The sequence below is a fragment of the Rhodopseudomonas faecalis genome, from assembly GCF_003217325.1.
GTDB classification, from domain to species: domain Bacteria; phylum Pseudomonadota; class Alphaproteobacteria; order Rhizobiales; family Xanthobacteraceae; genus Rhodopseudomonas; species Rhodopseudomonas faecalis.
Genome location: NZ_QJTI01000008.1, coordinates 44,386 through 102,056, shown reverse-complemented (window position 1 = coordinate 102,056; position 57,671 = coordinate 44,386). Strand labels below are relative to the sequence as shown.

Sequence of the window (57,671 nt, the reverse complement as noted above, 5' to 3'; positions counted from 1 at the left end):
TAATCTCGGCCAGGCGCAGACCGTCGCCGCTGCGACGGCCGACTACCGGCCGACCGATCCGCAGATCGCCTTCCACCTCGGCCGTTTCATCGAGCAGACGCGCTCGATCCCGGCGGACGCCATCATCGTGCGCCAGAACTGGCTGCGCGCCTATGAGTTCACCACGGATAGGGGAGCGGCCGCGCTCAACGACTATGCCCGCGCCAATGATCCGTTCACCCGTGTCGGCCGCCAGCAGATCGCAGTCGAGGTTTCCAGCGTCATCCGCGCCTCGAACGACAGCTTCCGCGTCGCCTGGACCGAGCGTCACTATGAGAACGGGCAGCTTTCCACGACCGAGCGCTGGACCGCGATCCTGACCATCGTGATCCAGACGCCGCGCGATGCGGAGCGTCTGCGCGCCAATCCTCTCGGCATCTACGTCAATGCAATTTCATGGTCGCGGGAGATGAGCCAATGACCATCGCGTCTTCCCGCAATTCCGCCTTGCCGGTTTTCCGTAAGCCCGCCTTCGCGGCTTTGTTGCTTTCGGCCACCATGCTGGCAGGCTGCGCCACCAACAAGACGCCGCAGTTCAGCTATGATGCCGATGTGCCGGCGTTGCCCGTCGTGCCGACCGCTGTCACCGATGACCGGCCTCGGTCGCTTCACACGCCGCCGGCCTGGACGGTTGCACGCGGCGGTACTGCTGCCGGAACACCGGCAGGCCGCGTCGAGAACGCCAATGCCGCCGCCCGCGTCGAGCCGCGCCGCGAGGGTTACTATAACGCCATCCAGATCTATCCCTGGTCGGAAGGCGCGCTCTATCAGGTCTATGCAGCACCAGGCCAGATCACCAATATCGCGCTAGAGCCGGGCGAAAGCCTGACCGGCGCGGGACCGATCGCGGCGGGAGACACCGCCCGCTGGATCATTGGCGATACCGAGAGCGGGAGCGGTACGTCGCGCCGGGTCCATATTCTCGTCAAGCCATCCCGATCCGACATCTCAACCAATCTCGTGGTGACGACCGATCGGCGCACCTACATGATCGAACTGCGCGCCCGTGAGGCGCTCTACATGCCGTCCGTATCCTGGTCTTATCCGGCGCTGCCTGCCGCTCAGCGCCAGACCGTTCCGGCAGCACCCATCATCCCGGTCGAGGCGGCACGCAACTATCGTTACGGCCTGACCGGAGATACGCCGCCATGGCGGCCGATTTCCGTCTTCGACGATGGCCGCCGTGTCTATGTCGTTTTCCCGCGCGGCATCGTGCAGGGAGAGATGCCGCCGATCTTCGTCATCGGTTCCGAGGGCGAGACCCAGATCGTCAATTCCCGTGTTCACCAGAACATCTTGATCGTCGATCGGCTGTTCGGAGCGGCTGAGCTGCGTCTTGGTAGCGGCAAGCAGCAGCAGACGGTCAGGATCGTTCGCATCGAGCAAAGACAAGCTGCCCAGCCCGTCAAAACCGGGGGGCAACCGTCATGAGTGAAGAGGCTACCACCAACCCAACGCCGATGCGTCTGCGTGCCGAGCCGCCGCGCGTCACGCGCCTGTCGCGCAAGATGCTGGCCGGTGCCGGAGCTGTTGCGCTCCTCGGCATCGGCGGGGCGCTGATCTATGCGCTCCAGACGCGCGATATGAGCGGAAACGGTGAGGAACTCTATTCGACCGAGAACCGCGCCACGGCAGATGGACTGGCAGGTCTGCCGAAGGATTATACCGGGCCGGTCCTGGGGCCGGCATTGCCGGGCGATCTCGGTGGCCCGATCCTCGACGCCCAGAACCGGGGTCAGCCCGTCACGCCGCCCGCCATGGCGACGCCTGCCCGCGATCCTGCCGAAGAGCGCCGGCTTGCCGAGGAAGAAGCCGCACGTCTTAGCACTGTGTTCTTCCAGTCCGGGCCAAGAGTGGCGACGACGCCTGGCTCCAATATGCCGGGCCTTGCTGGTCTTGACCTTGGTGGCCAGCCCGCAACACAGGACCGGCACACAGCTTTCCTCAATGGTCCTGTGGATCGGCAGACCGTTGCCATGGATCGGATCATGGCGCCTGCCTCGCCCTACATCCTGCAGGCCGGGGCAGTGATTCCGGCGGCGATGATTACCGGCATCCGCTCTGATCTGCCGGGGCAGATCACCGCGCAGGTGACGGAGAACGTCTATGACAGTCCGACCGGCAGTCTGCTGCTGATCCCGCAAGGAACCCGCATCATCGGCCAGTATGATGCGGGCGTGCAATTCGGTCAGCGCCGCGTGCTGCTGATCTGGAACCGCCTGATCCTGCCCAACGGCCGCTCCATCGTGCTGGAGCGCCAGCCCGGTGCGGACGCTTCCGGCTATGCCGGGCTGGAAGATGGCGTTGATTACCACTGGTGGGATCTGATGAAGGCGGCGGGGCTGTCCACGCTGCTCGGCATCGGCACGGAACTGGCGACCGACGACGAGGATCGTCTGATCCGCGCCATCCGCGACGGAGCACAGGATACCATCAATCAGGCCGGGCAACAGATCGTCCAGCGCCAGTTGCAGGTCGCGCCGACCCTGACGATCCGGCCGGGCTACCCGGTCAGGGTCATCGTTACCCGCGATCTCGTACTCGAACCTTATAGGAACTGACCATGACGAAGCTGAAACTCGGCCCCCTCATCGAAGACAAGCCCGTGAAGGTGACGGTGGAACTGCCCGGGCCGCTGCACCGCGATCTTGCCGCCTATGCCGAAGTGCTGGCTCGCGAAACCGGCCAGCCCGCTGCCGATCCTGTCAGGCTGATTGTGCCGATGCTGGAGCGGTTCATTGCGACAGATCGGGGCTTTGCCAGCGCCCGAAGGTCTCGCTCATGAGGTGCCGAGCGAGTCATGGCGCGTCGCGGCGATGATTTCCATCAACGTATCGACGGCCTTTCGTGTCGCATCCCATTTGGTGGTCTGATCCATTTCCCGGTTCTGAAGGGTGAGGCTCACCGCGCCGTGTACCGTTGACCAGAACATGAAGCTGTAACGGCTCAGATCCATGCCGGGCAAAAAGCCTTGGTCCTGAGAGCAGCGAAGTCCCGTCAGCAATAGATTTAGTATCTGTCTTCCAGCTTCGCCCGACCATGGATCATCGCTGACTCCGAGCCGTGGCGGCGGTGTGAACATCAGTCGGTACAGCGTGGGGTTTTCGAGGGCAAAGCGGACATAGGCATAGCTGCCATCACGCAAATAGCCGAATGGATTGCCGCGCATCTGCTGGAAGACGGCCAGCTTTTCTCTGTAGAGCTGGTTGAAACCTTCGTCCCGAACGGCGCGCAACAAGGCGCTTTTGTTGCGGAAATGGCCGTAAAGCGCTGGCGCTGTGCAACCGATGGCGTGCGCGACCGCAGTCAGCGGTACGTCGAGGTCGCCACGTTCTGACAGCAGCCGGATCGTTTCGTCGATCGCACGACGAGCAATATCAAGTTCTTGCTCTTTCCGGGGACGGGCCATTCCGATGCCTGTTGCAACTTGTCGTGAAAACTAAACGACATTTATTTTTTTCGTTGACGGGCCGGAAGTCAAGAAGCAGCATTCGGTAACTGAACGTCGTTTAGTTTGAGGGCGTGCGGAGAGCCGATGAACGCACACAGATCGATTTTCGCGTTGATGATGGCGGGATGCCCGTCAGAAACCGAACGCTGTTTCGGATGATGCACCATGGCTGTGATCGGGAACAATCAGACCTCGCCTGATGATAGCCTCACAAAAGTCGTTGAGGGGAGACCCGGCACATCTGCGGTCCGGCTGAACCAGTTGCGATATTTTGTGGCCGCCGTCGATTATGGGAGTTTTCGCAAGGCTGCTGCCGCGCTTTCTGTGCAGGAATCCTCCATCAGCCGACGAATCCGTGATCTCGAAGATGAACTCGGGGCGTCGCTTTTCATGCGCCATGCTGGCGGGGTGCGGTTGACCGTTGCCGGGCGGGAATTCCTGCGCAACGCTCGCCATGCTCTTCGCCAGATCGACATTGGGGTGACCAAGGTGGCGGCGGTTGGCCGGGCGGAGCAAGGGCTGATCAAGGTCGGGATATTTTCGTCCCTTGCGTCAGGATTTCTGTTCGATCTGTTGCGTGCCTTCGGCACGCGCCACCCGAACGTGCAGGTCGACCTTATTGACGGCAATCCGCCCGAGCACATCGCGGCTGTCCGGAAACTTTGTCTGGACGTCGCATTCATCACGGGAACTGCGGCATGGGATGGCTGTGAGGCGGAGCATTTATGGTGCGAGAAGGTTTTCGTGGTGCTGCCCGATAACCACCCTTTGACGGGCAAGCCGGAACTTGGATGGGGCGATTTGGTCTCCGAGCGGTTCATTGTGAGTGACGTTGCGCCGGGTCAGGAGATCCACGACTATTTGGTTGCTCACCTTGCCGGTCTCGGCCGCCACCTCGATATTCAATCTCAGCAGGTCGGCCGCGACAATATCCTATCGCTGGTCGCTCTCGGTCGCGGCCTCACTCTGACGAGCGAAGCAACGACCGTCGCCCAGTTTCCAGGGATCACCTACCGGGAACTTGCGGACGAGGTGCTGCCGTTCAGCATGGTCTGGTCCGCGCAAAACGACAATCCGGCGTCTCGGCGGTTGTTGAGCCTGGCACGATCGCTGACAGGGCTGGCCCGGCGAAAATAGGGTTTGACGGTACTGTACGATCACGCCGTAGCATTGGCTGCAATCGACATCGACCGTGTCGGTATCGAAGATGTCGTGGCCCTGCCCACGTCCAGGCTGACCGACTTCGATAGCGCTTTTGCCCCGCCGTGTTTGTGCACGGTGACACGGTGCGCATCCGGCCTTCCTCGGGCTTGACAGTTTGAGGTTTGTTAGAATAGAAAATATACGGACATCGCAAGGTGTCCCATATACTTTTTATCCTTTCAAGTGCGGCGGGACGAGCAATGCTGAAATGGGGTGTCGAGAGGCGGTTGGAGTTCATCGAATTCCGCCTGTTCTGGGAGGGGGGTGTCAATCGCTCTGACCTGATCGATACGTTTGGCGTCTCCGTTCCGCAGGCGTCAAAGGACTTGACCCATTATCAGGAGCGTGCGCCGCAGAATGCGGTCTATGACAAAAGCGCTCGCCGCTACGTAGCCGGCCCGGAATTTCAGCCGGTGTTTCTAGACCCGGACCCGGACGCCTATCTCATGCGGCTCCGATCGATGGCGGAAGGTTTCGCCGACGCGGGGGCGAACTGGCTCGCTGCCCCGCCTGACATGGATATCGCTCTGACTTTGCGCCGTAAGGTCGATACCGAAGTTCTGCGTTCAGTTCTGGCGGCAGTGCGGGAGGAAAGGTCGCTGGACCTTCACTACCAATCCATGAACCGCGATCGGCCCGATCCGGCATGGCGGCGGATTACCCCGCATGCCTTCGGCTTTGATGGTCTGCGCTGGCATGTGCGGGCCTGGTGCCATGAGACGGAGCGCTTCAAGGATTTCCTGCTTTCGCGTGTCCTTGGATTCGGCGAGTTCGGCGAGCCAGGTGCTGCTGCGGCACAGGACCGGCTGTGGCAGGAAACCTTCGATATCACCCTTGTGCCGCATCCTGATCTGTCGGTCGGTCAGCAGGCGGTGGTCGCAAAGGATTACAACATGGCGGACGGGCGCGCTGTGCTGACAGTTCGCTACGCCATGCTGTTCTATGTGCTCAAGCGGCTAGGACTCCTTGATGGGGCTAGGCTGCGTGATCCCCGGACCCAGCATATCGTTGCGGCTGACGAAGACGAGGTTGCCGCCGCCCTTGAGCGTGCACAGCATGAGTTCGATGAGGCTGACACAGCAAGCGGGGCGGTACCTAAATGATGGTGGCCGCAGCGAAATATCGGATGTCCTTTGGCGTGGGCGGGCTGATGCTCAATGAGAGCATCGTGATTGCTCAAGCTTATCAACCCGGTGAGAACTGGGCATCTGCTCGTGAGCGTTTGCTGGCCCAGGGCGCGTCATCCTTACCCAAACTGGCCTCGCAAACCCGCGCGCTTCGTGAAGTGTACGACCGGATAAGCCATCTCTCTGATGCCGAACGTCATTACCTGTCGGTAGAGGCTGACCGCGCCGAGCAGCAGGCGATGATGTGGCTGGCGGTCTGCCGGACCTATCGTTTTGTCCACGAATTCGCAGTCGAGGTGATCAGCGAACGCTACCAATCATGGCGGCTCGACCTGGGCCATGAGGTTTTTGACCGCTTTCTCGCGGAGAAGGCTGAAAGCGATCCCGGCCTCGCCGCTCTTTCAGCTTCAACCTGCGCAAAATTGCGTCAGGTCTTGTTTCGGATACTACGTGAAGTTGGTTTGATAAGCGTCGAGGGTAGAATTCAGCCGATTTGGTTATCGGGGCGCATGAAGCGGCTGATTGAGGAGAGTAATCCGGCGGACTTGCAGGTCTTTCCCGGAAATGGGGGGTAATGGTGGGCACGAAAACTGATCGGCGCGCCCGCGCCGAGCACCTATTCAGGGTAGTTTCCAGCGATCGGTTCTTGCAAAAGCAAGGGCTGGGAAACGAGGTTCCCTTTTTTATCTGCGCTTTTGATGCCGAAGACGGACTGAGCCTGGGCGAGGATCGCGAGGATCTGATCGCCCGGCTGAGCCACGCTGGTGTGCGCGTACTTGATATTGATCTCTATGATCTTTCGATCAGGATCCTCGAAGACCGGGGTATCTTCGAGCAGATCCTTGAGGTTGAAGCCGAAACGGAAAAGGCGGAGCTCAAGGAACTGTTGCAGGGGGTTCTGGACCCGCAGGCACACCTCATTCCAGAGATTGCGCGGCACATCGAAGAAGTCCCGCACGACGTGATCTTCCTGTCAGGCGTAGGCGAGGTTTACCCCTACCTACGGTCGCACAACGTACTCAACAACCTGCAAAGCACCGCGAAAGATCGCCCGACGGTCATGTTCTTTCCGGGAAAATACACGCACGCGCTGGCGACAGGAGCATCGCTGGAATTGTTCGGCTTGCTGCATGACGACAAATACTACCGCGCGTTCAATATCATGAATTACGAGGTCTGACCGATGGCTACTTTTCTGCGTGATATCTTTGCCAAGCCGGTCGACCGTTCGATCGATGGAGTGATCAAGGCTGACGACAAGGCCAGCCTCCTGACCGAGCTCGATGAATATGTCATCACCAATGAGATCGGCGCTCGGCTGGAGCAATTCCTCGACGCCTACAACAATTATGATACCGCGAACGGCGTGTGGATTTCTGGCTTCTTCGGGTCAGGTAAGTCTCACCTGCTGAAGATGCTCGCCCTTCTGCTGGAGAATGACGAGGTCGAAGGGCAGCGTGCCGTCGAAATCTTTGAGCGGAAGCTTGCGGGCAACCCGATGCTGGCGGGCGCTTTGCGCAAGGCAGTGTCGATTCCATCCCGGTCGGTCTTGTTCAATATCGACCAGAAGGCGGATGTGATCTCGAAGGCGGATGTCGATGCGCTTCTCGCCGTCTTCCAGAAGGTCTTTGACGAGATGTGCGGCTACTATGGCAAGCTCCCGCATATCGCGCAGTTCGAGCGTGATCTGGACAGTCGCGGCAAGCTCGATGCCTTCAAGGCGGCCTTTGCGCAATCTTCCGGAAAGCCTTGGGAGCGCGGACGCGAACAGGCTCTGATGGAAGGTAAGCACATTGCCGCCGCCTTTGCCGAGGTCACGGGCGATGAGGTCAAGGATATTCTTGGCCAGTATCGTAAGGATACGAAGGTTTCGATCGAGGATTTCGCCAATATGGTGAAGTCGTGGATCGATGCGCAGGGGCCGAAGTTCCGGCTGAATTTCTTCGTCGATGAGGTGGGGCAGTATATCGCCGACAACGTCAAGCTCATGACGAACCTGCAAACCATTGCCGAAAGCCTGAACACGAAGTGCAAGGGGCAGGCCTGGATTGTCGTCACCGCCCAGCAGGACATGGGTTCGGTCATCGGGGATCTGACGGCGCAGCAAGAAAATGACTTCTCGAAAATCCAGGCGCGCTTTGCCAACCGGATGCCGCTGAACTCTCAGGATGTGGCCGAAGTTATCCAGCGCCGTCTGCTGGCCAAGACCGAGGCTGGTCAGATCACCCTTGGCAATCTTTATGATGCTGAGGAAAATAACCTGCGCACTTTGTTCGATTTCGGCGATAATTCTTTCAAGTTCAGGAACTTCTCCGGAAAAGACCAGTTCGTCGCGAGCTACCCGTTCCCGAACTACCAGTATGACCTGTTCCAGCGCGCGATCATGGGCCTCTCGCAGCATAACGCGTTTGAGGGTAAGCACAGCTCGGTCGGCGAACGCTCTATGCTGGGGGTGTTTCAGGAGGTGGCCAAAAAGCTGGCCGACACGCCGGTTGGGGGGCTGGCGACCTTTGACCTGATGTTTGAGGGGATTCGCACCGCCCTGAAATCATCTGTTCAGCAGTCAATCCAACTGGCTGAAAAGAACCTTGGCGATGATTTTGCCGTGCGGGTGCTGAAGGTGTTGTTCCTTGTCAAATACGTCAAGGAATTCAAACCGACTGCCCGCAACATATCGATCCTCATTTTGTCCCGGTTCGAGGCGGACCAGACCGAGCAGCGCCGCAATATCGAGGAGGCCTTGTCGCTTCTGGAGCGTCAGACGCTGATCCAGCGCAACGGCGAAGTCTATGAATTCCTCACCAATGAGGAAAAGGACGTCGAGGCCGAGATCAAGGCAATCGCCGTCGATCCCGCCGAGATAGAACGGCAGCTCGATGAACTGGCGTTCGGCGCGATCCTCCGTCACGGCAAGATCAAGCATGCCGGCACGGGTGTCGATTACGCTTTCACCCGCAAGCTTGATGGCCACAGCCTGAACCGGGAACATGAGCTTTCCGTCAATATCATCTCGCCGTTCAGCGACGATTCCGACGCACCGGATGTGGTTCGTTCGAACAGCATGGCAAGCGATGAGATGATTGTCCTGCTAGGGCGTGATGTGCGTTTTACGCGCGATCTCGTCCTCTGGCTCCAGACCGTAAAATTTGCGCGTCAGGTCACCAGCGGCGACGCCCAACCCGGTCGTGATCGTATCATTGCGGAGAAGCGTGACCAGAATACGCGGCGCGAAAAGGAACTGGTGCAGCGGCTGCGCGGCCTTATCGCGGATGCTCGGCTCTTCGTGCGCGGTGCCGAGCTGGAGATCGGTGGCGAAGATCCGCAGGATCGGCTGGTCAAAGGTTTCCAGGTCTTGGTGGACAAGGTCTATACCAGCCTGCCTGTCCTGCGCGGTGCCACTTACACCGAAGCAGATCTTGGGCGAGCCGGACGCGTCGATGGCGGGCTTTTCGGCGGCGAAGGCAGCGGTCTGACTGAAGCCGAGCAGGACGTGCTGAATCATGCTCAGGCTCAGATGCGCCTTGGGACGCGGGTCTCGGTCAAGGCTTTGGTCGAGAAGTTCGGAGCAAAACCTTATGGCTGGCCTTCCATCGCCGTCCTTTGCCTGACCGCGAGCCTCGTCGCACGCGGCAAGCTTGAGGCTCGGGCCGACAGTGCTTTGCTGGAAGGGGATGCGCTGGTGCAGGGGCTGCGCAACAGCCATGCCCTTGGCAACATTCTGCTTTCCCCGCAAATCGAGTTCACTTCCGCACAGATCCGCAAATCGCGCGAACTGTTTCAGGAGCTGTTCGATCTGCCCGCCTCTGGAAATGACGCCCGCAGTTTGGGAGCGGAATGGCAGACGCAACTGCGCAAGCTGCTTGGTGATGTCGAGCAGGAGAGCCGTGCCATTGCAGCCTATCCCTTTGCCACCGTCCTCGATCCCTTACGCACCATGCTGGATGGGATGCGCGATCAATCTGCCACCTGGTTCATCACCGGCCCTACCGGGCAGGAGGAGCAGCTGCTTGATGCAAAAGAGGATGTCTTCGACAAGGTCCGCAGCTTCATGCGCGGGCCGCAAAAAGGCATCTACGATGAAGTGCGCTCCTTCCTGACCACGCAGGATCAGAATCTTAGCTACGCCGAAGGCGCCGCCGCCGACAAACTGCGTCAGGTGCTTGAGGATCCGCAGTGCTTCAAGGGCACCGCAATTCAGGAACTGAAGACGGATTTCTACGCCCTGAAGGAGCATATCGAGCAAACCGTTCTGGCTGAGCGCAACGCTGTCGTCACGGCGATTGACGAGGTTGCCGGAAAAGTCGCCCAGACTTCGGAGTTTGGCGCACTGCCGCCCGAGCAGCAGGCGCGCATCCGCGAAGAGCTTGTATCGCGGAAGTCAGGCCTTGCCGCACAGAGCCTGATCCCGGCCTTGCGCAATCTGGCGACCGAGGTGCGTTCCAACCTTCTGGCTGACACACTGACGCGCATTGCGGAGCTGACGCCTGCACCAGCACCGGTTCCCGCGCCTCAGCCCACACCTTCGGGTGGCGTGGCCGAACCTCAGCCAGCGCCATATGTGCCGCCAGCACCGGTCAAGCCCCAATATATCAAGGCGCAGTCGATCACCGTCCCCTTCGCGAAAACCTATCTCGAAGATGAGGACGATGTGACCCGCTACCTTGATGAGATGAAAAAGACCCTGCTGTCCGAGATCGGCGCGGGCAAGAAAGTGATTGTCTGATGGATACCAACGCGCTCAAGAAATTTGCGCAAAGCGCGCGCAACCTGCTGATCGATCAGGTCACCGCCCGGCTGGATATGGTGCTGGCCGAGGGCGCAGCGGCCCGCCGCGAACATCCGAAAGCGATTGCCAAGCTGGAAGCTGCGGCCAACAGCAGCCGCGCCCAGGTGATCGAGCAGGCCGCTTATACCTGGTTCAACCGCTTCATCGCGCTGCGCTTCATGGATGTGACGGGCCTGACCAACCCGCGCGTCGTATCGCCTGCCGATGGTGCTACCCGGCCCGAGATTCTGGCCGAGGCGATGGCAGGCAACCTGCCGGATCGCGCCCGGCCTGAGATTGCCGAATATCTGAACGGTACACGCCCCGCCCATGATGGGCAGGCCGAGGCCTATCGGCTGCTGCTGATCCATGCCTGCAACGAATGGCATGGCGCCATGCCCTATATGTTCGAGCGTGCCGACATGCTCGACCGGGCCGAGGATTATACCGAACTGCTGATGCCCGACGATCTTCTGTCGCCGGACAGCATCCTTGCCCGCCTGCGGGAGGTGATGACCGAAGATGCCTGCCAGGATGTTGAGATCATCGGCTGGCTTTACCAGTTCTACATCAGCGAAAAGAAGGATCAGGTCTTTGCAGGCCTGAAGAAGAACCAGAAGATTACGGCGGAGAATATCCCCGCCGCGACGCAGCTGTTCACCCCGCACTGGATCGTTCGCTATCTGGTGGAAAACTCACTGGGGCGGTTGTGGCTGCTGAACCGCCCGCAATCGAAGCTGGCGGCGAAGATGGATTATTACATCGCGCCGGAAGAACCGGAGACGGACTTCCTGAAGATCGCCCGGCCCGAGGATATCCGCATTTGCGATCCGGCCTGCGGCTCGGGCCATATGCTGACCTACGCTTTTGACATGCTTTATGAAATCTATGCCGAGGAAGGTCATGACGCGGCCGAAATTCCGGGCCTGATCTTGAAGCACAACCTGACGGGCATCGAGATTGACGATCGCGCTGGTGCCTTGGCGGCTTTTGCGCTGTCGATGAAGGCGGCGGCAAGACTAGGGCGGCGGCGATTCCTGCGGATGGAGGAAAAGCCCGACATCGTCGTACTGCAGGATGTGCGCTTCACGCCCGCCGAGATGCAGGACGTGGCCGCCGTGGTGGGCAAAGATCTGTTTACAGACGACTTGCGCGAAACGCTGGGGCAGTTCGAGCAGGCTAAGAACTTCGGCTCACTGATCGTCCCGAAACTGCGCGATCCGGCCGAGGCGCTGCGGGTAGTGGAGAAGAGGGATTTCGGGGCCGATCTGCTGCTGAAAGAGGTGCAAGAGCGCGTTGTGGCCGTGCTGCGCATGGCCGAGGCGCTGTCTCCGAAATATCATGTCGTAGTGGCCAACCCGCCGTACGCAGGCCTAAAAAATTTGAACACCACCATTCAAGGCTACGCCAAGGTTATATTCCCAGACAGTAAATCCGATCTATTCGCAATGTTCATGGAAAGGTCTCTGCATCTTTCTATAAGCGGCGGACTGACGGCGATGATCAACATGCAGTCATGGATGTTCTTGGGGACGTTTGAAAAACTTCGTGGAAAGCTTTTATCGCGCTCTACCATCCTCACGATGGCCCACATCGGGGAGCGGGGATTTGATACCATTGGCGGTGCAGTTGTTTCCACAACCGCATTTATTCTAAAAAAGGCTTCACTAGCTGGGTATCGGGGAACGTTTATACGTCTGGTTGATGGGGTCTCAGAAGCTGAAAAGTCATCGATGCTTCTCGCATCAATAAATGGAAGGCAGACAGGCTGCCTTTATAAAGCAGCGACGGACAAATTCTCTCAGATACCAGGAAGTCCGATCTCGTACTGGATGACCGATGAAGCGTATGCAGCTTTCGCTAACGGCACAGCATTGTCGGAGTTTTCCAAGGGTTCAACAGGGCTACAAACAAGTGATAGCGAGCGCTTTCTGCGTCTTGTTCCGGAGGTAAATGCTGCGAGTGTAGGTCAGCGTTGGCTGCCTTTTGCAAAAGGCGGCGGCTATCGTCGCTGGTATGGCAATGTCGAACATGTCGTAAATTGGGAAAATGATGGCAATGAGATCAAAACCTACGTCGCGGAAAAGTATCCATATCTAAATGGAAACTATGCCCTGGTCGTTAAAAATGAGGGGACCTATTTTTCAGAGGGCTTGCTGACATCACGCGTTACAACTGGTCCTCTGTCTTTCAGGTCAAAAAATGTGCAGGAAATTTATGCGGACGCATGCACTGCGATATTTCCTCCTGAACCGGAAAAATTTATTGCCCTACTTAACTCAAAAATTTTGACATTGGTACGCGCGCTGAACCCAACCATGAATTTTCAGGCGAGCGATATCGAAAAATTTCCGGTTCTTAAGGTCAGCGACACGCGCGTCGGGAATAACGCCGCTAACGCAATCGAGTTGGCACGCAATGACTGGGACGCCTTTGAAACCTCGTGGGATTTCACGACGCTTCCGCTGCTCTCGCTCGATCACCGGGCCGGGACGCTGGCGGATACCTATGCCAATCTCCGCGCCCATTGGCAGGGCATGACGGATGAGTTGCAGCGGCTGGAGGAAGAGAATAACCGCATCTACATTGATGCCTATGGGTTGGCTGACGAACTGACCCCCGAAGTGCCGATCGAGGAAATCACCCTCACCAGCAACCCGGCCTATCGCTATGGCGTGAAGGGTTCGGAAGAGGACCGCGAGGCGCGGTTACGCGAGGATACGGTGGCCGAATTTCTCCATTATGCCGTGGGCTGCATGTTCGGGCGCTACAGCCTCGACGCGCCGGGCCTGGTCCTCGCCAATCAGGGCGAGGGTGTGGAGGAGTATCTTGCCCGCGTGCCGGAGTCCAGCTTCGCGCCTGACCGCGACAATGTCATCCCGGTGCTGGATGCCGACTGGTTCGCCGATGACATCGTCACCCGCGCCCGCGACTTCCTGCGCGTCACCTTTGGCGAGGCGAAGTTCCGCGAAAACCTCGCCTTTATCGAAGCTGCCCTCGGCAAGGATCTGCGCAAGTGGTTCACGAAGGATTTCTTCGACTATCATGTGCGCCGCTACAAGAAGCGCCCGATCTACTGGATGTTCTCCAGCCCCAAGGGCAGCTTCAACGCGCTGATCTATATGCACCGCTACCGGCCCGACACTGTCTCGGTCGTGTTGAACCAATATGTACGCGAGTTCATCCATAAGCTGGAGGTGGAGCGCACCCGGCTGGAAAAGCTGGCCGTCGATCCTGCCGCCACGCCCGCCCAGCAGACCAAGGCGCAGAAGGAAACAGCCACGGTCATCAAGCAGATCGCTGAGCTGACCGAATGGGAGCGCGATGTCGTCTATCCGATGGCGCAGAAGAAGATCGCCATCGATCTGGATGACGGCGTGAAGCGAAACTATCCGCTGTTCGCCGGTGCGCTTAAGCCGATCAAGGGGCTGGAGGCTGCGGATGACTGACCGCATCACCGCCGGCCTGATGCGCCTCTATGAGGATCAGGGGCACCGCATAGTTTTCTGGTATGACGCTGCCCGCGATCTGCGCGCAGCGTTCGATGCGGTTGATCTGCCCGGCGTCAGCAAGGTGGAGATCACCAACAACGAATTCGGCCTGAAATACCGCATGCTGCGGCAGGAGCCGAAGGCACGGTTCCTGCTCTATAAGGACGGCCCCGAGCCGCCGATGCCTGAGAATTGGCTGCTGGATGTGCAACTGGCCAGCGCCGTGTTCCGCGCCGATCAGGCGGCGATCTGGGTGGCTGATCTCGGCATTCCGGCGAAGTATGAAGCCGCCGTGCGCGATCACGCCGAATTTTACCGTTCCGGCAAGCGGCTGGAAGCGCTTCGCGCGATCGAGCGCGAGCGGCCATCGCAAAGCGCCAACGATGTCCGCCGCAAGATGCTGGCGGTCTGCGTCGGTGCGGATGGCGATCTCGATACGGTGATCGAGGCGTTGCTGGCCGAACTGGCTGAAGGCCGTGATGAGGCGCTGAAGCTGGTGGATCGTGTCGGGCTGTCAGAGTTCTTCTGGAAGGAAGTGACAGCGCGTTATGGCTATGCGGCGGATGCGCCGGATTTTCAGGATTTCGCCATCACGCTGTTTTCCAGCGCCTGGGCGCGGGCCATGGGAGAGGCTGCCCGCCTGAATCCTGATGCCGCGTTGATGTTCCGCCGCTGGAGCGCCTCGCGCCGGTGGGGTGAGACGTTCGAGAAGCTGTCGGGCGATTATCAGGACGTGCTGAAGATCAGGGACGATCTGGCTTCCCGCGATTTCCGTAGCCTGATGCCGCATGATCACTTCGAGGAAGTGGATCGGAGGATCGTTGTCGCCATCGTTGAGGGGCTTGCCCGGCAGAGCCTGTCGGCGACAGATGTGCTGAAATGGGTGCGCGATCGCCGCCAGAGCCATTGGTATAGCCGTTACGCGGATGTCTATCAGGCCATTGGCTATGCGACCGAGTTTCAGCAGGCGCTGGCCGAGGCTGATCTGACGATGACCAGCCTGTCCGATGGTGTGAAGCGCTATTCCGCAAGCTGGTTTCGACTGGACCAGCTCTATCGCAAGTTCATCTATCACATGCAGAAAAGCGGTCAGTCGGGGCTGCTGTCCGCGCTCTATGAGGCGGTTGAGAACCGTTACACTACGAATTTCGTGCTCAAGCTGAACGATGCCTGGCAGGATGAGGTTGCCCGCCTGACGGACTGGGCGGTCCCGGGCTTTCCACGTCAGGTGGATTTCTACCGGGGGCAGGCTGCTGAATACCGGCGCAAGGATCAGAAGGTCGTTGTCATTATCTCGGATGCGCTGCGCTATGAGGTGGCCGAAGAGGCACTGCGCGAGATACGCAAGCTCAATCGGTTCGATGCTGAACTGAAGCCGATGATCGGGGTTTTGCCGAGCTACACGCAGCTTGGCATGGCGGCGCTGTTGCCGCACCGACAACTGGCGATCCGCGACGACAATGATCTGGTGCTGCTGGACGGTGAAAGCACCATGGGGGCCGCTGCGCGTGAAAAGGCGCTTGCTGCGGGCCGGGCTGGAGACCGGGTAAAGGTTCTCGCGGCTAAGGATTTCATGAATCTGGGATCATCGGAGGGCAAAGACCTCTTCCGGGATCATGATGTCCTCTATCTGTATCACAACCAGATCGACGCGATTGGCGACAAGCTCACCACCGAGGAAAATGTCCCAGCTGCGGCAGAGGCTGCCATCGAGGATCTGGTGAAGCTGGTGCGGAAGCTGACTTCGGCCAATTTCTCGAACATCCTGATCACCGCCGATCACGGCTTCTTGTGGCAGCACAAGGCTCTGGAAGAGAGCGGCTTCGCGCTGAGCGAGCCGGAGGGCGAGATCGTTACACGAAACCGGCGCTTCGTGATCGGCCGGGGCCTTAACAGCAGTGGCGGCATGAAGAAGTTCTCTGCTGCACAGCTTGGGCTGGAAGGTGAGCAGGACATTCTGATCCCGAACTCGATCAACCGCCTGCGCGTCAAAGGATCGGGCAGCCGCTTTGTCCATGGCGGGGCGAGCCTGCAGGAGATCGTCCTGCCGGTCCTGCGTGTCGGCAAGCAGCGCAAGGAGGATGTCGGACAGGTTTCGGTGCAGATCATTCCGCCACCCCGTGCTCAGATCACCACGGGCCAGATCCAGGTCACCTTCTATCAGGCGGAGCCAGTGACCGACAAGCAGCAGCCCCGGCAGGTGCATGCAGCCATCTTTGCCGACGATAAAACACTCATCTCAGATGAAGCCGAGTTGGAATTCGATTTCACGTCTGAGAACCCGCGCGAGCGCGAGTTGTCGCGGAGCTTCCTGCTGTCCAAGGCGGCAGACGCCTATAACAATCAGACAGTCTTCCTGAAGCTGCGAACGCGCATCGGAAAGACCAGCCATTTCGAAGATCACGCTTCGCAGCCGCTGCTGCTGAAACGCGGGATCAGTACAGATTTCGATTTCTGAGGTGCCGATGTCGACCCTTGATGACAAGATCAATGAGCATTTTGCCGGTTTCGTGGTCCGTAAGGACCTGGTGAAGGCCGTGAAAGGGAACGCCATTGTCCCCACTTATGTGCTCGAATACCTTCTCGGCCAGTATTGCGCGACCGATGACGAAGCCTCGATTGCGACAGGCATTGAAACGGTCAAGGACATCCTGCGCAAGCACTACGTCCATCGTTCCGAAGCTGGGTTGGTACAATCAACGATCAAGGAGCGTGGCCGCTACAAGGTCATCGATCAGGTTAGCGTGGCGCTGAATGAAAAGACCGATGCCTATGAGGCGGTCTTTGAAAACCTCGGTATCAAGCGGGTTGCCATCGACAGCGCCACGGTAAAGGCGCACCCGAAACTGCTGGTTACGGGTATTTGGTGCATCGCCGATGTGCAGTACGAATTCTCGGAAGACAGCCGGATCTCTCCTTGGATCATCGACACGCTGAAGCCGATCCAGATCGCCCGTGTCGACTATGATGGTTATCGCGAGACGCGGGACAAGTTCACCACCGAGGAATGGATCGATCTCCTGATGCAGAGCATCGGCTTTGACCCGTCACTGTTCGGGCGCCGGTCAAAACTTCTGCAACTGTTGCGCTTGGTCCCATTTGTTGAGCGCAACTACAACCTCATCGAGCTTGGTCCCAAGGGGACGGGAAAATCTCATATCTATTCCGAGTTTTCGCCACATGGTCAGCTGATCTCGGGCGGTGAAATCACGGTTCCCAAGCTTTTCGTGAACAATTCCAATGGCCGGATCGGATTGGTCGGCTTTTGGGATGTCGTGGCCTTTGACGAATTTGCGGGCCGCGAGAAGACGGCCAACAAGGCGCTTGTCGATATCATGAAGAACTACATGGCAAACAAGCAGTTCTCTCGTGGTGTAAATCCGATGGGCGCCGAGGCCAGCTTCGCCTTCGTCGGCAACACGGACCATAACGTGCCTTGGATGCTGAAAAATACGGACCTGTTCGAAGCTCTGCCGCCGCAGTTCCACGACAGCGCCTTTATTGATCGATTGCATGCCTATCTGCCCGGATGGGAGGTCGACATCATCCGGGGTGAGATGTTCACATCTGGCTATGGGTTCATTGTCGACTATCTCGCCGAAATCCTGCGCCATCTGCGTGCGGAGGACTTCTCGCACCGGCCAGATCGCTATTTCACCATTCCGGTTCAGACCCATATCCGGGACCGTGCGGCGATCAACAAGACCATGTCAGGTCTGCTGAAGCTGATCTTCCCGAATGGAGGCGAGACAGAAGCCGAAGTTGAAGAACTGCTGCGCTTTGCGATTGAATGCCGAAAGCGGGTGAAGGATCAGCTCCTGCGGATCGACAGCACCTTTGAGACAGCAGATTTCCATTACATCGCATCGGATGGCGCAAAGCGCGCCGTCGCCACGCTGGAGGAAGAGGAGTTCCCCCAGTTCTACCACCGTCGATCAACCGACGATGGAAGTGAAGGTACGAATCAACAAGAGATTGGGTTGGTACCGGCAGAGCCGGTCTCAACGGTGGCTGCTTCCGCAGCACCTGCCGTTGCCGCTGCCCCGCACTCACCCCCAACTCCCGGACATGTCGTTTTCACAGAAAACCGCAAGGGCATCAGTTTCGACAAGATCTTTGGTCCTTGGACGGATGGCGCGACGCGGATCATCATCACAGACCCCTATATCCGGAAGTTCCATCAGGCGCGCAACGTGATGGAACTGATCGAGATGCTGATCAGGCGCAAACAGCCTGAAGATCAGATCGCTGTGCATCTTGTCACGGCTCCGGACGATGGGAACATTCAGGAGCAGCGAGAGTGCCTGGACGGGATTGCTGAAGCCTGCACAGGCACGGGCGTCGATTTCACATGGGCCTTCGATGGGAGCGGCACTCTCCATGCACGCGACATCACGACGGATACTGGCTGGAAGATGGTTCTGGATCGCGGATTGGATATTTTCCAGCCAACGCCTCGCAAGATGAACGGTTTCTCGCTGGGAGAACGGATGCAGGAGCACCGGATGGTCCGTGGTTTCTACGTGACTTATGTCGAGAACCTTTAGCTTCGTCGACCGTGTTGGCGGTGCAGGTTCGGCTACGCGCTCGGCGGGAAGCAAGAAGTCGACCTCGATGCCCAAGCCCTCATCCTCGTTACAGTTTTCCTGATCCGCAGATTGCAGGCCATTCATGCACTACCCCTTCCTCGTCACTGATCCGCGCTCCGGCCTGCAATACCGCCTGACCGATACCGGTCTTGCCGAATTGTCCCTTGCCCCCATTTCTGCCGAATGGGCGCCGGGGCGTGCCATTGCCGAGGCGCCTGACCCGGTCTGGGCCGAAAGTCTTGCCAATGCGCCTGTCGAGACGATCTCGGCGGTGACCGCCGCGCTGACGGATCTTGTGCTGGCCACGCCGGATCTGAAGGTGCCGAACGTCGATCACCTGCCAGACAGCCGCGCCAAGCGGCATCTCTTGGCGCTGGTCGCGTTGTGGCAAAGGTTGGGGGATGCGCTGCCAGAGGGGCTGGCACCGATTTCCCATGTGCTGGCCCTGCCGCATGGGTCGTTCCTGGGCTCGTTGCCGGTGGTTGAAGGTTCGCTCGATCCTCTAGCTCCTGCGGCGCTGCAGGCGCTTTTTGCCCGGTTGCGGGACGAGTTCGGCACTGTTCCCGCAAGCGCCTATACGCCCCGGGCCGCAATCGGCAGCCGCCTGCACGCGCTGCAGGGCGGTGTTTCAGCGCAGGATATCGAGGCCGGGGTTCTGGATGACAGCCTCGCGTTCTATGGCCTGCGCGATCCCGCCGCCTGCGCCGATTTCGCCGCCGCCCAAGCCCGGGCGCTGATTGAGTCCGGCGTTTCGGCCCGTGAAATCGCCGTGCTGTCGGGCGATGATCTGCGCCAGATCGCGCGCGCTTTCTCGGCCCAGGGAGTGCCGCTCTCGGGCCTTCCGGGCCAATTACCCGAGCGAGATGTCATTGGCGAGACCGCGCTACATCTGGCGCTGGCCAAGCGACCGCCAACTCCGGCCATGGTCTTGGCGAGCCTCGCGCTTTCTCCCTTGATGCCTTGGGCGGCACAGACCGGGCGCGATCTTGCCGAAAGCCTCATGGGTGGCGATTTCCGAGGCGCCATCCTCACGGGTACGCCCGCACATAAGGAACTTTGGGACGATATCCGCGCCTCGGCCGGCAGCTTGCCGCAGCTGCGATTCCTGCTGGACCGGATCTGCGAGCGGATCGGAAAAGGCGATCAGGTCCGCGCGCGGCTGACTGTCCCCCCCGGCGAAGGCACGCCGGATTGGGAGATAATCCTGCGTGGCATTCAGATCGCGCCGCCCATGGTTGCGGACCCCGACCGCAATCTTGAAGGCGTCAGCCTTTGGTCCGCGCATGAAAGCCCGTGGCGCCCATGCCGCCATCTGATCGTCAGCGATTTCACCGACGGGCTTTACCCGACTCGCCCGCGTGCCAATCCGCTGTTTCTTGACAGCGAGATCGCTGCGATACGCGCGGGAATCGGCGTTCACCTTCGCGGTCGGGCCGAGGGGCTGGCGCAAAGCCTCGCGTTACTTGATCAACAGCTTCAGGCGGTTTCCGGCAGCGTCACCTTCCTCATCCCATGGCGCGATCTGGCGGGCGGGCGCTTGCAACCTTCGGCCGGGTTGTCGCTGGTGGCGCGGGCGGTGGCGGGCGTTGAGGATGCCAGCGATCTGATCACCGATCTGTCGCGTCAGAGCCCTGCGGAATGGCCGATTGCGTATCACCATCTGATGCCGGTGCCGGAACCCGCGGAATTGCCTGAGGAGCTTGCTTTCCCGGGGCATGACCTTCTGTCCCTTCGTCGGCGCGATGACGGCACCGCCAAACCGCAATCGCCCTCACGGCTCGAGACGCTGCTTGTCAGCCCGCTCGCCTGGCTTCTGGCCGAGGTTGGGGCCGAGGATATGTCTTGGTCGACCGAAGAACTCGACGTGATGGCAAGGGGCAATATCGCCCATGATGTCTTTGAGCATGTCTTCCTGAAGGATCAGCCGTTCCCGGAAACCGAGGCGCTGGCAGAACTGATCCCCGAGGCCTATGACCGCGCGCTCACCCGTCACGCGGGCTATCTGCGCAGCCCGTCATGGGAGATGGAGCGCCGCGGTTTGGAGCGTGAGATCATGGCGGCGGCCCTGCGCTGGCGCGACCACTTGCTGGCGCTCAATGCCAAGATCATCGGCAATGAAATCTGGCTGGCCGGTGAGGCGCATGGCATCAATCTGCATGGCAAGGCCGACGCGATCCTTGAACTGCCTGATGGTGCGATCTTGATCGTCGATCACAAGAAAAGCGGCACCAAGGGCCGACGGCAGCGGATGGAGGCGGGCTGGGATCTGCAGGCAGGGCTTTACGCCGATATGATAGCGAGGCCCATGCGGCGCGAGGGTGACGGCATGGACCCGCTGATCGGCCGCAAGGTGGCGGTCGCCTATCACCTGATGAATGATGGCGGGCTGCTGACTTCGGGTCTGGTCTTGCCCGAGGGCTCGCCCGCCCGCGACATGGGCGATGCGGTGAATGCCGGGGCGGTAGCCAAGCTGGCGGAACGCTTGGCCGAACTTGGTGCAGGACGGGTCGTGCTGAACACCTCTGAGGATGCGGCCTTCTTCAAGAAAGAAGCCGGCTTCACCCCATATGCGCTGACCGATGGCTCGGCCATGGTCACCGCCTTCATCCGCACGCTCGAGGAGGAATGACCATGGCCCCCGTCAATGCAGATCAAGGTCTGGTCATCGTTCCTGCGGGTGCCGGCGCGGGCAAGACCCACCGCATCAAGACCCAGCTGTCCGATTGGGTGAAACGCGGCATTGTCCGGCCCGAACGCATCCTTGCCGTCACCTTTACCGAGGCCGCGGCTGGCGAGTTGCGCGAAAGGATCCGTGCCGGCCTTCTGGCCGATGGACTGGTCGCCGAGGCGATGGCGGTCGAGCGCGCCTATGTCTCGACCATACATGGACTGGGCCTGCGGCTTTTGACCGAACATGCTCTGGCGGCTGGCGCCTCGCCGCAGCCGCGCCATCTGGGCGATGCCGAGCGGGATCTGCTGATCCGTCAGGCACTGGCACATGCCAAGGCGCTGGACCCGATCAAGGCCGCGCCCGAGCGGTTCGGTTACGCCCCGAACTTCGTGAAGGGCGAGACGGTCGAAGACAGTTTGCGCGCCCGGGTGCTATCGATGATCGACCTCTTGCGCGGCCTTGGGGACAAGGGGCGTGACGCTGGCCTGATCGCTCCGGCACTGACGCGGCTGGATGCGGTTTACGGGCCGGTTCTGGATGACCCTATCGCCGCGACCACCGCGTTGCAGACGGCCGTGCAGGTCATGATCGCAGCCTTTCCCGAGGGAGGCATGGCCGGGATCACCGCCAAAACCAATGTCGAGAAGCTGGAGAAAAACCTCGCGCTTTTCAAACGTGTTGATCGCGCGCCCGATCTTCTGGATCGGGATTGGCAGGTCTGGAACGATCTGCGCAGCCTGTTCATCTCTAACCGCTCCAGCAAGACGCCTGCGGGATATGACGACCTTGCCACGGCGATCATGGCGGCGGCGGATGTGCTGCCCTGCCATCCCGGCCCGCTGGCCGATGCTAAGCTGCACCTGTCCTGCCTGATCGCCTGCGCGCAAGAGGTGATGGCGGCCTATGAGACCCGCAAGAAGGCGCTCGGCCTGATAGACTTTGCTGATATGATCACCGGGGCTGAGCACCTGCTCCGCACCGACCTCGCCGTGCGGCAAGCGGTGCTGGACGAGATCGACTGCGTCATCATCGACGAATTCCAGGATACCAACCCTGTGCAATTCGCGCTTTTGTGGCAGTTGGGCCAGCACGCGCCGCGCACACTGCTGGTGGGCGATGTCAAACAGTCGATCATGGGGTTTCAGGGCGCCGATCCGCGCCTGTCCACAGCGCTGGCGGCGGCAAATCCCGATGCAACCCAGCCTTTGGACCGCAACTGGCGCTCGACCCCAGCCATTATGCAATTCGTCAATGGGATGGGGGCTGGCCTCTTTGGGCAGGGCTATAACCCGCTGGTGCCGACCCGCGATGCGGTCGCAGGTCCCGCGATCGAGGTGCTGAACGCTACGCAGGGACGGCGCTCACAAAAGTATTCGCAGCCCCCAGAACACATCGCCGAGCGCATCGCCCGTATCCTGACTGATACTGAGACTATCACCGACCGCCACACGAAGGCCGCCCGACCGGCTCGGCCCTCGGATATCGCGCTGTTGGTCTGTCGCCACACCACCGCCGCCCGCTATGCCGAGGAACTGCGCGCGCGCGGCGTTCCGGTGCGGATCGCCGAGGATGGCTGGGCGAAAAGTCCGGTGATTGTTGCCGCCCGCGCCGCGCTGGCCTTTGCCGCCAATCCGGCGGATATCCATGCCGGGCTGCTCTTGCGCACGCTTGGCCCGGACCCGCTGTCCTTGCAGGAGGCGCTATCCGCCCAAATGGAAGGGCGGTTGGTGGATGACCCGGTGCTGATGCGGCTCGCCGCTCTGTCGAACCTTTTGGCCCGCCTGCCGGTGGGTGCGGCCCTTGATCTGGTGTTGGATGCCGCCGGCCTGCGCCTCTGGGCCGAACGTCAGCCTGACGCCGCCCAATCCCGCGCCGATCTTATGCGGCTAGAGGCTGAGGCGGGTGAGTTCGAAGCCGCGCATCGCGATCTCAAATCCGCCTCGGGGTTCCACGGCGAGACTGCCAAGGTCTTTCTCGGCTGGCTCGACGCCCGTGGAGGCGAGCGCGATTTCGACCGTCATCCCGATCCTTCCGCCAACAGCGCCGAGGCCGTGGAGATCGTCACCTGGCATGCCTCCAAAGGGCGGGAATGGCCGATCACTGTCGTCGCAGAGTTCGACTATGGTATCGAGGAACGTGCGGGGGCCACTGCGACCCGTTTCGATGCCTTGGACCGCATCGACGATATGGCGGTGGTGCTGGGGTCCGCGAGCCTGATCCACACGCCCGGCTTTGCCGCGCCCGAGGCGACCCGCCGTTTCATCGAAGACCGTCGCGCCGATTTTGAAGCCAATGCGAAAAACCTTCTCTATGTCGCCCTGACCCGTGCCCGTGACCGGCTGGTGCTGGAATGGCCGGGTTTTCTGAAGGACCGCGAAGAAGACGCGCCCGAGGCTACGAACCTGTTTCATATCCTGTCCGATACTTGCGCGCCGCAGATCGGGGCGGGCAGCCTGCGCATCAATGGCGTGGATTGCCCGGCGCTGATCACGCAACTGCCTGAAGAGGCGGGATTTACCGAGTACGCAGGCGGTGCGGCAGCCTCAGCGCTGCGATTCGGTGCCGCTGCGCCGTTGCCCGTGACACCGCTGACGCCCTGGCGGCTGCAGCCCTCGCAAACCCGTAGTGCGGGGGTGCCGCCCGTGTCCCGCCGTATCAGCATCGGAGCACCCTGGCCAAAGGCACTGAACGATGCCTACCGCGGCACAGCACTGCATCTGGCGCTGCGCACATACCTGACCCGGCCCGATCTGGCCCCGGCTTTGGCTCTCGCGACCGGGCTTGACGACGCCACTCTTGCGCTAGTGGCCGAGCGCGCCACGGCGCTGAAAGCCTGGCTTGTCGATCAGGGCTATACGGATCTGCGCGCCGAGATTCCGGTGCTTGGCCACACGCCCGAGGGTGCAGAGATCCCCGGTGCCCTCGACCTTCTCGCCATCGGCCCGGCAGGCGCGATGCTGATCGACCATAAATCCGGCGGCGGCGGTGACGGGTTCGGCCCCTATTGGCCACAGCTTTCCAGCTATGCCGGACTGTTGGCCGGACTATACCCGCAGCATCCGCTGCAGGGCGTGGCGGTGTTCTGGGTCGATCACGGTTGGCTGGAACTGGCAGATGAGGGCGCGTCAGCGGGAGCTTTCGCACAGGCCAGAGTTAACTGATGCCCTGGGGAATACTTGCGCCCGATACCGTGGTTTCGCAACGGCGCCAGCAGAACCTCGGGCTTGCGGCGGCGGTTCGTCATTTCAATGATCGGGCGGTCCCCGGAATCGGCGGCATGTGGTTTCCCATGCCCATCCTTTGGTCGGTTCTTGCGATCTCTATCGCCGAGGAACTTGGTGTGCCGGCACTGCCTGTCGGCAACGCGGTCGAAGCGCGCGTCATGCTTGAAGTCATCGCGGGTCCGCAGGATCGCCGCGTGCGAGGGGCGCGGAAGATGCAGGGCTTGAAGGATAGCAGTTTCCATAATCTCAGGCGTCGCGGAACTTATGTGGTTCAGCCGATCCGCATGGCGATGGTGCAGCCTCTGGTCGCACTCGGGTTCGTGCAGGGCAGCCGCTACGGCGCGTTTCGCATACATAGCGCTGGCAGGGAGCTGTTGGAGCTGAATGCGATGAAAGAACCGCGCCGTTTGCTTGGTGCCTGGGCGCATGGCAGGCAGCCACATGGCCTGAAGGAGGCCCTGACAGTGCTTTCCCCGGTTGGGGCTGTCCCGGAAGCGGTGCGTAAACTGATCCTTTCCCGATTGCTCGACGGAAACGATCCCGGCGCGACCCGGCGCCGGGCCCTGGCGCGCCTCGGCACTGGCCCCAGCTCCGCGCATTTGGACCAGGAAACCGCATTGGCGGGGCTGGCGCCGGATCATTGGTCGGATTTGCGCGCAGGAGCGGCTTTTATGGATATTCGCGATGCTGCGTTGTCGGTGTTGGACCAGTTGGAACAGCACTTGCTGAAGCTTCGCGACGATAATCAGCCTGTGCGCCTGTCAGAAGCAGACGCAGCTGAAGTCGCCGCCGAGCCACTGAAACAATTGCGCGATCTGGCCTCGGCAAAAGGCGCGCTTGTCGATCAGGGCAATGAGGAGACTAGCCGCAGATTTATCGCGGAAGTCCGAAATCTGTCCGATCAGCAGCTGATCCAGAGGCTGGCCGAGCGCGATTCTACCGTGATTTGTCAGCGCGAAGGCCACATTTTTCTCGGGCCGGCTGCGAGCGAGTTGCGGAGCAACTCGGAGACCCAGGACGAGAACCGGCCCCCTCAGGACGAGGCCTTCGCGCCGCAGCTTTTCCGGCTGCATAATCTTCATTGTCTGGTGACGGAGCTGTCCGGAAAGGTGAACCCGGGCAGCCGTGACGCGGGATCGGAGGCCGTCTGATGCAGAACACGACGCTCTACTCCCTCTTCATGCCGCCCGAAAATTGTTATGGCGACTTTGGCCTTATGTGCGGCTTCACCGCGACGCGGCAGGTCCTGGGGCAGATCCGCCGAACATTCACAGGCGAGATGGCGCGCCCGGTGCTGGCCGCCTTCATCCATCCAACCGTGAATGCGATCTCGGACGTTCCGGGACTTGCCTGGATGTGGATGCACCTCGTGGGACGCGGCTACAACCTTCTCCATGCCAAGGTGGCGCTTCTGGGTTTTCGCAAGCGCGGCGGAGATGGCTATGTCATTCGCCTCGCTGTCAGCACGGGGAACTGGACACAGGATCCGCTTACTCGCAGCATCGACCTGTTCTGGTCGATCGATCTGGACTCTGCTGTGCCTGACGCACAGGACATTGCCGATATCCGCGCTGCGCATGAGATGTTTGGATGGCTGCGCGAGCGTGCAGATTGCGCCCTGATCGAACGCAGTTTTGACGGACACCGGCCAGACGCCCTGCTGGAGGCCGCGATCACAGCCTTGCCCACGTCATCCGCGCGTCCCCGCTTCATCGACAGCCGCAATCAGGCGCTGTTTCCTCAGGTGGTCGAGCGCCTGGGTACCAAAAAGAAGGCCGACCGTCTCATCCTCGGGTCTGGCTATTTCGAGAGCGACGGCGATGGTGCTGCTGGCCTGCCGGAGCGACTGCGCCGCGCATTGGTGCAGGAGAAATCCCTGACGAAAACAGCGGCTCTCGACCTGTTTCTTAACCCGTCCTCCTGTCAGGGGCTTGCTGCCCGGGCCGGTGCCTTGATTGACGCAGGCTGGAACTTGCGCCCTCCGCGCTCTGTCTTGCATGGAACTGATGGGTGCCTGCATGCAAAATTTGTGGTGCTGGCGTCGGGCGAGACCGAGGCCTCGGGACGGGCTTATCTTGGATCCGGCAATCTGAGCATGAACGGGTTTGAGCGTGCCGCAAGCGTCGGGGGAAACCTTGAGGCAGGTGTGATCGTCGATCTGCCGGGAGGACTGAAATGGCCGCGACGCAGAGACACGCGGAACGGTATCGCCGCTGTTTTGCCAATCCAGTTCACTGATGTGGTGACGCCCGAGGCCCTGCAGCAAGGGGAAGGCTTTGTGCGCCCCGATGAGCCAGAAACCCAGCCGCCAGTTGCGTGGCTTATATGGCAAGACGGGGTGCTCTCGGCCCCCGAAGACAAATCGGTGATGGTGATTGGTGTCGATGCGGCTCAGGCCCAGACACCTTGTCCATGGCCTGCACCGGCTCCGGCGATTGTGACACTCGCGGAGGGCGGCTGGCGGCTGCCTGTCATTTCTTCCGAAGCACTTGTTGTCGCTCGCCCCTCCGATATGTCGGTCGAAGATATCCTTGCCAGCCTTGGCTCATTTCCCGAGCCAGGTGATGCTGACAGCGAAGATGAGGGTGAGGAAGGCGAAGAGCCGCTCACCGACGCCTCAGATACCACCGAAGCTCCGCCAGCTGCCTATCCCATTCGCAGGATGATGGAACTTCTGGTGCGTCTTTGTGAGACACAGGCAAGGTTGGACCTGCGGGACTGGCAAAGGTGGTGTCGGGAGTTGCAACAGAACCTTTGCGCTATCGCGTCTCGCGAAAAAACGATGCTCGAGTTCTTCCGGAACGCCAGGGCAAATCCTCTGCCTGCTCTGGTAGATCCGCGTATGCGCCCGGAAGGGGTTTCGCCAGACCTATTGAGAGATGCGCTTTTGGCAGTGTCCGTCGCGTGGGAGCTCAGCGCTTACCCATCGCTCTGGGAACGGGAGGCCGCGTGATGGTGGACTGGAACGAGGTCGCGAGGATTCTGGATCGTATCGCAGGGACGTCTGATGATACCCTGCTAGATCATGGCCAGAAGGCGAGTGTCACAGAATTAGCGTGCCGTATCCGGGCGGGCCAACGCTCGGCCCTGCTGGCTGATGAGGTGGGTATGGGCAAGACCCGCATTGCGGCGGCGCTGATCGCAGCGGTGCGGGAGGCGGGCGGGCGCAGCGCCATTGTTCTGCCCGCGGGCCTTGGGGCACAATGGCAACAGGAACTGAAACGGTTCAACGCCGACGACAAGACATTGCTGCCGCTGCGCAGCTATGATGGTTTCATCTCCGGTTTCTTGCACGATACCGATGCGGAGGGGAGCGCAAGACGGTTACACAGCCATAAGGAGTGGCTTTCGGATCGCCGCAAGCAGCGTGAGTTGCCGGAGAACGGCTGGGCCGCCGAAGAGATCATAATGATCTCTCATTCCTTTGCGAACATGCAGTTTCCCAATCGTGGAGAAGGCCCCGCTGGAGGCTGGCGCCGGGAACTCTTACCCAACGTCGCCCGCCTGATTGACGGCCGACGGCGCAACTTCATGCGCGAAAATTTCCATTCGGGTGAGGTGGGCTATGTATATGCCAGTCGCCGTGCGGCGCGGCACATTGCCCAAACGATTCTGGACCACGAACTGCCGCGCGATGCCATTAACGGCGATCAGAAATGGCTTTCGGCGGACGATTACAAGAACAGGATCCTGCCGCTGATCGGCTATGGCCTGGGTCGTTTTGATCTCATAGTCGTTGACGAAGCCCACAAGGCGCGCGGCGCAGATTCAAGCCTTTCGCGCATTCTCGGCCCGGTAAGCTGGGAAGCGGATGATCCTTTTCGTCTGGGCATGACCGCAACCCCGGTCGAGCTGGACTCCAGCCAGTGGATCGACACGCTGGAGCGGCTCAATGGTCGCGATGACGATCAGGATATTACTGCGCTCGCAGAGCTGACGGAATGGATCACCGGCTATGTGGATGTTGTTCGTCGGATTCAAACCGAAGAACTGGACGAGACGCTGACCGGGGAATTCGAGACCTCCGCCCGGCAGTTCTACGCAGCATTGCGACCATACGTCCTGCGCCGGGACAAACGCAGTGACCCCGAATTCTGCGTCTTCAAAGACAGTCATGGTGATTATCGTGAGGTCACCGATATCCCGGTTTCGCCGGAGGCAGAGGGTTATACCCGTGACTGGTTGCGCCGCTTTTGTGCGGCTGAGGCGCTGTCGTTACTCCCTCAGGATGATCCGCGTGTGAAACGGGTCAGGCTCGCCGTTGCACAGGGGTATGGGTTCGGCTTTGGAGAGGATGAGGAAGACAGCCCTTCAGGCATGACAGATGCAAACCTCGTTGGTCCGGCGGGGTTTTGGACGGAAGCTTTCACCGCTGAGAGCAACGACATCTATAGCCACCCTGCGATCCTGGCGGCTGTGAGACAAATCGAGGCCTATACACGGGCCGGCGAGAAAGTGCTCGTCTTCGGCAGGTTCCTGACGCCGATGAATGTGCTGACCAGACTGTTGGACGCGCGTGAGATGCTGCGTCGTTTGCGAGACGGACAGCACTGGCCTGCCAGTGGGATCGGGGAAAGCAATATAGCAGCCGTCATTGCGGCGATGAGGGATCCTGATCTTGCGGTGGCGGGTGAGGTCGACGAAATCGATGTAATGTTGAAAACCCGCTATCAGGAGTGGGCGAGCGAGCGCCGGGCTGAACTCGCACGGCTTCATCGGGAGTTGGAAGACCTTGCGCTGGAGGGAGGAGCTGCTGCATTTCTGTCAGAGATTCTGCGCCATGAGGACGGCAAACAAGACCTTCAATTCGGGGCTTTGCTCGAGGCACTTGGTGGCAGGCGGGAAGTTGCGGGCGCTTCCTGGACGGGGCGGGAAATGCTCGGGCTGTTCGAAAAACTGCTCCTGGAGCTTGCCGGGGATGATGAAGCAGAGAACAACGATACGCAGAAAGCCCGGCTGGATGCCTGGCTGAACGACTATTCCGGGCGCGAGGGCAACTTCGCCAGGATGATGTCAGGCGCAACCGCACCGCAAACGCGGCGTATGCTGCAATCTGCATTCAACCGGTCGTCCAGTTGGCCGATGGTGCTCCTCGCGCAATCCCGCGTCGGGCGTGAGGGCCTGAATCTGCATGAGGCCTGTCGCACAGTGATTCTACTGCACGCGGAGTGGAATCCCGGCATTGTCGAGCAGCAGATTGGGCGTGTGGATCGCAAGAACAGTCTTTGGCTTCGCGAATGGCGGAAATGGAGGGATCATGGTGATGGTCTCCCACCCCGCATTCGGGTTCACCCTGTTGTCGTCAGTGGCACATACGACGATCACAACTGGCAGGTTCTCAAGGCGCGTTGGCTGGAACTGAGGGCGCAGTTGCATGGCGATGTCCTGCGTCCCGTTCCAGGTCGGTCAGAGGTGATAGATGACAAACGAACCTGCGCTGACCGCGTTCGGCGCGCAGTGCCGGATTTTTCGCCGGGAAAACGTGGCGGTTGAGTTGTAGTGTAACCGATACTCACGCTGCTGTTCGGAATAGGACGGAATGAAAGCTGCTATTTTTAGCAACCATTCTCCCCGCGTTGGATTTGGCGTTGATAGGAAAATGGCTGTTAGTAGGTCGCAAGTAATGGTGGTTGCAGCCTCCCGCAACCAAGCTTTGATAGCGATATCAACGAATTAGCCCGCCTCTGGCGGGCTTTTTCGTGTTTGCTGATGGCTCAGCGCGCGTGGCTGCACGCCAGGGCGATCAAATAGCGGAAGCGAACGCTCAGCCGGAAAACACTGGGGCGACGTCTCCTTGTCGGGCGCGCGCTTAGAAGATCGGCCAAAAGATCGGCCAAATCAGTGGGAGTTCAGTTATTTTTGACGTATGATCAGAAGCTTATAAAGGGCAATGATCGGCCAAAAATGAACCTCGAAACTCCTCAGCGGATCGAGCCTGCCCGCCTTGAAGAGGTCAATGCGGCGATCTCCGATGTCATCGCTGACCTAGCAAGCGCCTCGGCCACCCTTGGCCGCGCCTTCCATCCGCGCACAGCCGCAAACCTCGCGGATTTGGTGCGGATCATGAACACCTACTACAGCAACCTGATCGAAGGGCACCATACCCGTCCCAGAGACATCGCGCGCGCGCTTGCGGGAGACCTTGATCAGGATCGGGAGCGCCGCAATCTCCAGCTTGAAGCTGCCGCCCATGTGCGCGTTCAGGCCGAGATCGATCGCCGCGCCGAAGCAGAGGAATTGGCAGAGCCAGCGTCGCCGGATTTTCTGCGCTGGCTTCACTCCGAATTCTACAAGGATGCTCCTGTCGAGATGCTTCAAATCACAGGCGCAGGACGCTCCTTTGAGATGATGCCGGGCGAGTGGCGATCGCATCCGGAGCAAGACGTTGCCGTTGGGCGGCATCAGCCGCCGAGCAGCGAGCGGATTTCCGACTTCATGGACTATTTCGCGGAACGCTATCGTTTCGCTTCGCTAGGAAGTGCCAGTCGGCTGATCGCGATGGCCGCGGCCCATCATCGTTTCAACTACATTCACCCATTTCCGGACGGCAATGGCCGTGTCAGCCGTCTCATGAGCCATGCCATGGCATTGAAGGCTGGCGTTGGAGCGCACGGGCTGTGGTCAGTGTCCCGCGGCCTCTCTCGTGGACTTGCAAGCCGGACAGAATACAAGGCGATGATGGACCTTGCCGATACACCTCGGCAGGGCGATCTCGACGGGCGCGGCAATCTTTCATTGCGCGCACTGAACGAGTTCGTGCTGTGGTTTCTGAAGGTGTGCCTCGATCAGGTGACGTTCATGTCCGAGCTGTTTGAGGTGCAGGCTTTGTCGCGACGCTTGCGCTCTTACGTGGAACGGAGCGACAGCCTCAAACCCGAAGCGGCATTTCTCCTTGAAGAGGCTTTTGTTCGGGGTGAAATCGAGCGCGGCGATGTTGCCAGGATCACGAGGCTCCCCGAGCGCTCGGCGCGACGCATTCTGAAAGACACGATGGATGCAGGGCTGCTCGGCTCGGCCACCGCAAAGGGACCGGTGTCTCTACAGTTTCCCCCAGACTCTTTGGATATCCTGTTTCCGCGCCTGTTCCCGGAGACCTGAGTGACTGAGGTTGTTCGGGTTTTTCAAAATGCCTGAAGCGTCATGGGCACATTCAGGGCACATGAGCTGTTTAAATTATTGATGTTTAAGGCCTTATCGCATTGTCCCAAGCTGCTCATAACCTGAAGGTCGTAGGTTCAAATCCAACTCCCGCAACCAAACTTCGATCGTAAGATCAATGATTTAGCCCGCCTCTGGCGGGCTTTTTCGTGTTTGCTCTTAGCCCGACAGTTGCCAGTCAATGCCACTTGTCTGCGGTCGCTGGAGCAGTGCGATTCTCCGGTGTGATCATTTGGTTGTGTATCTGTAAAGATGCAACTAAGCGAAGAGTGGCGGTTCCGTCACGAGGCGGGTCCCTTGCTGTAATCCGGATTTGTAGTTACATTTCTCAATTACAATTCAGGTGCAACTTGCGGTTTGAATGGGATGTGGCGAAGGCCGCGCACAACCGGCAGAAGCATCATGTCAGCTTCGAGACGGCGACCTTGGTGTTCGCCGATCCCTATGCCCTGACGGATCAGGATCGGATCGAAGGCCACGAATACCGCTGGCAGACGATCGGTCTGGTGAACGGTGTCACGCTGTTGCTGGTCGCCCATGTCGATCGTGAGGAGGGCGGCGAAGAGATTGTGCGCATCATCTCCGCCCGTCGTGCCGACAGGTCTGAACGGAGCCGATATGAACAAGCTCGTGAAACGTGAGTTCGATCCCGCCGATCCTCCGGCCTTGACGGACGCGCAGCGAGCCGAGCTCAAGGCGCTGCAAGCAATGCCGGACGATCAGATCGATTACAGCGACATCCCGCCGACGCCTGAGCGTTTCTGGACCAGCGCCCGCCGCAACCCGTACTACCGGCCAGTCAAACAGCAGCTCACGCTGCGCTTGGACGCGGATGTGATTGCCTGGTTCAAACGGCAAACCCAGGATGGCCGCGGCTACCAGCGCTGCATCAATCAAGCGTTGCGCGAATACGTCGAAGCGCAGGAGAAGAAGGAGCGCTGAAGCGGCCGGGGCCCATTCCCGTGGCCCGCGATCCCCACTCGACTAAAGCCGCCGTGCCACGATGTAATGGGCGTGCTGATTGCTGCCGAAGGTGCGCGAGGCTTCGATCGAGAAACCGGCCTTCGCGATCCTGGTGTGTAGCTGCTGCGCGGTGATCATCTTCAGCGGCGGCACAAAGCCGACAATGCGCAGCACCGGGATCAACAGATGCCGCAGCGCGGCATTCATGTCGCCGACGCAATAGGTCTTGCTGATCAATAGTCCGCCGGGCTTGAGATGGCGGTGAATGGCCGCCAGCGTCGCGTCCATGTCCGCGACCAGATGCAGGATCAGGAACGCGCAGATCGCATCATAGGGCGCGCCGGCAAACGCCTGGTCGGCCTCGGCGACCACGAAGCTGACATTGGGCGGCGCCTGTTTGGCGCGCGCGATCCGCACCATCTCGGCCGACGCATCGGTGGCGCGCCATTCCGCAACGCCGCCGCCGAGCTTGATCGCCGCGCCGCCGGTGCCGGCGCCGATCTCCAGCACCCGGTCGCTCGGCGACAGCCTGGCGGCGGCATCGGCCAGCATCGCCTCATAGGCCGCCGTGTCCTTGATGGGGCGCGCGGCATAGCGCTCCGCCATCCGATCCCAGAATTGCACGCTGCCGTCAGTCATCACCAAAGCCCCTTTGCGGTTGTTGCCTGCGCGGCCGGCGCCGTGGCGCGCGCCGCCCACAGGCAAAAGCTCACGACGGTATACATTTTTTCGCCGGAATCGGACGGGCCCTGTATACCGCTCCTTTCAAGAAACTCAGGAATTTCCGATGACTTCGCCCGCCGACGCTTCGCCCAGCCTTGCCAGCCATCTGCGCGACTGGTTCGACGATCTGCGCATCGCCGCCTCGCTGCTGACCCGGGTGCCGATGCCGCATCCGGAGGGGGCGGTGCCGTCCGGGCTGACGCGCTCGCAGCGCGCTTTTCCGCTGATCGGGGCGTTGATCGGGCTGGTGGTCGGGCTGGTCTATGCCGCGCTGCTGGCGCTCCATGTGCCGGTGCTGGCGGCGGCCGCGTTGGCGCTCGGCGCCAGCGCCGCTCTGACCGGGGCGCTGCATGAGGATGGCCTTGCCGATGTCGGCGACGGGTTTGGCGGCGGCCGCGACCGCACCGCCAAGCTGACCATCATGCGCGACAGCCGGCTCGGCACCTATGGCGCGGTGGTGCTGGTGGTCGGCTTTGCCACCAAGCTCGCGGCGCTGGCCGCGCTGCCGCCGGCGCTGGCGATTCCTGGCCTGATGGTGGCGCATGGCGTCGGCCGCGCCGCGATCCCGGCGCTCGCCGCCAAAATGCCGTTCGCGCGCGCCGATGGGCTCGGCAAGAATGCCGGCCGCCCGACCGAGGCCAATGCCATTGTCGCCATTGTGATCGGCGCCATTCTGGCGCTGCTGTTGCTGCCGCTCGGCACCGCGCTGTTGGCGCTGATCGTCGCGGCGATCGCGGTGGCCGCGGTGGCGTTTCTGGCGTGGCGGCAGATCGGCGGCGTCACCGGCGATGTGTTTGGCGCCGCCGAGCAGGCCGCCGAGATCGCGATCCTGGTGCTGATCGCGGCACGGCTGGCGTGAGGGCCTAGTGATGAGCGATCTGACCCGGCTGTGGCTGATCCGGCACGCCCCGGTCGATGGCCCGAAAGGCGTGATGTACGGCTCTGACGCGCCGGCCGACGTCTCCAATCACGCGGCTTTCGCTGCGCTGCGCGCCCGGCTGCCGCAAGGCGCACCGTGCATAGCCAGTTCCAGCCGCCGCACCATTGAGACCGCTGAAGCGCTGGGGCTGGCGCCGCGCTCTGAGCCGCGGCTGCGCGAACAGTGTTTTGGGGATTGGACCGGACGGCGCCACGACGATATCGCCCGCGAGATGGGCGACGCCTATGCCGCGTTCTGGCGGGCCGCGGCGGATAACCGGCCGCCGGGCGGCGAGAGTTTTGTCGATCAGATCGCGCGGGTGCGCGCGGCGCTGGCCGAGCTGCCGGCCGGCGACGTGGTGCTGGTCGTGCATTCCGGCACGATCCGCGCCGCGCTGGCGATCGCGCTCGATCTCGCGCCGGAGCCGGCGCTGCGTTTTGTGATCGACACGCTGTCGCTGACGCGCATCGACCGCATCGCCGATAGCTGGCGCGTGGTCGCGGTCAATTGCTGAGCAGCGGCTCCGCGGCCACCACGTCCTGCAGCGCCGCGCCATAGAGGATCAAACACGGCCCGCTCGGGCGCACCAAAGCCAGCGCGTTGGCGATGGTCTGCAGCGTTCCGGTGTATTTGTGCGGCGCCGTGGTGCCGAGGCTTTCCACCACCACGGTGGGCGTCTCTGCGGGCAGGCCGCGCGCGATCAGCTGCGCGGCCAGCGTCGCGAATGTCGCCTTGCCCATGAACACGCAGGTGGTGGCGCCGGGATCGGCGAGCGCGTTGAGGTCGAGGTCGCGCGGCAACTGGCCGTCGATGTCGTGGCCGGTGACCATCTGCAGCCGCCGCGCCACGCCGCGCTTGGTCAGCGAGGCGCCAAGATAGGCCGCGGCCGCGGTCGGCGTGGTGATGCCGGGCACGATCTCCACCGCGATGCCGGCTTCGCGCGCCGCTACCAGTTCTTCGTCGGCGCGCGCGAAGATCGCCGGGTCGCCGGCCTTCAATCGCACCACGCGCTTGCCCTGCTGCGCAAAGCCGATCATCAGCCGGTTCAGCTCGGATTGCTTGGGCGAGGGATGGCCGGCGCGCTTGCCGACCGCGATCAGGTCGGCCAGCGGATTGGCAAACAGCAGGATCGCATCGCCGGCAAGGTCATCATAGAGCACCACGTCGGCCTCGCGCAGCCGCGCCACCGCGCGCAACGTCAACAGGTCGGTGTCGCCAGGTCCGGCGCCGATCAACACGATCGAACCATAGCTGCCATTGTCATTGGCGGCGTTCATGCAGCGCTCCGATCTGCAGCAATCAGGTGAAAGAAACTGCCGGTGACGTGGCCGCGCCGGCTGCCGGTCTCGGCGGTCAGCTCGCCATTGGCATCGTGGATTTCGGCGAGCGCGTCATCGGGCTGCGCGATCACCCGCGCATAGTGGAATTCGTGGCCGCGCAGCCGCCCGCCCGCGCCAAATCCCGGCAGCGGCGCAAGCAGGCGCGCGGTGCGATAGCCAAGATGCAGCCGCCGCTGCGCGAAATCGGTTTCCAGCCCAAGCAGCCCGGCCATCGCGTGGCGGTGGCCGGCGGCATCGATCAGTCCGGCGCCGAGCGTCATGTAGCCGCCGCACTCGCCATGCACCGGCTTGTCGTCGGCAAAACGGCGCAGGCCACCCAGAAAGCGCGTCGCCGCGGCGAGCCGCCCGGCATGCAGCTCCGGATAGCCGCCCGGCAGCCAGGCGACATCGCAGCTTGGATCGGGCGCCTGATCGGCGAGCGGCGAGAACGGCACGATTTCGGCGCCGGCGTCGCGCCAGCCGGCGAGCAGATGCGGATAGACGAACGAGAACGCGGCGTCGCGCGCCAGCGCAATGCGTTGCCCCGGCGGCGGCATCGGCCGCGCGGACGGCACCGCCGAAAGCTGCGCCGGCTGCGCTGCGGCCTGTAGCTCATCGAGATCGACATCACGCGCAATCGCGTTGGCCAATGCGTCCAGCCGCAGCGCCAATTCGGCGTCTTCCTCGGCCTGCAGCAGGCCGAGATGGCGCTCGGGAATGGTCAGCGCCGGATCGCGCTGCAACGCGCCGATCACCGGAATGCCGATGCGCGCAAATCCGTCATTGGCCAGAGCGGCGTGCCGGCTGCCGGCCACCTTGTTGAGGATCACGCCCGCCACCGTGACATCGTCGCGATAGCGCGCGCAGCCGAGCGCGATCGCGGCGGCGGACTGCGCCATGCCTTTGACGTCGATCACCAGCACCACCGGCCATCCGGTCGCGGCGGCGATATCGGCGGTCGAGCCATGGCCGCAGGCGCCGACCTTGGCGACGCCGTCGAACAGCCCCATCACGCCCTCGGCGATACAGAGATCGGCATCGAGGCCATGGCACAGCTGTGCCGCGAGATCGGCCTGCGGCAGCGCCCAGGAATCGAGATTGAATGACGGCCGGCCGGCCGCGACGGTGTGGAACGCCGGGTCGATATAGTCGGGGCCGCACTTGTAGGGCTGCACCGCGCAGCCGCGGCGACGCAGTGCCGCCAACAGCCCGAGCGTCACCGTGGTCTTGCCGCTGCTGCTGCCGGCCGCGGCGATGATCAGGCCGCGCGGCGAATGCGCTGGATTAGTCGCGGACACGACCATCCTCCGCCGAGCGCCGGAAGCGGCGGTCGTAATTGACGTTGTAGAGCGCGCTGTCGCGAAAATCCTGCGCGGCCAGCGACGGCCCGACCAGGATCAGCGCAGTGCGTTCGATCGCCTCATCACGGACCATCGCGGCGATGGTGGACAGCGTGCCGCGCAGAATGCGCTGCTCCGGCCAGCTGGCGCGCACCACCACCGCGACCGGGCCGTCGGCGCCGTAATGCGGCTGCAGCGCGGCGGCGACTTCATCGATGGCATGGATCGACAGATGGATCGCCAGCGTCGCGCCGGTGGCGGCATAGGCGGCGAGTGTCTCGCGCGGCGGCATCGAGGAGGCGCGGCCCGGCGTGCGCGTCAGCACCAGCGTTTGTGCCACTTCCGGCAGCGTCAGCTCGCGCTTCAGCGCGGCTGCCGCAGCGGCGAATGACGGCACGCCCGGCGTCACCGTGTAGTCGATGCCGTGGGCTTCGAGACGGCGGATCTGTTCGCCCATCGCGCTCCACACCGACAGGTCGCCGGAATGCAGCCGCGCGACGTCATGGCCGGCCTGATGGGCCGCGACGAACTCCGCGGTGATGGCGTCAAGATCAAGCGGCGCGGTGTCGATCACCCGCGCGCCTTGCGGGCACAGCGCGACGATCTCGCGCGGCACCAGCGAGCCGGCATAGAGGCACACCGGACAGCGCTGCACCAGATTCTGGCCACGCACCGTGATCAGATCGGGGGCGCCGGGGCCGGCACCAATGAAATGGACGGTCATGGCAAAAACTCCTGGCAACGGGCGGCGGCCGCGGTGGCGCGGCGATCGGCGGAAAACACCCGGGGGACAACTAGCTGTGCGCCGCTGCCGGCGCCGGCCAGCGCTGCGGCCTCGCACACGCTGCCGACGCCGCGCTGGGCGATACTGACGGTGGAGCGCGTCACGACCTGGGCATCGACGGCGCGCAGCGATGCCGCAGAAATCGTCATCACCGGCCAGCCGCGCTCGCCGGCCGCGGCCAGCAGCGCTGGGCTACGCGCTTTGTCGGTGGGGACGGCAATCGCGGTCACGTCATGGTCGGGCAGCGCTTGCAGCACAGTGTCGATCGCGTCGGCGACCGAGTCCGAACTGGCGTGCTTCTGGAAACCGACGCCAATGATCAGCCGGTTCATTTGCGCACGCTCCATTGCACGATCGGCATGGCCGCGCGCCAGGCGGTGAAACCACCGACGGCGGAAGCGCGCTCGACGGCGAGCCGCAGCAGCGACCCGCCATGGCGCCTGTGCCATGCGATCAGCAGCGCTTCGGTTTCCAGCGTCACGGCGTTAGCGACCAGCCGGCCGCCGGGGCGTAGCGCCTGCCACACCGCTTCGAACAATCCGGGTTCAGTGCCGCCGCCGCCGATGAACACCGCATCGGGGGTCGGCAGGCCGGCCAGCGCCTCTGGCGCGCGGCCATGGCGGATATCGAGATGCGGCACGCCGAGCGCCGCCGCATTGGCGCGCGCGACTTGCAGCCGGTCGGCGCGCGGTTCGATGCCGATCGCGCGATTGCGCGCGTCGGCGAGCAGCCATTCGATGCCGATCGCGCCGGAGCCGGCGCCGATGTCCCACAATAACTCATTGCCGCGCGGCGCCAGCGACGACAGCGTCACCGCGCGGATTTCGCGCTTGGTCAACTGGCCGTCGTGCTGGAACAACTCATCGGGCAGGCCACTGGTGCGCGGCATCAGCACGGCCTGCGCTTCGGCTTGTACTTCGATCGCCAGCGCTACCGGCGCCTGAATGTCGTCGAGCGCGAACGCATGGGCGTGAGCTTGCCGAATTCGCTCGCGCGGGCCGCCGAGCGCTTCCAGCACGGTCAGCCGCGACGCACCGAACCCGAGCCCATCGAGATAGGCGGCAATCAGCGCCGCGGCGGCGCCGTCGCGCAGCAGCACGATCAGTCTCGCCTGCGGGGTGAGATGCGGGCGCAGCAAGGTGATCGGCCTGGCGTGCAGGCCGAGCGTGGTGACTTGCTCCAGCGGCCAGCCGAGCCGTGCCGCCGCCCAACCGAAAGTGGAGGGCGCCGGCCAGACCCGCATTTCCGCGAGCGGCAGCCGGGCGGCCAGCGTGCCGCCGACACCGAACCAGAACGGATCGCCAGAGGCCAGCACCGCGACGCGGCGGCCGCGTTCGGCCAACAGCTTGGGGATCGATGCCTCGAACGGCACTTCCCAGGCCAGCATCGGCTTGCCAAATCCGGCCGCGAGTTTCAGATGGCGGGCGCCGCCGGCGAGCAGATCGGCTTGTTCGATCGCTTCGCGCGCGGCGGCGGACAGCCCGTCAATGCCGTCCTCCCCCAATCCGACAATGGACAGCCACGGCTCCATCATGTCATCGCATGCCGGTGATGAGTGAAATGTCTTCTGCACCACGAATTTCCGCACCGTTGCGGCTTCTGATCCTCGGCGGCTCCGCCGATGCCAATCGCCTGGTTGGGGCGTTGGCGCGTGATCCGCGAATCAATGCCGTTCTGTCCTACGCCGGGCGCACCGAGAACCCGACGAAACCGCCAATTCCGTGTCGGATCGGTGGCTTTGGTGGCGTTCAGGGCTTGGTCGACTATCTGCGCAGCGAGCGCATCGACCGCGTGGTCGACGCCACGCATCCCTTTGCCGCGCAGATGAGCGCCCATGCGGTGGAGGCTTGCGCGGCCGCCGGTGTGCCGCTGCTGGCGCTCGACCGGGCGCCGTGGCAGAAGCAGCGCGGCGATCACTGGATTGAGGTCGATACGATGGAGCAGGCGGTGGCCGCGCTCGGCGCCACGCCGCGCCGGGTGTTTCTCGGCATCGGCCGCCAGCAGCTGGAATTGTTCGCGGCCGCGCCGCAGCACAGCTATCTGGTGCGGCTGGTCGATGCGCCGCGCGCGCCGCTGCCGCTGCCCCAGGTCGAAATCGTGGTCGGGCGTGGTCCGTTCACCCGCGCCAATGACGGCGCCATGCTGCGGCGCTTTGGCGCCGAACTGGTGGTCGCCAAGAACGCCGGTGGTGAGGCCACGGTGGCCAAGATCGAAGCCGCGCGCGACCTCGGCCTGCCGGTGGTGATGGTGCGCCGGCCGGCGACCCCGCCGCGGCCGACGGTCACCAGCGTCATCGAGGTGCTGGACTGGCTCGATCAAGCGGTCGCTCCGATGGAACGCGGCGTATAGACGAACGGCGCGCCGCCTTCGCGTTCAATCAGCCGGCTGTGCACCGAACCGATCAACAGCAGCGTGCGCATGTCGGCGCGCTGCGGATCGGCGTCGCTGAGACGGACGATGTCGATCGCTTCGCGCGCGTCGCCGACCGCGCTGGCAAAGATCACCGGCACGGTGCCCGGCAGCTCGCAGCGCAGCAGCTCGAGCGCCCGGCCAAGCTGCCAGGGCCGCGCCTTCGACAGCGGATTGTACAGCGCGATCACAAAGCCGGCCTGCGCGGCCAGATGCAGCCGCTGCTCGACCAGCGGCCACGGCTTGAGATTGTCCGACAGATTGATGGCGCAGAAATCATGGCCGAGCGGGGCGCCGACCCGCGCCGCAGCCGCGAACATCGCGCTGATGCCCGGCAGCACCTTGATATCAAGCTCGCGCCAGGCCGGATCGCCGTGATCGACGGCTTCAAACACCGCTGCTGCCATCGCGAACACGCCGGGATCGCCCGACGACACCACCACCACGCGGCGGCCCTCGGTCGCCAGCCGCAGCGCGTGCTGGGCGCGGTCGATTTCCACGCGATTATCGGAGCCGTGGCGCTCAACGCCCGCGCGCAGCGGCACCCGCGCCACATAGGGCGCGTAGCCGATCAGATCGGTGGCCTGATCGAGCGCGGCCGCGACTTCCGGCGTGATCCACTGCGAAGCACCGGGGCCAAGCCCGGCAATGATCACCGAACCACTCATGGCCGCCGTCCTTGGCCGTGCACCAGGATCATTGAGAAATACGGCGCGTTGTCGTCGCGCTTGTCAGTCAGCTTGATCACCTGCTGCTGCGCCATGGTGCCGTGCTCGACATAGACCGCGCGCTCGGCGAGCCCGACCGTCTGCAGCGCGCGCCGCACTTTTGGCAGATTGCGGCCGAGCTTCATCACCACCAGCGCGTCGGCGCCCTGCATCGCCTGGCACAGCTGCGCTTCATCGAGCGTCGCCGGCACCACATGCAGCACGTCGTCGCCGTAGGTGATCGGCGTGCCGCTCGCGGTCCAGCAGCCGCTCATGCCGGTGATGCCCGGCACCACTTCCACCGCAACGCGGCCGATCAGGCGACGATGCAGATGCATGAACGAGCCGTATAGGAACGGGTCGCCTTCGCACAGCACCACCACGTCATCGCCGTGCACAGCGTGCTGCAACAGCTGTTCAACGCATTGCTCGTAAAACACCTTGAGCGTCGCGGCATAGGCGTCGTCATCGAGCGCGATCTCGGTGGTGACCGGATAGTCCATCGGCAATTCGACCGCGTGCGCCGGCAGCAAGCCATCGGCCAGTTGCCGGGCCTGGCCGCGCCGGCCGGCCTTGCGGAAGTACGCGATATGGGTCGCCGAGCCGATCAGGCGTGCCGCCTTCAGGCTGATCAGTTCCGGATCGCCGGGGCCGAGCCCGACGCCATAGATGGTGCCAGGCTTGGTCATTCGCGCTCACTCGCCAATGCGTTGATCGCTGCCGCCGCCATGGCGCTGCCGCCACGCCGGCCGCGCACCACCATGCACGGCACCGGCGCCGCGGCCAGCAGCGCTTCCTTGGATTCGATCGCGCCGACAAAGCCGACCGGCACGCCGATGATCGCCGCGGGCCGCGGCAGATCGGCATCGCGCAGCATGTCGAGCAGATGAAACAACGCGGTCGGCGCGTTGCCGATCGCGACCACCGCGCCATCCAGATGCTCGCGCCACAATTCGATCGCGGCGGCCGAACGGGTGTTGCCAATCCGCTGCGCCAGTTGCGGCACGATCGGGTCGGACAGCGTGCAGATCACCTCATTGTGGGCCGGCAGCCGGGCGCGCGTCACGCCGTAAGCCACCATCTGCGCGTCGCACAGGATTGGCGCGCCGGCGCGCAGCGCGTTGCGCGCGGCGTCGGCAAAGCCGGGGCTGAACACGATATCGTCGGCGACATCGACCATGCCGCAGGCGTGGATCAGACGCACCGCGACCTGTTCCTCGCCGGGCGCAAAGCGCGCCAGATTGGCCTCGCTGCGGATGATGGCAAACGAGCGCTGATAGATCGCCGCGCCGTCTTTTTCGTAACTCTCGGTGATCTCGGTCATCAGTTTGGCTCCGGCAGCAGCGATAGCCCGCAGGCCAGCGCGAACTGGTTGATCAAGGCGCTGGGGTTGCCGTGCTGATCGCCGAGCAGTTGCCGCAGCCGGCGCAGCGTCGAGGGCGGCAGGTTGCAGACCGCATCGAGCGCCTCGTCAGTGCCCTCGTCATCACGCAGCACGGCCAATGCGACGCCGCGCGGCGCCAGCAGCGCAGCAAGTTGCAGGATTTGCGCGTGATAGTGATGGCCGGCGCGCAGATGAATCAGCACGCCGCGTGCCGCGCCGATCGCGCGGTGCAGCGCTTCGGGATCGCGCAAATGCTGCAAGTCGCAGGGCTGCAAACGCGGGCCAGAGCGCAGCGCGGCGGCCGCGGCAAAGCGTGCGCGCGCGGCGGCATCGGCGCTGAGCAGGATCAGATCGGCGCTCGCCAGAGACGATTCGTCGGCCTGGGGCAGTTGCCATGCCGTGGTTTGCATTGGCTGCAGTCCGTCGCTGGGAACGACGGCAAGCCGTTCCAAAACCAAGCGGCGACGGACCTGTACTCCGATCGGCCGACACATTCACTCCCGAGCACCCCGCCGGGAATGGCGTCTAAGACAGGCGATGGCAGGTCTCCTGGCTCGCGGGTCGCCGCCGTCACCGCCTTCCCGGACCGAGGGTCCAGTGGCGCGTATTGGTGAAGGCTCGCCGCTTACAGTTGCGGGGGCAGCTCCGGCTTCTCGCTCTGCGGCGACATATCCGGATTCCCTTTTATTCCCAAATGGGAAACCATCGGCGGCGGATGTGTGTGACAGATCGTCCGGGCTGTCAATCCTACCGTTTTGGCGAAACGGCGCGGTTGCGTTCTAACGCCGCGCGCAACAAAGCGGCGAACCGGAATGGCGCGTGCACCAGCTTGCCGACCGGCAGCAGCAGGAACAGCGCCAGCACCAGCCCCAGATGCAGCGTGAGCAGCAAGCCCATCGCCGCGGTGCTGCGCCACGCCAGCAGCGCCAGGCCGCTCGCGGCATTGCCGATGATCAGCACCAGCATCGCGTAGTCGGCGGGCAAGGTTTCGGCGGCGCTTGGCGCACGGTCGGCGCGCAGTTTTTGCACAATCAGACCGCCGGCCCCGAGCAGCATCAACACGCCGCCGACGGCGCCGAGCCCGACCGGCAGGCTGAGCAGCGGGTAGGGCGCCTCCCAGCCGAGCCAGCGGTGATAATAGGCCGCGACCGCGGTAGCGCCGAAACTGAGCCCGAGCCCGCCGACCATCAGATGATGGAACAGCCGCCGCAGCCTTGACGGCGCTTCGATACGATCGCCGCAGCCGCCATCGCCGCCGCCGAGATAGCGCAGCGTCACCGTATCGGCGAGCGCGCGCGGCAAAGCGCGCAGCAGCGCGGCGCGGCTGCCATCCGGCGCAATCGCGCGCCAGAACGCGGCGACGCCGAGCGCAAGCGTGGTCAGTGACAGCGCCAGCGCCGCGAGCGCGCCGCCGACCATGATCTCGCGCGGCACCACGCGGTAGAACGCGCCTTCGCCGGAATTGGCGCTGAGCAGTTTTGCAGGATCGGCAACCAGCAACACCGCGAGCACGGATAGCACCGACACCAGCGCCACGATGGTGGCGTTGTGCGCAAAGGCGCGGCCGAGCCAGCGTGGCCGCGCGAAGCCGGCATAGGAGCGGATGCGCACCCGCGCCAAAGCTTGCGGCAGATTCACTGCCAATTCGTGCGGCGGCGCGTATTGGCAGGCGTGATAGCAACCGCGGCAATTGTGGCAGAGATTGGCGAGATAGCTGACGTCTGCGAGCGAAAAATCGTGCTTGCCGGCAATCGCCGGAAACACCGCGCAATAATCGTCGCAAAACATGCAAGCCGAGCACAGCCGCAGCGCGCGTTCGGCTTCTTCGGTCGCATCATCGGCCTGCATGGCGCGCGGCTTCCTCTCCGGCAAGGCGGCCAAACACCGCGCTGATGGTGACGCCGAGTCCGGCGAGATAGCCGCGCGGCAACACATTGGCGGCCATGATCATGCCGGCGGCGAACAGATTGGCGAAGGGCGCACCACTTTCGCGCCGCACCCGCAGCGCCTGGTCAACGCCGACGCCATAATGGGTGAAGGTGATGCCGGGTATGAGCGGGAACGCGGCGAATGGCGGCGTGCTGATCGGCAGCGCCTGCGCTGATTTCGGCGGCGACAACGCCATGGCGCGCCAGGATTCCGGCGCGTTGGCATCAGCGGGCACGATCGCGGCGTTGTAGCGATCGACTGTAGCGCGCAGCGCTGCGCTATCGAGATCAATCAGTTCGGCCAGCGCTTCGATGGTCGGCGCGCGCAGCGGCGCAAACGCGGTCGATGCCGCGCGTGCCAGCGCGCTGCGATCAAGAATTAAGGTGGCGCGCTGCCCGGGCGCCGCCAGCAGCCGCTCGCCCCAGCGCGCGTAGTGAGTGCGCGCGGTGTCGCCGCCCTCGTCGGCGAAGCGCTGCGCGTCGCTATCGACGACGATGCCATAGGGAATGCATTCCAGCCTTGTCACGATGCCGCCGTCGACCGCGGGACCTCTGGCGTCGACGGCGACGATATGGCCGCGGCCGGGATCGCCGACCGTGACAGCGCCGGCATCGATCAGCGCGCGCAGCAGCCGGCCCTGCACATAGCCCATGCCGCGCACCGCGATCGCGTCGGCGGCGGCGCCAAAACCTTCGCGCAGCCAGTCGCGATTGGCTTGATGGCCGCCGCAGCAGGCGATCACCGCCGCGGCGCTCAGCTTCACCATTGCTCCTTGATGGACGACCTCGACCGCGGTGACGCGATCGCCCTGCCATTCGATGCCACAGGCTTCAGCGTCGTGCAGGATGGTGATGCCGAGCCGGCGCGCGGTGGCATAGAGCGTATCCATTGCCGCCTTGCCGCCGCCGGCAAAAAACGCTGTGCGCTGCGACCAGGGCATCACGCCGCGGCCGCGGCGCTGCAGCCGCACGCTCTGCGCCCTCAGCCAGTGCGTCAGCGTCAGCGAGTGCTGTGCCAATAGCTCAGCCAGCGCGGCGTCGCCGTCCGGGGCCACGCGGGCGAGATCGGCGGCAAAGGCGGCGGCCGGATAGCGGCCGGGCACGTAATCATCCGCTTCGTCATGCGCGATCCGGAAATTGCGCGCATGGCGTGTATTGCCGCCGCGCCACGTGAACGGGGCGTGATCGATCATCATCACGTTTGCGCCGCGCCGGCGCGCGGCAATGGCGGCGCACAGCGCCGCGCAGCCGCCGCCGATCACCAGCACTTCGCAATCCTGGCGCGCGATCATGCTGCCGCTCCCGCCACCGGCCTTTGGCCGGGCCTTGGCGGCAATGCGCTTGCGTGCTGCCGGTCATTGTGGTTTGCGTGCCCCGGTCTGCGGTGCCTCCGCTTGGAGGTGAAACGGGAACGCGGGACGGCGAGCGATCGCCTGGCCGCGGCTGCCCCCCCAACTGTAGGCGGATCGTCCGCAATCAACGGGCCACTGGGCGCCGCTGTCGCGCCTGGGAAGGCGATTGTGGACATCATCCGCGAGCCAGGAGACCGGCCACAGACGCTGCCAACGCGTTCGACGGTGGATCGAACGGAGGAGATGTCATGACAGGTTCCGACTATCCGGAGCTCAGCTCCGGCGTTTTCGCCGATCTCCCGATCGCGCCGCTTGATCGCTCGCACGAGCCGGAGCTGCGCACCCGAATCGACGGCAAGTGCAAGCCGCTCGGCTCGCTCGGCCGGCTTGAGGATCTGGCAGTGCAGCTCGGCCTGATCTGGCATCCCGAGCCGCCGCGCACCGAGAATGCCACGCTGTTCGTGTTTGCTGCCGATCACGGCCTCGCCGCCGAGGGCGTGTCGCGCTATCCGGCCCATGTCACTCGCGCCATGGTCGGCGCCTATCTCGACGGCCATGCCGGCGCCAATGTGCTGGCGCGGGCGGCCGGCGTCGCGATGCGGGTGATCGATGGCGGCGTCGATGCCGAGATGCCGGCGCATCCGGATCTGCTCGACGCCAAGATTCGGCGCGGCACCCGCAATTCCGCGCACGAAGCGGCGATGACGCAGCACGAGGCGCTGACCGCGCTGCGCCGCGGCGCCGAGATCGTCCGCGAAGCAATCGAGCAGGGCGTTGATGTCATCGCGATCGGCGAGATGGGCATCGGCAACACCGCCTCCGCCGCGCTGTTGATGCACCGGCTGGTGCCGGCGCCGCTTGCTGATTGCGTCGGTCCCGGCAGCGGGCTCGATCCTGAGGGCGTGGCGCGCAAATTGTCCGCGACCGAACGCGCCGCGCGGCGCAGCAACGCCACGCGGCCGCTCGATGTGCTGGCCGAATTCGGCGGCATCGAAATCGCGATGATGGCCGGCGCGGTGCTCGGCGCGGCCGCCTGCCGCCGCCCGGTGGTGATCGACGGCTTCATCGCCAGCGCCGCGGCGCTGCTCGCGGTGCGGCTCGCGCCCGCGGCGCGCGATTACTGCGTGTTCTCGCATCGCTCGGCCGAGCGCGGCCACAGTTTGATGCTGCAGGCGATGCATGCCGAGCCCTATCTTGAACTGAAGCTGCGGCTCGGCGAGGGCACCGGCGCGGTGCTCGCGGTGCCGCTGGTGCGCGCCGCCTGCGGCATCCTCACCGAAATCGCCGATCTCGACGACGTGCTGGCGGCGGTGTCATGAGCGGCGCGCGACGCACGCTGCTGCTGATCGGCATCGGTGCCGGTGATCCGGACTATCTGACGCTGCAGGCGATCAAGGCGCTGAACCGGGCCGATGTGTTCTTCATCCAGGACAAGGGGCAGGACAAGCAGGCGCTGCGCCATTTGCGCACCGAGATCTGCGAGCGCTTCATCGAAGGTGGTCATTATCGGCTGGTGCCGTTCGACTACCCGACCCGCGCCAAGGAGTTTTCCGACTACAAGGCCAATGTCGCCAGCTGGCATGGCGAGATCGAAGCGATCTACGCCCGGCTGCTGCGCGACGAATTGCAGGACGGGCAGTGCGGCGCGTTCCTGATCTGGGGCGATCCCTCGCTCTATGATTCCACCTTGCGCATCATCGAAGCGCTGCATCGCAAAAGCGAGATCGCGTTCGACTACGAGATCATCCCCGGCATCACCGCAGTGCAGGCGCTGGCCGCACAGCACCGCATCGCGCTCAACGCCATCGGCGAGCCGGTTCATATCACCACCGGGCGCAAACTCAGCGCGCAGCAGCCGCTGGGCGGCGAGAGCGTGGTGGTGATGCTGGATGGCGAGCAGGCGTTCACGCGGATCGATCCTGAGGTGGAGATTTTCTGGGGCGCCTATCTCGGCACCAAGGAACAGCTATTGATCGCCGGCAAGCTCGGCGAGGTGGCGGATAAGATCGCGTCCACGCGCGAAGCGGCCCGGCACAGCAATGGCTGGATCATGGATAGCTACCTGCTGCGCCGCCCGCGCTGAGCGATCAGCTCACGCTCGCCTCAGCGCTGGATCACCACGCGGCCGGCATGCGTGCGCGGCTGCCAGCCGCAGCGCACCAGTTCCGGATCGACGTGTTCTTCCTCCGGCCAGCCGACGCATAGATAGGCGATGAACTTCCACGGCTCGGGCACGTCGAGATCAGTCTTGGCCTCGACCGGATCGAGGATCGACACCCAGCCAACGCCGAGTCCGTGGGCGCGCGCCGCCAGCCAAAAAGTCTCGATCATCACCACCACGGAATAATCGAGCGTTTCGGGCATGGTCTGGCAGCCGACGCCAGCACCCTGGCGGGTGCTGCGATCGCAGAACACGGCAAACTGCCGCGGCGCGATCGCGATGCCTTCCAGCTTGAGCTGCGCATAGAGTGTGGCACGATCGCCATCATACAAGCCTTCGGCCTTTTGGTTGCAGCGCGCGAAATTGTCATGGATGCGGCCGCGTAGCGCCGGGCTGTCGACGCTGACAAAGCGCCAGGGCTGGCTGTTGCCAACCGACGGCGATAATTGCGCAAGATCGAGCAAATGATCGATCAGCTCGTCGGGCACCGGATCGGGACGGAACCGGCGCACGTCGCGGCGCCAGGCAATCAGTTCGGCCAATTGGGCGTGAAAGCGATGATCAAAGATCGGCGGCGTCGCATTCTGTGTCGTGACGTTGTCTGTCGTGACGTTGTCTGTCGTGAGACCGGTCATCTGCAGCCGTGCTCCATCGGCGCTTGCGCGCGAACGGGTGCTGTGATCCGGCGATCCGACCAAAGATCGCCTCGGCGTTGGCTGACCTCTCGTCAGCTTGGCCGACATCGCTTCAGGGCACCCCGCCCGAAGCATGGATGATGCGTTCGTAGATGGCAGGTCTCCTGGCTGATGGGTCGTTGCCTCGCGCCACCTTCCCGGACCGGCAATTGCCGAATCCAGTGGTCCATTGGCGGTCGGCTACCCACTTACAGTTGCGGGGGCAGCTGTGGCTTGATCAGCGCGGCGCATCAGCGCTTGGCCGTCCACATTCCCTTTTCACCTTCCTAGAAGGAAGGACCATCGAGTGGCTTTGTTAGGCGCGATGCGCCGAGGCTGTCAACGGCCGGGCGCGGTTGACCGGGCACGCCGGCGCGGCTAGCGTCCGCCGCGATGGTCTTTCCTTCGGGAAGGTGAAAAGGGAAGCCGGTGCGACATCGTTTAAGCCGGCGCTGCCCCCGCAACTGTAAGCGACGAGCCATCGCCGAAAGCCACTGGGGCCGAAACCACGAAAATGGTCCTGGGAAGGCGGCGAAACGGCGGCGACCCGCGAGCCAGGAGACCTGCCATCGCAGCAGTGCTTTGAAGGCGTCGGGGCGGGGTGCCCCGGGCGGAAGCGAGGGTGATGGCGCACAGCCATCGCGCGCGATCCGACAAAGCTCGCAAGCTGTTTCGGCCCGTTGCGGCCGGTGTTGAGCCGATGATGGACCGCGAACATTCGACCACGATGCCGCACTCAAGCAGCTGCAATCTGACCGCGCCGGTGCTGGTGCTGGGCGGCGCGCGCTCCGGCAAATCGAACTTTGCCGAACGACTGATCGTGGATAGCGCGCTGCGCCGCGTCTACGTCGCGACCGCCACCATCAGCGATGATGAGATGGCTGAGCGTATCGCGCATCACCGCCACAGCCGCGGTCCTAACTGGCATACGGTCGAGGAGCCGCTGGCGCTGGTCGAGACGCTTAAGCGCGAGGCGCAGCCCGGCAGTGCCATTCTCGTTGATTGCCTGACGCTGTGGCTGACCAATGTCATGCTGAGCGGCGGCGATGTCGATGCGCAGTCCGCCGCGTTGGCTGATCATTTGCGCACCGCGCGTCATCCGATTGTGCTGGTATCGAACGAGGTCGGCATGGGCCTCGTGCCGGAGACGCCGCTCGGCCGTGCCTTTCGCGATGCGCAGGGCCGGCTCAATCAGATGGTCGCCGCTGCGGTGCCGCATGTCGCGTTCGTTGCCGCCGGGCTGCCGCTGTGGCTGAAGGGACGGACCGGAGCGGGCGCGTGACACGCGCTGTCGCCGCCGCCGCGATCAAGCCTTGCGAGGATTGCCGATGACGCGCATCACGCCGGCCTTGATGATCCAGGGCACTTGTTCCAACGCCGGCAAATCGACGCTGGTGGCGGGGCTGGCGCGCGCTTTGGTGCGGCGCGGTTTGAAAGTCGCGCCGTTCAAGCCGCAAAACATGTCCAACAACGCCGCGGTCGCGGTCGATGGCGGCGAGATCGGCCGCGCCCAGGCCACCCAGGCGCGCGCGGCGCGGCTGCCGCCCAGCGTGCATATGAATCCGGTGCTGCTGAAACCGCAGAGCGATGTCGGCGCGCAGCTGATCGTGCAGGGCCAGCGCCACGGCATGCTCGGCGCCGACAATTTCCTCGGCAAGAAGCCGGCGCTGCTGCCGTTCGTACTCGATAGTTTTGCGCGGCTCGCAGGTGATGCCGATATCGTGTTGGTCGAAGGCGCGGGCAGCCCGGCCGAGATCAATCTGCGCCAGGGCGACATCGCCAATATGGGCTTTGCCGAAGCCGCCGATGTGCCGGTGGTGATCGCCGGTGATATCGACCGTGGCGGCGTGATCGCCAGCCTGGCCGGCACGCACCTCGTGCTATCCGAGCAGGAGCGCGCGCGGGTGCACGGTTTTCTGATCAACAAATTTCGCGGCGATGCCGCGCTGTTCAAAGATGGGCTGAGCGCGATCACCGAACTGACCGGCTGGCCGTCGCTCGGCGTGGTGCCGTGGCTGCCGGACGTGGCGGCGCTGCCCGCCGAAGATGCCGTCGATCTCGAATGCGCCGCGCCCTCGGCGGCCACCAAACTGATCGCGGTGCCGCTGTTGTCACGCATCGCCAATTTCGATGATCTCGATCCGCTGGCGCAGGAGCCCGGCGTGCGGCTGTTGTTCGTGCGGCCGGGGGAGGTGATCCCGGCTGAGGCCGATCTGGTGATATTGCCGGGCAGCAAATCGACCATCGCCGATCTCGCCTTCCTGCGTGCGCAAGGCTGGGACGTCGATATCCGCGCCCATCATCGCCGCGGCGGCCATCTGCTCGGCATCTGCGGCGGTTATCAGCTGCTCGGCCGCACCATCGCCGATCCGGACGGCATCGACGGGCCGGCTGGCACCGCCCCGGGCTTGGGTCTGCTTGCGATCGACACCGTGATGACCGGCGATAAATCGACCGTGCAGGTGCGCGGCAGCCATGTCGGCAGCGGCTTGCCGATCGAAGGCTATGAGATTCACATCGGCCGCAGCGATGGGCCTGATTGCGCCCGGCCGCTGCTGGATCTGCATGGCCGGTTCGATGGCGCGATCTCGGCCGATGGCCGGGTGCAGGGCTGCTACGTGCACGGCCTGTTCAGCAGCGATGGGTTCCGCCGCGCGTTCTTGGCGCAATTCGGCATTGCGTCGTCATTGGCCTATGAAGCGCGCGTCGATGCCGCGCTCGATGCGCTCGCCGATCATCTCGAACAGCATGTCGATATCGAGCGGCTGTTGCAGATCGCGCGCAGCCGTCACAGCAGCGGCCAGGCCGCGGCATAGAGGATCGCTTGCAGCCCGCAGCCCCCGAGCATCACTTTGAGCGCGCGGCCGATGTCGTCGGGCGTCGCCTCGCGCCGCGCCTCGGCATTGAGGAACGGATCCTCGACGCGCTGGCCGCCATAGACGCGCGGCCCGGCCAGCGCCAGATCGAGCGCGCCGGCCATCGCGCTTTCCGGCCAACCGGCATTGGGCGAACGATGTTTTGGCGCGTCGCGGCGCATCACCTGCAAGGCACGGCTCACGCTGCCGCCAGCGAGCGGCGCGGCCAGCGCCAGCAGCACGCCGGACAGCCGGGCCGGCGCGAGGTTAAGGAGATCATCGAAGCGCGCCGAGGCCCAGCCGAACGATTCATAACGCGCATTACGATGGCCGATCATCGAGTCGGCGGTGTTGACTGCCTTGTAGATCAACAGCCCCGGCAGGCCGAGCAGCGCCAGCCAGAACACCGGCGCCACAATGCCATCGGAAAAATTCTCGGCGCTGGATTCGATCGCGGCGCGGGACACGCCGGCCTGATCGAGCTGTGCCGGATCGCGGCCGACGATCATGGTCACCGCGCTGCGCGCGCCCTCCAGCCCGCCGCTGGCGAAGGCGTCGCGCACCCGTGCGACGTGCTGATAGAGGCTGCGCTGCGCGATCAGCACCGAGGCCAGCACGCCGAGCAGCAGCGAGCCGATCAGGCTTCCCAGCAGCAGCCATTGCAGCACCGCGCCGATTGCGCCCGCGGTCACGATCAGCGCCAGCAGAGCGACGATGCCGGCCGCCTTGCGCCGCGCCGCCGGCCAGGCGTCACGATTGAGATGACGGTCGAGCCAGTCGATCTGCGCGCCGATCAGCACCACCGGATGCGGCAGCCGGCGCCACAGCCAATCCGGATCGCCGATCAGCGCATCGGCGGCGAGCGCGATCAGAACGATCAACAACGCATGGTCTGCAATCAGCACGCGGCAACTCCGTGCAGCAGGTTTTGGAGATGACGATGAAACATGGCGGGGATCTCGCAGAAGCCGTTGCGCGCCATGGCGGGGCGCGCGAACAGTGGCTTGATTTATCTACTGGCATCAATCCGCGGCCCTGGTCCATCGCAAATTTCGATGATGGGCTGTGGCAGCGGCTGCCGTCGCGCAGCGATGAGCTGGCGCTGCAGGAAGCGGCCCGCGCGGCCTATGGCGTGCCCGAGCAGGTGGCGCTGGTCGCCGCGCCCGGCACGCAGGCGCTGATCCAATGGCTGCCTCATCTGGCGCCGGCCGGGGCGATTGCGATCGTCGGCCCTACCTATGCCGAACATCAGCAGGCCTGGCGCAACGCCGGCCGCGAGGTGGTCACCATCGCATCGCTGGATCAGCTGCCCGATGACGCTCGTCATGTGCTGATCGTCAATCCCAACAATCCCGATGGCCGGATCGCCAGCCATAACGAACTGGCTGCGGCCGCGCAGAAGCTGGCGGCGCGCGGCGGCTGGCTGGTGATCGACGAAGCATTTGCCGATGTCGATCCGGCGATCAGCGCCGCCTCGCTGGCCGAGCAATGGCCGGTGGTGATCCTGCGCTCGTTCGGCAAATTCTACGGCCTTGCCGGCGTGCGGCTTGGCTTTGCATTGGCGCCGGCGGCGATTGCGGACCGGCTGGCTCTGGCGCTCGGTCCGTGGAGCTGTTCGGGGCCGGCGCTGGTGATCGGCGCTGCGGCGCTGCGCGATCAAGCGTGGGCCGAGCAGACCAGGGCGCGGCTGCGGGTCGAGGCCGCTGCGCTTGATCAAGTGTTAGGAGGCGCGGGCCTTGAGCTGGTCGGTGGCACCTCGCTGTATCGCCTAGTGCGCTGTCCGCGAGCCTTGGACCTGCACGCCGCGCTGGCGCGGCAGCAGATCTGGTGCCGCTGCTTCGACTGGTCGGCGGAACTGCTGCGGTTCGGGCTGCCCGCCGATCAGGCCGGGCTGGCGCGATTGGCGGCGGCGCTGGCTGAAGCCGGTGCTGCGGTCAGCGGCTTGACCAGCGGCAGATGCGCATCGCCGTCGCCCTCGATATAGCCGAGCCGCTGATAGAGCCGGCGGGCGCCGGCATTGCTGGCCAGCACTGACAGCTCGATCTGGCTGGCGCCTTGCGCGAGCGCGGCGCGTTCCAGGCTGCGCAGCACCGCACTGCCGATGCCGGCATTGCGCGCCGCCTGGCTGATCAGAATATCGACCACCACCAGAGCGCGTGGCCCGTCGCGGTGTGCCCGGCGCGCCGCGATCAGCCGGCCGACCGCAACCTCGCATCGGATGATCAACAGATGTTCGGCGTCTGGATATCTGTCGGCGAAGCCGAGATGCTGCGCCGCCCATTGATGATCGAGCAGCGCGTTCAGCATCGCGGGCGGCAGACCGAGCGGCGCGAACATTGCGCTGCGATCGGCGGCAAACATCTCGCGGCAAAACACCTGATCGTGGCAGGTGATCGGCCGCCAGCTCAGCGACCGATCAGCAGCGATCAACGCGGCCATGATGCTGTCGTCATGGGGCGGCGTCATGGGCCAGAGCCTTCGGCCGATCAGTTGAAATAGGGGTATTCGCCCTGATAGGCGATGCAATAGACCAGCGCCAAGGTCGGCTGCATGTTGCCATGGGCGGCGTTATTGCCGGTTGGGCCGATCGATGGCGCAAATTCGGTGTTGACCGGTGGCGGCAGGAAACCGCTGAAACCCGGATCGATCACGACATTGGAGGTCGCAGTCGGGCCGGGCGTGGCATTGGCGGCATTCTTGTTACCGATCTGCATATCGTGGCTATGCGACGCCATCTGCGTGGTCGAAAGCGTCACGGTTGACGCGCCAACCTGTGATGCGAATGCGCGAGCGGTCAGCCCCGGTCCCTGGCCCTGGCCCATCACCACCCGGCCGATCAGATTCGGCAGTTTGAAGTTGCTGACGCCGTCGCCGCCATAGATCTTGCCGATCAATGAGAACAGCGGCTGATAGAGTTGCACCGCCAGGGTGCGGCCATCGCAGGGCAGCCAGCCGTCTGGGATGAAGATGATCGGAAAAGCCTGGATTTCACCGATGAAAGGATCGGACATGGTTCCTCGCAATCTGTCGGCGCATCGCGATGCGCCTTTGTGATCAATCAGTTCAAGGCATGATCAAAGTCAGCGTGACCCGCGGCGCCCGCGTGGCGCGGCCGGCCGCGCTTACGAACTGGTGGCGTCAGGGCCGGTCCGGATAAATTCCAGTGAGGGCGATGCAGTAATTGCCGGCCTGGCTCGGCATCATGTTGGGGTGCGGCTGCGATCCACCGGACGGCAGCACGGACGGTGCCATCACCATGTAGCCAGTGATACTGGCCTGCGGCGCGAAGAGTTTTGCGGTGGCCGGACTGGCGGTGGCGAGCTGGACATTGTCGCCCGGGGTCGCGGTGGTGGCAGGCGCCGTGCTTGCGATCAGCGGATGGCTGTGCGCCGGCAATTCGTTCTCGGTCAATGTGTGGGCTTCCTCGCCGCCCTGTTGGGCAATCGTCCGTGCGCTGAGACCCGGACCCGTGCCTTGCGCAATCGGCACCCGGCCGCGCAAATCGGGCAGTTTGAAATTGTTGATGCCATCCCCGCCATAGCTGATGCCGATCAGCGAATAGAGCGCTTCGTTGCCTCTGATCGGGAGGGTAGAGCCGTCGCAGACAGCCCAGCCGTTCGGGATGCGTGGAAAGCCAAACAGGCGGATTTCGCCTATGAAACAATCGGACATGATGCTGGAAATCCTTGTTGCAAACAGCAGGAGAGGGAGGCGCTGATCTGCGTTGGCTATCCGCTTAGTTGGGCCTTGGCGGATAAACGCCGTTCACTGCGATCACGTAGTTGAGCACCAGAAACGGTTGCATGTTGTTGTGCGGCTGACCGCCGCCGCCGGGAGCAATATTGGTTTCGGAAGGCAAATTGATCGGCGGCGTTGGCGGGCCGAAAATCGACAGCACCGGCGCGGTATTGGTGCCGAACAACCGGTTCGCCGGATTTGTGACGCGCGTTCCACCTGCGGTGGTGGTCGCCTGGAGACCGTGATCGTGAGCAGGCAACTGATTGGTTTGCAGCCTGACCGCCTCGTCGCCGGTGGCCTGTCCCAATCGGTAGCTGCCGTTGATGTCGCTACCAAGTACCGCGCGGCCGCATAGATTGGGCAGCGCAAAATTGGTCCGGCCGTCGCCGCCATAGGTGGTGCCTAGCAACGAATAGAGCGCTTGGTTTTGCGCGATCGTGAGGAGTGCTCCATTGCACAGCGCCCAGCCCGGCGGGGCGAAGTTGAGCGCGGTCATCATGATTTGTCCGAGATAGGGGTCTGAAGGCATGGCGACGTCCTTGGGTTGAAAACGAGGAATCGATCGCTAATCAGGGGAGTATTTCGCGTATTACGCTAATTTCTGCTCGTAAAAATACTTTAACGTGCCAGCCTCGTACTACTACTAGGTGATACCGTGGCGGAGTCGCAACACTAGGTAGAAGAATCCGGATTCAGTTTTGATTGCGTATCGTTCTGCTTGCAATCAGTCCGGGAGTAATTGTCTGCTAAGCGAACAGGTGACTGCTGCGCTGCAATGGGCGCTGGCAGTGCCGCGACAGCGGACAGGCAAATATGCAGGACGGGCAGGGGAAGTACTCAGCCGCGCTGTGTCGGCTGGGCGGGATAGCTGTGTGCTTTTCGATGGCGATGCGCGCTGCGCGACTGGTGGCGCTGAGCGCCGTTGTTTATCTGGCCACGGTGATCGCGGTGTCCGCCGCTTGTAATCAAACGGTTGATTTTACGGGGAAAGTTCTCAACGACACCGTGACGCTCGACGTGTCGAGCTGCGGCGAGAATCTGCTGGGCGGTCTGTACATCTACAACGGCCACGATTCTTATCCTTCGCCGCCAATGGGGGACGGCGTCAACGTCACCTCGGCGACGGTGACCGGCAGTAATGGTGCGACCTTTCTGATCACGCCGGGGACTGACGATCTCGGTTTGACCTATGTGCGCTACCAGTTCAAGCTCACCGGACTAGGTTCGTCGACCTCGACCTCCATTACCCTGTACTACGCCTCGACCAGTTGCCCTGTGACAGGTTCCTGTCCGCTCGCCCGAAACCCTCCCAATCTACTCTACGGCATCACTGACACAGCCTATCCGATCACCATCAACAACATCCCGCTGAGCGGTCCGACGATCAGCTCGGTGTCGCCGAGCGCCGGCCCGACCTCGGGTGGCACCTCGGTGACCATCACTGGTAGCGGTTTTACCGGGGCGACGGCGGTGACCTTTGGTGGCACGGCCGCGGCAAGCTTCACGGTCAACTCGGCGACTCAGATTACTGCCACCACGCCAGCCCATAGCGCAGGCACCGTGAGTGTCGTGGTGACCACGCCGGACGGGTCCGGCACGGGCACCAATGTGTTCACCTATGCTGCGGCGCCGTCAGTGAGTTCGGTGTCGCCGACGGCCGGGCCGACCGCGGGCGGCAGCTCGGTGACGATCACCGGCACTAATTTCACCGGCGCCAGCGCCGTGACCTTTGGTGGCAGCGCCGCCACCGGCATCACCGTGGTCAATGCCACCACCATCACCGCGACCACCCCCGCGCATGCCGCAGGTTCCGTCGATGTCGCGGTCACCACCCCGGGCGGCACCGGCACGGGCAGTAATCTCTACACCTATGCCGCTGCACCGACCGTCAGTTCCGTGTCGCCGAGTGCAGGCTCGACCGCGGGCGGCACCTCGGTGACCATCACCGGCACCAACTTCACCGGCGCCACCGCAGTAACCTTCGGCGGCAGCGCGGCGGCGAGCTACACGGTCGATTCCGCGACCCAGATCACCGCGACCACGCCGGCTCATGCGGCGGGGCTGGTCAATGTGGTGGTGACCACGGCAGGCGGCACCGGCACCGGCAGCAATCTGTACGACTATGTCGTCACGCCGGCGGTGAGTTCGGTATCGCCCAATGCCGGGCCGATTGCGGGCGGCACCTCGGTGACCATTACCGGCACCAACTTCACCGGCGCCACCGCAGTAACCTTCGGCGGCAGCGCCGCCACCGGCATTACCGTGGTCAACGCCACCACCATCACCGCGACCACACCGGCCCATGCCGTCGGCACGGTCGATGTGGTGGTGACCACGCCCGCAGGCAGCGGCACCGGCAGCAATCTCTACACCTATGCCGCCGCGCCGTCAGTGAGTTCGGTGTCGCCGACGGCCGGGCCGACCGCGGGCGGCAGCTCGGTGACGATCACCGGCAGCAATTTCACCGGCGCGAGCGCCGTGACCTTTGGTGGCAGCGCCGCCACCGGCATCACCGTGGTCAATGCCACCACCATCACCGCGACCACCCCGGCCCATGTGGCGGGTGTGGTCGATGTCGCGGTCACCACCCCGGGCGGCACCGGCACCGGCAGCAATCTCTACACCTATGCCGCTGCACCGACCGTCAGTTCCGTGTCGCCGAGTGCAGGCTCGACCGCGGGCGGCACCTCGGTGACC

48 protein-coding genes and 4 riboswitches (1 of these 52 running past the window's edge) are annotated in these 57,671 nt (G+C 63.3%); of the genes, 29 read left to right on the top strand and 19 right to left on the bottom strand.

Annotation, left to right across the window (positions count from 1 at the left end):
- The 4 genes in view from trbF to BJ122_RS08575 are tightly spaced (at most 29 nt apart) and all read left to right on the top strand, a layout consistent with a single transcriptional unit that may run on beyond the window.
- Window positions 1-460, top strand: partial view of a conjugal transfer protein TrbF gene (gene trbF / locus BJ122_RS08590; RefSeq protein WP_020818572.1) — the 3' portion only. 230 nt of this gene lie to the left of the window's left edge; the window shows 460 of its 690 coding nt (coding positions 231-690); its start codon lies off the left edge, out of view; the stop codon is at window positions 458-460.
- On the top strand, window positions 457-1,470 hold the full coding sequence (trbG, locus tag BJ122_RS08585; RefSeq protein WP_110780666.1) for a P-type conjugative transfer protein TrbG: 1,014 nt from the start codon (window positions 457-459) through the stop codon (window positions 1,468-1,470). Before trbF ends, trbG begins: the two co-directional genes overlap by 4 nt.
- A gap of 29 nt (window positions 1,471-1,499) precedes the next feature.
- Window positions 1,500-2,600, top strand: a complete 1,101-nt coding sequence (locus BJ122_RS08580; protein ID WP_165496727.1) for a TraB/TrbI/VirB10 family type IV secretion system protein — start codon at window positions 1,500-1,502, stop codon at window positions 2,598-2,600.
- 2 nt (window positions 2,601-2,602) lie between these two features.
- On the top strand, window positions 2,603-2,824 hold the full coding sequence (locus BJ122_RS08575; RefSeq protein WP_038148826.1) for a DUF2274 domain-containing protein: 222 nt from the start codon (window positions 2,603-2,605) through the stop codon (window positions 2,822-2,824).
- Here BJ122_RS08575 and BJ122_RS08570 read toward each other — a convergent pair.
- A complete protein-coding gene (locus tag BJ122_RS08570; RefSeq protein ID WP_110780664.1) occupies window positions 2,819-3,448 on the bottom strand; it encodes a TetR/AcrR family transcriptional regulator in 630 nt (209 codons plus the stop codon). The genes BJ122_RS08575 and BJ122_RS08570 overlap by 6 nt on opposite strands.
- A 207-nt stretch (window positions 3,449-3,655) precedes the next feature.
- Here BJ122_RS08570 and BJ122_RS08565 point away from each other — a divergent pair, with 207 nt between their 5' ends.
- From BJ122_RS08565 to BJ122_RS08490, 16 genes are all read left to right on the top strand, one after another.
- Window positions 3,656-4,627 (top strand): LysR family transcriptional regulator, encoded by a 972-nt coding sequence (locus BJ122_RS08565; RefSeq protein ID WP_110780663.1) that lies wholly within the window; start codon window positions 3,656-3,658, stop codon window positions 4,625-4,627.
- Between the two features lie 266 nt (window positions 4,628-4,893).
- Complete coding sequence (locus BJ122_RS08560; protein ID WP_009450526.1) at window positions 4,894-5,796, top strand: BrxR family helix-turn-helix transcriptional regulator; 903 nt, start codon at window positions 4,894-4,896, stop codon at window positions 5,794-5,796.
- On the top strand, window positions 5,793-6,395 hold the full coding sequence (locus BJ122_RS08555; RefSeq protein ID WP_110780662.1) for a DUF1819 family protein: 603 nt from the start codon (window positions 5,793-5,795) through the stop codon (window positions 6,393-6,395). The genes BJ122_RS08560 and BJ122_RS08555 overlap by 4 nt, the downstream gene beginning before the upstream one ends.
- A complete protein-coding gene (locus BJ122_RS08550) occupies window positions 6,395-7,000 on the top strand; it encodes a DUF1788 domain-containing protein (protein ID WP_010336175.1) in 606 nt (201 codons plus the stop codon). Before BJ122_RS08555 ends, BJ122_RS08550 begins: the two co-directional genes overlap by 1 nt.
- Window positions 7,001-7,003: 3 nt before the next feature.
- The gene (gene brxC / locus BJ122_RS08545) at window positions 7,004-10,543 is read left to right on the top strand and encodes a BREX system P-loop protein BrxC (RefSeq protein WP_110780661.1); all 3,540 of its coding nucleotides are present in this window, start codon (window positions 7,004-7,006) and stop codon (window positions 10,541-10,543) included.
- Window positions 10,543-14,034 (top strand): BREX-1 system adenine-specific DNA-methyltransferase PglX, encoded by a 3,492-nt coding sequence (pglX, locus tag BJ122_RS08540; RefSeq protein WP_110780660.1) that lies wholly within the window; start codon window positions 10,543-10,545, stop codon window positions 14,032-14,034. The genes brxC and pglX overlap by 1 nt, the downstream gene beginning before the upstream one ends.
- Entirely contained in the window at window positions 14,027-16,534 is a 2,508-nt protein-coding gene (gene pglZ, locus BJ122_RS08535) for a BREX-1 system phosphatase PglZ type A (protein WP_110780659.1), read from the top strand. The genes pglX and pglZ overlap by 8 nt, the downstream gene beginning before the upstream one ends.
- A gap of 7 nt (window positions 16,535-16,541) precedes the next feature.
- Window positions 16,542-18,623 (top strand): BREX system Lon protease-like protein BrxL, encoded by a 2,082-nt coding sequence (gene brxL, locus BJ122_RS08530; RefSeq protein WP_110780721.1) that lies wholly within the window; start codon window positions 16,542-16,544, stop codon window positions 18,621-18,623.
- Between the two features lie 124 nt (window positions 18,624-18,747).
- Window positions 18,748-21,294, top strand: coding sequence for a PD-(D/E)XK nuclease family protein (locus BJ122_RS08525; RefSeq protein ID WP_110780658.1), 2,547 nt, complete (start codon window positions 18,748-18,750; stop codon window positions 21,292-21,294).
- Window positions 21,295-21,296: 2 nt separating this feature from the next.
- On the top strand, window positions 21,297-24,497 hold the full coding sequence (locus tag BJ122_RS08520) for a UvrD-helicase domain-containing protein (protein WP_210205443.1): 3,201 nt from the start codon (window positions 21,297-21,299) through the stop codon (window positions 24,495-24,497).
- Window positions 24,497-25,711, top strand: a complete 1,215-nt coding sequence (locus BJ122_RS08515) for a hypothetical protein (RefSeq protein ID WP_110780656.1) — start codon at window positions 24,497-24,499, stop codon at window positions 25,709-25,711. The genes BJ122_RS08520 and BJ122_RS08515 overlap by 1 nt, the downstream gene beginning before the upstream one ends.
- Window positions 25,711-27,513 (top strand): phospholipase D-like domain-containing protein, encoded by a 1,803-nt coding sequence (locus BJ122_RS08510; protein WP_110780655.1) that lies wholly within the window; start codon window positions 25,711-25,713, stop codon window positions 27,511-27,513. Before BJ122_RS08515 ends, BJ122_RS08510 begins: the two co-directional genes overlap by 1 nt.
- Complete coding sequence (locus BJ122_RS08505) at window positions 27,513-30,053, top strand: DEAD/DEAH box helicase family protein (protein WP_110780654.1); 2,541 nt, start codon at window positions 27,513-27,515, stop codon at window positions 30,051-30,053. Before BJ122_RS08510 ends, BJ122_RS08505 begins: the two co-directional genes overlap by 1 nt.
- Before the next feature lie 411 nt (window positions 30,054-30,464).
- On the top strand, window positions 30,465-31,658 hold the full coding sequence (locus tag BJ122_RS08500; protein ID WP_110780653.1) for a Fic family protein: 1,194 nt from the start codon (window positions 30,465-30,467) through the stop codon (window positions 31,656-31,658).
- A gap of 428 nt (window positions 31,659-32,086) precedes the next feature.
- Window positions 32,087-32,359, top strand: coding sequence for a BrnT family toxin (locus BJ122_RS08495; RefSeq protein ID WP_347337802.1), 273 nt, complete (start codon window positions 32,087-32,089; stop codon window positions 32,357-32,359).
- The gene (locus BJ122_RS08490) at window positions 32,337-32,660 is read left to right on the top strand and encodes a BrnA antitoxin family protein (RefSeq protein ID WP_110780651.1); all 324 of its coding nucleotides are present in this window, start codon (window positions 32,337-32,339) and stop codon (window positions 32,658-32,660) included. Before BJ122_RS08495 ends, BJ122_RS08490 begins: the two co-directional genes overlap by 23 nt.
- Before the next feature lie 42 nt (window positions 32,661-32,702).
- On the opposite strand, the gene BJ122_RS08485 is transcribed toward BJ122_RS08490, so the two are convergent.
- Window positions 32,703-33,320, bottom strand: coding sequence for a class I SAM-dependent methyltransferase (locus BJ122_RS08485; RefSeq protein WP_110780720.1), 618 nt, complete (start codon window positions 33,318-33,320; stop codon window positions 32,703-32,705).
- Window positions 33,321-33,468: 148 nt separating this feature from the next.
- Here BJ122_RS08485 and cobS point away from each other — a divergent pair, with 148 nt between their 5' ends.
- Together cobS and BJ122_RS08475 are read left to right on the top strand one after the other, a co-directional pair.
- Window positions 33,469-34,263, top strand: a complete 795-nt coding sequence (gene cobS, locus BJ122_RS08480; protein ID WP_110780650.1) for an adenosylcobinamide-GDP ribazoletransferase — start codon at window positions 33,469-33,471, stop codon at window positions 34,261-34,263.
- Window positions 34,264-34,273: 10 nt separating this feature from the next.
- Complete coding sequence (locus tag BJ122_RS08475) at window positions 34,274-34,837, top strand: histidine phosphatase family protein (RefSeq protein WP_110780649.1); 564 nt, start codon at window positions 34,274-34,276, stop codon at window positions 34,835-34,837.
- On the opposite strand, the gene cobA is transcribed toward BJ122_RS08475, so the two are convergent.
- Genes cobA through cbiE form a run of 5 tightly spaced genes read right to left on the bottom strand, consistent with a single transcriptional unit; the run spans window position 34,827 to window position 39,300 of the window.
- Window positions 34,827-35,600: a uroporphyrinogen-III C-methyltransferase gene (gene cobA / locus BJ122_RS08470; RefSeq protein WP_110780648.1), complete on the bottom strand. Its 774-nt coding sequence runs from the start codon at window positions 35,598-35,600 to the stop codon at window positions 34,827-34,829. The genes BJ122_RS08475 and cobA overlap by 11 nt on opposite strands.
- Window positions 35,597-36,940 (bottom strand): cobyrinic acid a,c-diamide synthase CobB, encoded by a 1,344-nt coding sequence (locus BJ122_RS08465; RefSeq protein ID WP_430694766.1) that lies wholly within the window; start codon window positions 36,938-36,940, stop codon window positions 35,597-35,599. The genes cobA and BJ122_RS08465 overlap by 4 nt, the downstream gene beginning before the upstream one ends.
- Window positions 36,927-37,706, bottom strand: a complete 780-nt coding sequence (cobM, locus tag BJ122_RS08460) for a precorrin-4 C(11)-methyltransferase (RefSeq protein WP_110780646.1) — start codon at window positions 37,704-37,706, stop codon at window positions 36,927-36,929. The genes BJ122_RS08465 and cobM overlap by 14 nt, the downstream gene beginning before the upstream one ends.
- The gene (locus BJ122_RS08455; RefSeq protein WP_181418907.1) at window positions 37,703-38,098 is read right to left on the bottom strand and encodes a cobalamin biosynthesis protein; all 396 of its coding nucleotides are present in this window, start codon (window positions 38,096-38,098) and stop codon (window positions 37,703-37,705) included. The genes cobM and BJ122_RS08455 overlap by 4 nt, the downstream gene beginning before the upstream one ends.
- Window positions 38,095-39,300 carry a precorrin-6y C5,15-methyltransferase (decarboxylating) subunit CbiE gene (gene cbiE, locus BJ122_RS08450; RefSeq protein WP_110780644.1) on the bottom strand — a complete coding sequence of 402 codons (1,206 nt, stop codon included), beginning with the start codon at window positions 39,298-39,300 and terminating at the stop codon, window positions 38,095-38,097. The genes BJ122_RS08455 and cbiE overlap by 4 nt, the downstream gene beginning before the upstream one ends.
- Before the next feature lie 65 nt (window positions 39,301-39,365).
- Here cbiE and BJ122_RS08445 point away from each other — a divergent pair, with 65 nt between their 5' ends.
- Window positions 39,366-40,115 carry a cobalt-precorrin-6A reductase gene (locus BJ122_RS08445; protein ID WP_110780719.1) on the top strand — a complete coding sequence of 250 codons (750 nt, stop codon included), beginning with the start codon at window positions 39,366-39,368 and terminating at the stop codon, window positions 40,113-40,115.
- Here BJ122_RS08445 and cobJ read toward each other — a convergent pair.
- The 6 genes from cobJ to tcuA all read right to left on the bottom strand — a co-directional run bounded on the left by cobJ (window position 40,082) and on the right by tcuA (window position 45,531).
- Window positions 40,082-40,843, bottom strand: a complete 762-nt coding sequence (gene cobJ / locus BJ122_RS08440; protein WP_110780643.1) for a precorrin-3B C(17)-methyltransferase — start codon at window positions 40,841-40,843, stop codon at window positions 40,082-40,084. The genes BJ122_RS08445 and cobJ overlap by 34 nt on opposite strands.
- On the bottom strand, window positions 40,840-41,571 hold the full coding sequence (locus tag BJ122_RS08435) for a precorrin-2 C(20)-methyltransferase (RefSeq protein WP_110780642.1): 732 nt from the start codon (window positions 41,569-41,571) through the stop codon (window positions 40,840-40,842). Before BJ122_RS08435 ends, cobJ begins: the two co-directional genes overlap by 4 nt.
- A complete protein-coding gene (locus BJ122_RS08430; protein WP_110780718.1) occupies window positions 41,568-42,197 on the bottom strand; it encodes a precorrin-8X methylmutase in 630 nt (209 codons plus the stop codon). Before BJ122_RS08430 ends, BJ122_RS08435 begins: the two co-directional genes overlap by 4 nt.
- 8 nt (window positions 42,198-42,205) lie before the next feature.
- The gene (locus BJ122_RS08425; RefSeq protein ID WP_110780641.1) at window positions 42,206-42,676 is read right to left on the bottom strand and encodes a hypothetical protein; all 471 of its coding nucleotides are present in this window, start codon (window positions 42,674-42,676) and stop codon (window positions 42,206-42,208) included.
- 112 nt (window positions 42,677-42,788) lie between these two features.
- Window positions 42,789-42,988, bottom strand: a riboswitch (cobalamin riboswitch).
- Window positions 42,989-43,013: 25 nt separating this feature from the next.
- Complete coding sequence (gene tcuB / locus BJ122_RS08420) at window positions 43,014-44,114, bottom strand: tricarballylate utilization 4Fe-4S protein TcuB (protein WP_110780717.1); 1,101 nt, start codon at window positions 44,112-44,114, stop codon at window positions 43,014-43,016.
- Window positions 44,101-45,531, bottom strand: coding sequence for an FAD-dependent tricarballylate dehydrogenase TcuA (gene tcuA, locus BJ122_RS08415; RefSeq protein ID WP_283808442.1), 1,431 nt, complete (start codon window positions 45,529-45,531; stop codon window positions 44,101-44,103). The genes tcuB and tcuA overlap by 14 nt, the downstream gene beginning before the upstream one ends.
- Before the next feature lie 28 nt (window positions 45,532-45,559).
- A riboswitch (cobalamin riboswitch) is annotated at window positions 45,560-45,763 on the top strand.
- 31 nt (window positions 45,764-45,794) lie between these two features.
- Between tcuA and cobT the strand changes: the two genes are divergently transcribed.
- Together cobT and cobF are read left to right on the top strand one after the other, a co-directional pair.
- Entirely contained in the window at window positions 45,795-46,865 is a 1,071-nt protein-coding gene (cobT, locus tag BJ122_RS08410; protein ID WP_110780639.1) for a nicotinate-nucleotide--dimethylbenzimidazole phosphoribosyltransferase, read from the top strand.
- Entirely contained in the window at window positions 46,862-47,629 is a 768-nt protein-coding gene (gene cobF / locus BJ122_RS08405; RefSeq protein WP_110780638.1) for a precorrin-6A synthase (deacetylating), read from the top strand. Before cobT ends, cobF begins: the two co-directional genes overlap by 4 nt.
- Before the next feature lie 20 nt (window positions 47,630-47,649).
- Here cobF and bluB read toward each other — a convergent pair whose 3' ends face one another.
- Window positions 47,650-48,342 carry a 5,6-dimethylbenzimidazole synthase gene (gene bluB / locus BJ122_RS08400; protein ID WP_110780637.1) on the bottom strand — a complete coding sequence of 231 codons (693 nt, stop codon included), beginning with the start codon at window positions 48,340-48,342 and terminating at the stop codon, window positions 47,650-47,652.
- A gap of 137 nt (window positions 48,343-48,479) precedes the next feature.
- Window positions 48,480-48,701: riboswitch (cobalamin riboswitch) on the bottom strand.
- A 57-nt stretch (window positions 48,702-48,758) separates the two neighbouring features.
- Window positions 48,759-48,966, top strand: a riboswitch (cobalamin riboswitch).
- A 142-nt stretch (window positions 48,967-49,108) separates the two neighbouring features.
- On the opposite strand from bluB, the gene cobU reads away from it, so the two are divergent.
- Both cobU and BJ122_RS08390 read left to right on the top strand, forming a co-directional pair.
- Window positions 49,109-49,663, top strand: coding sequence for a bifunctional adenosylcobinamide kinase/adenosylcobinamide-phosphate guanylyltransferase (cobU, locus tag BJ122_RS08395; protein WP_110780716.1), 555 nt, complete (start codon window positions 49,109-49,111; stop codon window positions 49,661-49,663).
- 46 nt (window positions 49,664-49,709) lie between these two features.
- Window positions 49,710-51,197, top strand: a complete 1,488-nt coding sequence (locus BJ122_RS08390) for a cobyric acid synthase (protein WP_110780636.1) — start codon at window positions 49,710-49,712, stop codon at window positions 51,195-51,197.
- Here the strand turns inward: BJ122_RS08390 and cbiB are convergent.
- Window positions 51,170-52,141 (bottom strand): adenosylcobinamide-phosphate synthase CbiB, encoded by a 972-nt coding sequence (gene cbiB / locus BJ122_RS08385; protein ID WP_110780635.1) that lies wholly within the window; start codon window positions 52,139-52,141, stop codon window positions 51,170-51,172. The two genes, BJ122_RS08390 and cbiB, sit on opposite strands and share 28 nt — an antisense overlap.
- Window positions 52,142-52,176: 35 nt before the next feature.
- Between cbiB and cobD the strand changes: the two genes are divergently transcribed.
- Complete coding sequence (gene cobD, locus BJ122_RS08380) at window positions 52,177-53,220, top strand: threonine-phosphate decarboxylase CobD (RefSeq protein ID WP_110780634.1); 1,044 nt, start codon at window positions 52,177-52,179, stop codon at window positions 53,218-53,220.
- Here the strand turns inward: cobD and BJ122_RS08375 are convergent.
- The 4 genes from BJ122_RS08375 to BJ122_RS08360 form a co-directional block, all read right to left on the bottom strand.
- Window positions 53,118-53,702, bottom strand: coding sequence for a GNAT family N-acetyltransferase (locus tag BJ122_RS08375; RefSeq protein WP_110780633.1), 585 nt, complete (start codon window positions 53,700-53,702; stop codon window positions 53,118-53,120). The genes cobD and BJ122_RS08375 overlap by 103 nt on opposite strands.
- Before the next feature lie 20 nt (window positions 53,703-53,722).
- On the bottom strand, window positions 53,723-54,247 hold the full coding sequence (locus tag BJ122_RS08370; protein WP_110780632.1) for a phage tail protein: 525 nt from the start codon (window positions 54,245-54,247) through the stop codon (window positions 53,723-53,725).
- 127 nt (window positions 54,248-54,374) lie between these two features.
- Window positions 54,375-54,908 (bottom strand): phage tail protein, encoded by a 534-nt coding sequence (locus tag BJ122_RS08365; RefSeq protein WP_110780631.1) that lies wholly within the window; start codon window positions 54,906-54,908, stop codon window positions 54,375-54,377.
- Between the two features lie 64 nt (window positions 54,909-54,972).
- Window positions 54,973-55,503: a phage tail protein gene (locus BJ122_RS08360; RefSeq protein WP_110780630.1), complete on the bottom strand. Its 531-nt coding sequence runs from the start codon at window positions 55,501-55,503 to the stop codon at window positions 54,973-54,975.
- A 359-nt stretch (window positions 55,504-55,862) separates the two neighbouring features.
- On the opposite strand from BJ122_RS08360, the gene BJ122_RS19245 reads away from it, so the two are divergent.
- Window positions 55,863-57,671 (top strand): IPT/TIG domain-containing protein (locus BJ122_RS19245; protein WP_210205442.1); only part of this gene is annotated, 1,809 nt, incomplete at its 3' end.

Bases quoted from the DNA above. Each gene is read 5' to 3' on its own strand.
- trbG (WP_110780666.1), top strand. From the start codon at position 457: ATGACCATCGCGTCTTCCCGCAATTCCGCCTTGCCGGTTTTCCGTAAG.
- BJ122_RS08580 (WP_165496727.1), top strand. From the start codon at position 1,500: ATGCGTCTGCGTGCCGAGCCGCCGCGCGTCACGCGCCTGTCGCGCAAG.
- BJ122_RS08575 (WP_038148826.1), top strand. From the start codon at position 2,603: ATGACGAAGCTGAAACTCGGCCCCCTCATCGAAGACAAGCCCGTGAAG.
- BJ122_RS08570 (WP_110780664.1), bottom strand. From the start codon at position 3,448: ATGGCCCGTCCCCGGAAAGAGCAAGAACTTGATATTGCTCGTCGTGCG.
- BJ122_RS08565 (WP_110780663.1), top strand. From the start codon at position 3,656: ATGGCTGTGATCGGGAACAATCAGACCTCGCCTGATGATAGCCTCACA.
- BJ122_RS08560 (WP_009450526.1), top strand. From the start codon at position 4,894: ATGCTGAAATGGGGTGTCGAGAGGCGGTTGGAGTTCATCGAATTCCGC.
- BJ122_RS08555 (WP_110780662.1), top strand. From the start codon at position 5,793: ATGATGGTGGCCGCAGCGAAATATCGGATGTCCTTTGGCGTGGGCGGG.
- BJ122_RS08550 (WP_010336175.1), top strand. From the start codon at position 6,395: ATGGTGGGCACGAAAACTGATCGGCGCGCCCGCGCCGAGCACCTATTC.
- brxC (WP_110780661.1), top strand. From the start codon at position 7,004: ATGGCTACTTTTCTGCGTGATATCTTTGCCAAGCCGGTCGACCGTTCG.
- pglX (WP_110780660.1), top strand. From the start codon at position 10,543: ATGGATACCAACGCGCTCAAGAAATTTGCGCAAAGCGCGCGCAACCTG.
- pglZ (WP_110780659.1), top strand. From the start codon at position 14,027: ATGACTGACCGCATCACCGCCGGCCTGATGCGCCTCTATGAGGATCAG.
- brxL (WP_110780721.1), top strand. From the start codon at position 16,542: ATGTCGACCCTTGATGACAAGATCAATGAGCATTTTGCCGGTTTCGTG.
- BJ122_RS08525 (WP_110780658.1), top strand. From the start codon at position 18,748: ATGCACTACCCCTTCCTCGTCACTGATCCGCGCTCCGGCCTGCAATAC.
- BJ122_RS08520 (WP_210205443.1), top strand. From the start codon at position 21,297: ATGGCCCCCGTCAATGCAGATCAAGGTCTGGTCATCGTTCCTGCGGGT.
- BJ122_RS08515 (WP_110780656.1), top strand. From the start codon at position 24,497: ATGCCCTGGGGAATACTTGCGCCCGATACCGTGGTTTCGCAACGGCGC.
- BJ122_RS08510 (WP_110780655.1), top strand. From the start codon at position 25,711: ATGCAGAACACGACGCTCTACTCCCTCTTCATGCCGCCCGAAAATTGT.
- BJ122_RS08505 (WP_110780654.1), top strand. From the start codon at position 27,513: ATGGTGGACTGGAACGAGGTCGCGAGGATTCTGGATCGTATCGCAGGG.
- BJ122_RS08500 (WP_110780653.1), top strand. From the start codon at position 30,465: ATGAACCTCGAAACTCCTCAGCGGATCGAGCCTGCCCGCCTTGAAGAG.
- BJ122_RS08490 (WP_110780651.1), top strand. From the start codon at position 32,337: ATGAACAAGCTCGTGAAACGTGAGTTCGATCCCGCCGATCCTCCGGCC.
- BJ122_RS08485 (WP_110780720.1), bottom strand. From the start codon at position 33,320: ATGACTGACGGCAGCGTGCAATTCTGGGATCGGATGGCGGAGCGCTAT.
- cobS (WP_110780650.1), top strand. From the start codon at position 33,469: ATGACTTCGCCCGCCGACGCTTCGCCCAGCCTTGCCAGCCATCTGCGC.
- BJ122_RS08475 (WP_110780649.1), top strand. From the start codon at position 34,274: ATGAGCGATCTGACCCGGCTGTGGCTGATCCGGCACGCCCCGGTCGAT.
- cobA (WP_110780648.1), bottom strand. From the start codon at position 35,600: ATGAACGCCGCCAATGACAATGGCAGCTATGGTTCGATCGTGTTGATC.
- cobM (WP_110780646.1), bottom strand. From the start codon at position 37,706: ATGACCGTCCATTTCATTGGTGCCGGCCCCGGCGCCCCCGATCTGATC.
- BJ122_RS08455 (WP_181418907.1), bottom strand. From the start codon at position 38,098: ATGAACCGGCTGATCATTGGCGTCGGTTTCCAGAAGCACGCCAGTTCG.
- cbiE (WP_110780644.1), bottom strand. From the start codon at position 39,300: ATGATGGAGCCGTGGCTGTCCATTGTCGGATTGGGGGAGGACGGCATT.
- cobJ (WP_110780643.1), bottom strand. From the start codon at position 40,843: ATGAGTGGTTCGGTGATCATTGCCGGGCTTGGCCCCGGTGCTTCGCAG.
- BJ122_RS08435 (WP_110780642.1), bottom strand. From the start codon at position 41,571: ATGACCAAGCCTGGCACCATCTATGGCGTCGGGCTCGGCCCCGGCGAT.
- BJ122_RS08425 (WP_110780641.1), bottom strand. From the start codon at position 42,676: ATGCAAACCACGGCATGGCAACTGCCCCAGGCCGACGAATCGTCTCTG.
- tcuB (WP_110780717.1), bottom strand. From the start codon at position 44,114: ATGCAGGCCGATGATGCGACCGAAGAAGCCGAACGCGCGCTGCGGCTG.
- cobT (WP_110780639.1), top strand. From the start codon at position 45,795: ATGACAGGTTCCGACTATCCGGAGCTCAGCTCCGGCGTTTTCGCCGAT.
- cobF (WP_110780638.1), top strand. From the start codon at position 46,862: ATGAGCGGCGCGCGACGCACGCTGCTGCTGATCGGCATCGGTGCCGGT.
- bluB (WP_110780637.1), bottom strand. From the start codon at position 48,342: ATGACCGGTCTCACGACAGACAACGTCACGACAGACAACGTCACGACA.
- cobU (WP_110780716.1), top strand. From the start codon at position 49,109: ATGCCGCACTCAAGCAGCTGCAATCTGACCGCGCCGGTGCTGGTGCTG.
- BJ122_RS08390 (WP_110780636.1), top strand. From the start codon at position 49,710: ATGACGCGCATCACGCCGGCCTTGATGATCCAGGGCACTTGTTCCAAC.
- cobD (WP_110780634.1), top strand. From the start codon at position 52,177: ATGAAACATGGCGGGGATCTCGCAGAAGCCGTTGCGCGCCATGGCGGG.
- BJ122_RS08375 (WP_110780633.1), bottom strand. From the start codon at position 53,702: ATGACGCCGCCCCATGACGACAGCATCATGGCCGCGTTGATCGCTGCT.
- BJ122_RS08370 (WP_110780632.1), bottom strand. From the start codon at position 54,247: ATGTCCGATCCTTTCATCGGTGAAATCCAGGCTTTTCCGATCATCTTC.
- BJ122_RS08365 (WP_110780631.1), bottom strand. From the start codon at position 54,908: ATGTCCGATTGTTTCATAGGCGAAATCCGCCTGTTTGGCTTTCCACGC.
- BJ122_RS08360 (WP_110780630.1), bottom strand. From the start codon at position 55,503: ATGCCTTCAGACCCCTATCTCGGACAAATCATGATGACCGCGCTCAAC.